The organism is Agrobacterium sp. LEGMi-208b, from assembly GCF_059511785.1.
The window spans coordinates 1,058,625-1,115,898 of sequence record NZ_CM183445.1 but is presented as its reverse complement, the minus strand read 5'-3'; the positions used below and the strand labels follow the sequence as shown (position 1 = coordinate 1,115,898).

Sequence of the window (57,274 nt, the reverse complement as noted above, 5' to 3'; positions counted from 1 at the left end):
CAGGGCCTGTCCGGGTGTGGGGGCCGTGCCGCGATTTACACTTTCTGTCTGAAAAGATCGGGCATGCCCGGCCTTCATCCGTCATGCCCGCGAGGGCCTGACCTGTCAACATTCAACGGTAAATACGTTGATAATTTGGAAAGATAGCGGCCGTGTGTCGGCAACCGGCCACATTCCTGCGCCGGGCTGAGCGAAAGCGGCCAGGCTGCCGCTTCGCCGGTTCTCGAAGACCTATTTGTTGCGGGCGAGCAGCGCAGTCACCAGCTCGTTGGTGATACGGCCATCCGGCGTCTGACCCACGGACTTCTGGAAGTCCTTGATCGCTGTCACGGTGTTCTTGCCAAGCTTGCCATCCGGCTGGCCTGCGTCGAAACCGTTCTTGTTCAGAATGGCCTGAATGTTGCGGATCGCCTTTTCCATATCCACGGAGGCGGTCTTCACGCCTTCCTTGCCAGCCCATTCCTCGGGCGGGTTGACGCTGTTGGCATCGTCCGAAAGCGGTTTGACCTTCCAGCTGTCCACCTTGGCCTTGGCGCTCTGAAGCTGCTGCGGGCTCATCGCACCGGCAACCTCATCGCGCTTCTGGGCGGCATCCGCGTCACCATCCTTGGCGGCAATGGCGAACCACTTGTAGGATTCCTCGATATCCTGCTTCACGCCGCTGCCACGCGCATAAAGAATGGCGAGGTTGAACTGGCTGTCACGGACGCCGAGATCGGAGGCCTTGATGAACCATTGTGCGGCGGCGGCAAAATCCGGCTGGCCGGCCGCGTCGGAGGCGAGCAGGACCGCGAGATTGTGCATGGCGCCGGCATTGCCCTGTTCCGCGGCAAGCGTGTAATAGCGCTTCGCTTCGGGAAGGTTGCGCTCGACGCCGTTCGCCTTTTCGTAAAGATTGGCAAGACGATATTGCGCGGGCGCAAGGCCACGATCGGCCGCCATCTTGTACCACTTTGCCGCTTCCGCACGGTCTGCGGCAACGCCGCGGCCATCGGTGTAGCGCGCTGCGATCTCGAACAGCGCCTGCGTGTCGCCCTTGGCGGCGGCTTCGGCGAGCGATGCCGGCTCGATGCCGGCGGGAACCGTAATGGCGTCCTGCGCAGGGATAGTCGTGGTGGTGACCTCAGCCGGTTTCGGCCCTTCATTCTGCGCGACGGTGTCTGACTTTGCGGGTTCCACGGCGGGAACATCGGCAACCGGCGGCTCATCCGGCAGCGGTGCGCCGCCGACGGTGCGGGGATCGATGGTGTTCTGCGCCGGTGCGGCGTTTTCGATGCTGTCTGCCGATGCGGCCTGTTCCGGATCGATGGCGAGATCGGACGGAATGGTCACGGCCTTGTCGCCGGTTTCGGGAAGTGCGGAAACCGGGCCATTCTCCATCTTCTGCTCGATGACCGGTGCCGGAGCTTCCGCGCCGCCGATCAGCGTCTTGACGAGCGGCATGGCCATCATTGCCAGAAGAATGGCGCCGATGCCGAGAAGCAGCGGGCGGCGATAACGCGAAAGCGCCGATGTGTCGCTCTTGCGGCCCTTCTTGCCGGTGTCCAGCTTCTCCGGCGATGTTTCCATGGCGGCGGCCTGCGCTGCACGGCGGGCGGCGGCGATGAAATCCGTCCGTCCTTCGGCGTCTGCAGCCTTGCCAGTCGCGGCTACCTGAGTGGCGCGCACGCGCTCGAGGATTTTCTTGATATCAGGCGCCCCTGAACCCGGCTCCAGAAGTTCGTTTTCCTGGCCAGCCGGCAGAACATCGATCGGATCGAGCGACGGGGCGGGCTCAACCTGGGTGCGGGCGGAGGAGGCCGAGACTGGCTCCTCAATGGTTTTGGCGGTTTTCGCCGTACCGGTCTTGAACCGTTTTGTCAGGCCGGCGAGCAGGCTCTTTTTTTCTGCCTTTGCGAGCTTTGCCGCGGCGGGCGGCACGATCGTTGCCGCGTCGTTTTCGCGGTCATCATCAAGAATGGCCTGCTCTTCGGCAATATAGCCTTCTTCCGGAAAGATTGCGGCCGGCATCGGCGCTTCTTCGCGGGCGGGGGTGACCATAGGCTGCGCGACGTTGCGGGGGGCCTCGTCGCGATAGGCGGGAGCGTTGTCGAGGTTGTCCAGCCGGCCGGCGATCTGCACCAGCGTTTCGTGCAGCGCTTCGAATGTGCGGTGCGTGCGCTCTTCGGTATTGCGGCTCAGGGCTTCGAGGTTGCGCAGATCGGTCGCAAGATCTGTCAGCATCGTCATGTCGGCGATGTTTGCGCCGGCCGAAAGATTGTTACGGGTATAAGCGTCGAGAACGGCCTCGGCCGCCTGCCGCGCCGCTTCGATGATATATTCATCGTTCGACGCCATGTAATCTTCGATCGCCGCCATGCGGGCATCGAGTTCAGGCGACATGCCCGTTGCCTGCATCTGCACCGGCTGGCTGATCAGCGTAGAGAGATGGGCGATCTGGTTTTCGAGGCTTGCCAGCGCGTGGCTGTCGGCTGGTGCGGCATGGGCGGTCTCGTCCAGACGGGCGGCGATAGTGCCGAGCCGCTCTTCCAGACGGGAAAAGGCGCTTTCGCTCAGACCGGATGCGGGCTGCGGCTGGCTATAGCGATAGTCGAGGTCCTCGATCCGCCGCGAGAGCGTGTCGAGCCGTTCTGCCAGGCCGTCATTGATGGCGCCGTGATCGAGCGCGTCGATCTTGCGGGAGATATCGCTGAGGAAAGACGTCAGTTCCGCCTGTTGCGAAGGGCGCTGCGAACGCTCCAGAAGCAGCGACAATTGGTCGAGCCGCTCGTGCAGCTGCGCAGCGTCGCGGGCGGTGCTGAGTTCGTCGATCTTGCCGGAGAGCGCTTCGAGCCGGGCGGTGAGGTCAAGTGCCGGCTCCGGCTTGGCGGCGGCAAGGCGGTTGATATCGCCGACCTGTTCGGCAAGGCCGTTCAACCGGCTTTCCAGACGTTGCGCCAGCGCATTGTCCGTTGCCTGCGCATTGGCGCGCGTGCCGCTTGCGGCAATGGCGCGACTGATTTCGTCCAGCCGCTGGTCGAGACCGGAAAACTGTTCGGTGAAGGCGGCCTCGTTGGGCTGCATGTGCTTGCCGAGCTGCTCCACGGCGCTGGCAATGGCGATCAGCTTTTCCTCAAGCACGCGTACGGCGGGATTGTTGCTCATGCCGCCGAGCTGGGTCTTGATGTCATCGAGACGATAGGCGAGCGACACGATCTCGTCCTGCAAGGAGGCCGCATCGAAACCGCGCAGCGTGTCTTCCACATTGTTCCAGCGGCTTTCGATCCGGTGAACGCTGTCTTCGCGCGCAAGCTGGTCGATGGTGAGGCGCAGGTCCTCGAATTCGTTGCGCAGCCCATAGGCGTCAGGAGATGCCAGGTTGCCGAGCTGGTCGATGCTGCCGGCCAGCCGCGCGATGTCGTCGCGCAGATCGCCGATGAATTGCTGGTCTTCCGCAACGGCGCGGATATTGCGGATTTCGGCGCGCAGCCCCTGCGCTTCGCGGGCAACGCCCTCGGTTATGTCGTGCTTCAGCTCATGGCGAAGATTGACGAGCGCCTGCGCGATCTCCTGCAGGGCTGCGTCATTGCGCTGCTGTTCCTGATAGGGCGGAATGGCGCGGGCACGCGGCGCGGGAGCAGCCGTTTGCTGGGTGTCTCGCGCGCGATATTCCGGCGCAAGCGGTCTGGTAATCGTCCGCTCCGGACGGGCGACGGGTTCCTGCGGGCGCTGGAAGCTCGCTTCGAGGAGGCGCTGGCGTTGGCGGATTTCGTTGACGGGATCGAGTTGCGGCGGCGTGACGGCGGCACGCTGCGCGGCATAGCTCTCGTTCTTCGGCTCGGGCTGGGCGCTCGCGGCCCGCGGATCGCGCGGGAATTTCTGGCTCATCAGCCCCTCTATACGGGCTTCGAGGCCTTCAATGGTGCGATTGAGCGCATCAAGGGACGATCTGTCACTTGGCTGTTGGGTTTTCGATCGCAATCCGTTCATCTTTTCGCTCGCTTCGCTTCCGCCCGCCGTGCCCGGTTGTCTGTCGCGACGTTGCCTGTCTCACCACGCCGTCGCCGCAACATGCAGCAATTCTAGAGCCGGTATTTGCCCCCATGGAGGAAAATGCGCCGATGAACGAAGCAGTTACCTCTGTCGGGAGAATTCACGAAACGTGGTAAAGAAGTGGTTAACTATGGTCGGAATTTTTTAACTTTTACGGCGGGGACCGAGCTCCCACCCGGCCGGGTATCGGTTTGACCGAAATGGCAAGTCGACATTCCGCGGAAATTTGTTTGACGTTTACGCGCACGTCAAATATTGTCATGCCATATCGGCCGGATTGGCTCCGGCGCCCACGATGCGGAGGAACATCGGTAATGCCTGTTTACAAGGCCCCAGTCAAAGACACGCTTTTTATCCTGAACGACGTTCTCGGCCTGGAGCGGTATAACAACCTGCCCGGCTTCGAGGATGCAACCCCCGACATGATCGAGGCCATCACCGGTGAAGCGGCGAAGCTTGCCGAAGAGCGGCTTTTCCCGCTCAACCTTTCCGGCGACCAGCAGGGTTGCAAGCGCGCCGATGACGGTTCCGTCTCTGTGCCCGATGGTTTCAAGGACGCCTACGACGCCTATTGCGAAGGCGGCTGGATCGGCCTTGCCGTTCCGCCGGAATTCGGCGGGCAGGGCCTGCCCTATACGCTGCATGCCGCTATCGGCGAATATATGTCGTCTGCCAACCTGTCGCTGATGATGTATCCCGGCCTGACGCAGGGTGCGATCGCCGCCATCCTCGTGCATGGCACGCAGGCGCAGAAGGACACCTATCTGCCGAAGATGGTGGGAGGCACATGGTCCGGCACCATGAACCTCACCGAACCCCATTGCGGCACCGATCTCGGCCTGCTGCGTACCAAGGCCGTGCCGCAGGCTGACGGCAGCTACAAGATTTCCGGCCAGAAGATTTTCATCTCCGCCGGCGAACATTCCATGACTGATAATATCGTCCATCTGGTGATTGCCCGCATTGAAGGCGCACCGGAAGGCACCAAGGGCATTTCGCTGTTCATCGTGCCGAAGTTCCTGGTGAAGGACGATGGCACGCTCGGCGAGCGCAATGGCGTCACCTGCGGCGCGATCGAACACAAGATGGGCATCCACGGCAATGCCACCTGCGTCATGAACTACGATGATGCGACGGGTTACCTGCTGGGCGCGGAGAACAAGGGCCTGTCGGCCATGTTCGTGATGATGAACGAAGCCCGCCTCGGCGTTGGCCTGCAGGGTCTTTCCGTCGGCGAGATCGCCTACCAGAATGCGGTGGAATATGCCCGTGAGCGCATTCAGGGCCGCTCGCTTTCCGGCGCCAAGTTCCCGGACAAGAAGGCCGATCCGATCATCGTGCATCCCGATATCCGCCGCACGCTGATGACCATCAAGGCCTATAACGAGGCCGGCCGCGCCTTCCTTTTGTGGACCGCGCTGCAATCCGACATCGCCCATCGCTCGACCGACGAGAAAGAGCGGCAGGCGGCAGACGATCTGCTCGGCCTCGTGACCCCGATCCTGAAAGGCGTGCTGACCGACAAGGGCTTCGACCACGCCGTGATGGCGCAGCAGGTCTTCGGTGGCCATGGTTACATCGAGGAACATGGCATGAGCCAATATGTCCGCGATGCGCGCATCACCATGATCTACGAAGGTGCCAACGGCATTCAGGCGCTCGATCTGGTCGGCCGCAAGCTTGGCATGAATGGCGGCCGCGCCGTCATGGCACTGTTCAAGGAAATCGGCGATTTCTGCGAGGAAAACCGCGCCGATGAAAAGCTCGCCCTTTACACCAAGGGCCTGAAGAAGGGCTTGAACGACTTGCAGGCCGCAACCATGTGGTTCATGCAGAACGCCATGGCCAAGCCCGACAATGCCGGTGCCGGTTCGACAGACTATATGCATCTCTTCGGTATCGTGGTGCTGGGTTACATGCAGGCGCGCATGGCGAAGGCCGCCAGCGAAGCGCTTGCGGCAGGCAGCGCTTCGGACGAGAATTACCTCAAGACCAAGCTTGTCACGGCGAAGTTTTATATGGAGCGCATCATGCCGGAAACGGCGCTGCGCAAGGCCCGCATCGAAACCGGCGCGGACACCATGATGGAACTGGCTGCGGAAGCATTCTGAGAAGGTTGGCGGTAAACACGCCGCAGGGAGAGAGTTTATGACCGACGTTTACATCTACGACCATGTCCGCACCCCGCGCGGACGCGGCAAGAAGGATGGCAGCCTGCATGAGGTGCCTTCCGTTCGCCTTGCCGCCAAGACGCTGGAAGCCATCCGCGACCGCAACGGGCTTGATACCTCCACTGTCGATGACATCATCATGGGCTGTGTCGATCCTGTCATGGATGCCGGTGCGGTGATCCCGAAGGCCGCTGCCTTTGAGGCCGGTTATTCCAACAAGGCCCCGGGCATGCAGATCTCGCGCTTCTGCGCCTCCGGCCTCGATGCCATCAACTTCGCGGCCGGCAAGGTCAAGGCGGGGTCTGACGATATCGTCATCGCCGGCGGCGTCGAAAGCATGTCGCGCGTCGGCATGGGCATGTCGGGTGGCGCCTGGTACATGGACCCCTCGGTCAACTTCCCGGCCTTCTTCATGCCGCAAGGCGTGTCGGCCGATCTCATCGCCACCAAATATGGTTTCTCCCGTGACGACGTCGACGCCTATGCCGTCGAAAGCCAGAAGCGCGCCGCTCATGCCTGGGAAAAGGGCTATTTCAACAAATCAGTCATTCCGGTGAAGGACTCCAACGGCCTGACGATCCTCGATCGCGACGAACACATGCGTCCCGGCACGGACATGCAGGCGCTGGCATCGCTCAACCCTTCCTTCCAGATGCCCGGCGAAATGGGCGGCTTCGAAGCGGTCGGCATCATGGCGCATCCGGAAGTGGAGCGGATCAACTACGTGCACCACGCTGGCAACTCTTCCGGCATCGTTGATGGTGCCGCCGCCGTGCTGGTCGGCTCCAAGGCTGGCGGCGAGGCGACGGGCGTGAAACCGCGTGCTCGCATCAGGGCTTTCGCCAATATCGGTTCCGACCCGGCGCTGATGCTGACCGGCCCGGTGGACGTCACCGAGAAGCTTCTGAAAAAGACCGGAATGTCGATTGCCGATATCGATCTTTTCGAACTCAACGAGGCCTTCGCCGCCGTCGTCCTGCGTTACATGCAGGCCTTCGACATCGACCATGGCAAGATGAACGTCAATGGCGGCGCCATCGCCATGGGCCATCCGCTCGGCGCAACGGGTGCGATGATCCTCGGCACGGTGCTGGATGAGCTGGAGCGGCGCGATCTGAACACCGCGCTTGTCACGCTCTGCATCGGCGCAGGCATGGGCACGGCGACGGTTATCGAGCGGGTTTAAGGCAGCGGCAACACCCCCGCTTCCGTCATCCTCGGGCTTGACCCGAGGATCTATCCCCGGTGCTTGGATCCTCGGGTCAAGCCCGAGGATGACGGAGAAAGCGAAGCGGCCATAAAGATTCAGGGAAGAGGAATCCCAAAATGAGCACTTATACCAATTTCACCATCGAGACGGACGCAGACGGCATTGCCCTCGTCACCTGGGACATGCCGGAAAAATCCATGAACGTCTTCACCTCTGAAGTGATGGACGAACTGAACGCCATTCTTGACGCGACTGTCGTAGATGCAGCCGTCAAGGGCGTCGTCTTCACCTCAGGCAAGAGCACGTTTTCCGGCGGCGCCGATCTGTCGATGATCAAATCGATGTTCTCCTTCTACAATGAGGAGAAGGCGAAGAACCCGGATGATGCGGCAGCGAAGTTGTTCGAACTCGTCGGCCGCATGACGGGCCTGTTCCGCAAGATCGAGACCAACGGCAAGCCCTGGGTTTCCGCCATCAACGGCACCTGCATGGGTGGGGCTTTCGAACTGTCGCTCGCCTGCCACGGCCGCGTGGCCTCCAGCGCCAAGAGCCTCAAGATCGCCCTGCCGGAAGTCAAGGTCGGCATCTTCCCCGGCGCCGGCGGCACCCAGCGCGTGTCGCGCCTGACGGATGCGCAATCGGCGCTGCAGATGATGACGACGGGCCAGTCGCTGACCGGCGCGCGCGCCAAGGCCATGGGGCTGGTGCATCAGGTGGTGGAGCCGGATCAGCTGGTCGCAACCGCAAAGCAGATGATCAAGGACGGCCTGAAGCCGGTCGCACCCTGGGATGAAAAGGGCTTCAAGGCCCCCGGCGGCGGCATCTGGACGCCGGCCGCAGCCCAGCTCTGGCCCGCCGCTCCCGCCATCCTGCGTCGTGAAAGCGCCGGCAACTATCCTGCCGCCCTCGCCATTCTGAAATGCGTTTATGAAGGTTTGCAATTGCCCTTCGATACGGCGCTGAAGGTGGAGCAGCGTTATTTCACCGAAATCCTGCGCTCGAAGGAAGCCTTCGGCATGATCCGCTCGCTGTTCATTTCCATGCAGGAACTGGGCAAGGGCGCGCGCCGCCCCGCAGGCCAGCCGAAGACGGAGTTCAAGAAGGTCGGCGTCGTCGGCGCGGGCTTCATGGGTGCTGCCGTGGCTTATGTCACCGCCGCTGCCGGCATCCCCGTGACGCTGGTGGATCGCGATCAGGAAGCGGCCGACAAGGGCAAGGGCCATTGCGAAGAAAGCGTCAAGGCCGCCATCGGCAAGGGCAGGCTGACGCAGGAGGAGGGCAAGGCCCTGCTCGACCTCGTCACCCCGACATCGGATTACGCCGCGCTCGCCGATGCCGATCTCGTCATCGAAGCTGTCTTCGAGGATCGTGACGTGAAGAAGGCCGTCATCGAGGCCGTGGAAACCGTGTTGCCTGAAGGGGCGATCTTCGCCTCCAACACCTCCACTTTGCCGATCACCGGGCTTGCGAAGAACTCCAAACGCCCGACCGATTTCATCGGCATCCATTTCTTCTCACCGGTCGAGAAGATGATGCTGACGGAAGTCATCCTCGGCAAGGAAACCGGCGACAAGGCGCTCGCCGTCGCGCTGGACTACGTGGCCAAGATTAAGAAGACGCCGATCGTCGTCAACGATACGCGCGGCTTCTTCGTCAATCGCTGCGTGCTGCGCTACATGGCGGAAAGCTACGACATGCTGATCGAAGGCGTGCCCGCCGCGATGATCGAAAATGCCGCGAAATTCGCCGGCATGCCGGTCGGCCCGCTGGCGCTGAACGATGAGGTGGCGATCGATCTTTCCTACAATATCCTGACAGCCACCGTCGCCGATCTCGGCGAAAAGGCTGTCGATCCGCGCCATATGGAGCTGGTGAAGAAGCTGGTGGAAGGCGAGGGCCGCTTTGGCCGCAAGAACGCCAAGGGCTTTTACGACTACCCGCCAAAGCCCGCCAAGAAATCCCTCTGGCCCGGCCTGAAGGACCTCTATCCGCAGCAGAAGCCCGAGGACGTGGATATGGAGGTGCTGAAACAGCGCTTCCTCGTCACCGTGGCGCTGGAAGCCGCCCGCACGGTGGAAGAAGGCATCGTCACCGATCCGCGCGAGGCGGATGTCGGCTCCATCCTCGGTTTCGGCTTTGCGCCCTATACCGGCGGTGCACTGTCCTACATCGACGGCATGGGCGTGAAGAATTTCGTCGCTCTGGCCGAGAAGCTCAGCGAAGCCTACGGCCCGCGCTTCAAGCCGACACCGCTCCTGAAGGACATGGCCGCCAAGGGCGAGACCTTCTACGGTCGTTTCGACCCCTATGCCAGCGCCGCGAAAGCGGCATAAGACACCAAGCGGACCATGGAACAGGCCCTTCGGGGCCTGTTTTATTATGCGGATTCCGCCACTTTTCGTGCATCCTTTGTTGGGCTGAGGCGTTGAAAAGCGTGACCGGGCAAAATGCCCGCCGCCACGCAATCAGCACGCCTCAGGAGACAGCGATGAAAGCACCAGTGCGATCCCACGGTTTCGACAAGCCCTCGGACCTCGATGACCATCTGGCTGAACTGGACGAAGAGGCTGAAGCAAGGGCTGCGGACGCAAAGGCGGAAAAACCCGCAGCGAAGAGAACGCGTGCTGCCGATGCCATCGACCCGAAGCTGCGCGCCGAACTGGATGAGCTTCGCAAAGAGGTCGACAGGATCCGCCGCGACGTCAAACGGCTGGAGACCGCCCAGAACTCCTACCACGGCCCCGCACGGCCGCAGCATGAGCGTGACCGCGAGAATTCCCGCCTGATGACCGTGGTGCGCTCCGTTGCCGTCACATCGCTCGCCAGCCGCATCTTCGCGTCTTCGCCTGTCATGGCGGCGCTGGTGGCCGTGGTGCCGTTCGCACTAGGCCTTGCCGCACGGCGAAGCGAAGGGGCGTAGCCGCCGCCGGCAGCCCTCGTTCGTCCGGATCGGCCTTGCCCGAACCCGGCGGTGGGCGGATGCGTCAGCTCCGGCGGGAGCCCGAAAGCGGAATTCCCTTGCAATCCGGCTTTCATCAGGCACAGATTTCAGCCATCCACAGGCGCCGTGAAAAAACTGTCAAAAAACTTCGCGATGGCGCTTGCCATGTCCGAACAAGATGTTATAACCCCGCTCACTTTCGGGGCGCCAAACAGCCCTGACCGCCAAAAGCGGAGGTTCTTCAAGGACCTGAAGTGCCCGGATAGCTCAGTTGGTAGAGCAGCGGATTGAAAATCCGCGTGTCGGTGGTTCAAATCCGCCTCCGGGCACCATTTTCTCAACTTCATCGTTTTATGAATGATTGTGTCGGCTTGCCCGTGTACGAGGTGCGACCAAGCTTTGATCGCAGGCCTCGTTGTCACGTACTCTTGATATAAATGATATAGCTATGCAGCTAGCCCCTGTTTGCTTCAAGCAGTTGGAGAGCAGCCTGCACATGGACGAATTCGCAGGCCCATTTGTCCTACCGCCCGGCATCGTTTATTTTGACGGCTTCCTCTCTCCAGATGAGGAAGTCGCCGTCACGGACAGATTGGATGCCGGCGAGTGGAGCACGGAGCTGAAGCGTCGTGTGCAGCATTTCGGCTATCGGTATGACTATAAAGCGCGCGCTGTTACGCCAGATGCCTATCTAGGGCCTTTGCCGCCCTGGCTTGGCCTGTTCGCCGAACGATTGGTGGCGGACGGCTACTGTCGGCATTTGCCGGATCAAGTGATTGCGAACGAATATCTTCCGGGGCAGGGCATCAGCGCGCATGTGGACTGTGTCCCCCGTTTTGACGATGCGATCGTATCGATAAGCCTTTTATCCGCATGCGAGATGGTTTTCCGCGATTTGCGCGGACCGGACATACGCAGCGTTCTGCTTCATCCTCGTTCAGGCGTACTGCTCAAGGGCTCCAGCCGCTACGATTGGACTCATGAAATCCCGGCTCGCAAATCCGATATCGTGAACGGGGTAAAGACCGCCCGAAGCAGAAGGATTTCTCTCACTTTCCGCAAGGTCCTGGCTTTGAAACGGCCCTGATCAGAGCGGTCACAAATGCTCCCGATTATCCGTATTCTGCTCCGCCCGGTCCCGATAAAGCGCCGCGCGCCCCAGCAGCATCAGGGAAACCGGCGTGGTCACCGTCATGAAGATGCCGATGAAGATTTCGTGGAAGGCGAAGCGGTCGCCGGAGACGGAGAAATAGATGATCGAGGCCATGACGATGCCGCCGGTGCCCCAGCTGGTGCCCAGCGTCGGCGCGTGCAGGCGCTCATAGAAGCTGTTGAGCCTGGCAAAACCGATGGTGCCGATCAGCGTCAGCGAGGCGCCCAAGAGCACGAAGAAGGCCACGAGGATGGCGGCCCAGAGGGGGAATTCGTGCGCCTCGATCATTCGATCACCTCGCCACGCATCAGGAACTTGGAAAGGGCCACGGTGGAGACGAAGCCGAGGATGGCGATGAGCAGCGACGCCTCGAAATAAATGTCGTTGCCGGTGCGCAGTCCGAAGGTCAGCAGAAGCAGCATGGCGTTGACATAAAGCGTATCCATGCCCAGCACGCGGTCCTGTGCACGCGGGCCGATGGCGATGCGGTAGACCGAGATTATCATGGCGATGGCGAGCATCAGCTGCGCCAGCGAAAAGGACCAGAAAAGGATAATCGAACTCATTCGAATATCTCCATCAGCAGTTTTTCATATCGGTTCTTGATGAGGCTTATCCACGCCGCCTCATCCACATCGTCGAGAACGTGAAGCAGCAGCGTGCCCTGACTGGAATTATATTCGAGCCAGGCACTGCCCGGTGTCGAGGTGAGGATCGTTGCCAGAACGGCCAGCGCCATGGGGTCGCGAATCTCGAGCGGCACGGCCAGGAAGCCGGATTTGCGGTCCCTTTCGCGCTGGAACAGGATGATCTTCACGACCGAGAGATTGGACCTGATGATATCGTAGAGCACGATGAAGATCAGTTGCACCAGCCTGTGCCAGTTGCGGATGCGCGGCTTGGCCGGCCTCAGCGACGCCATCGCCCAGGAGGCGATGAGGGCGACACAGGTGCCGAGCAGCAGGTGCCCCGGCGAAAAGCTGTTGATCGTCATCCAGAATAAGATCAGCGAGATCGTCAGCAGCGGGTAGGGGAGGAGACGGCTTATCATGGCTCTGCCTCCGGATTGCTGCCCGCTCGCGGCGCGGAAATGACACCCTGAATATAGCTCGCGGGCAGATCGAGAATACGCGCCGTTTCCTGCATGTAACGCATCACCGGTCCCGCCTGCACGGTCATGGCAAGCGTCAGGCCGAGCAGCAGCATGACGGGGGCGATTTCGATGACGAGCACGCGCGGCACCGTACCTTCGATGGAGGCCCAGAAGGTGCGGATGCCGGCGCGTGTCATCGAGATCAGCGAAGCGAAACCGGCAAAGACGATCAGGAAAACCAGCCACCACGAAAGCGTGGAGACGCTGTCATTGGCGCCAAGCCCGGAAGGATTGAGGATGGCGGTGAGCATCGAGAATTTGGCGATGAAACCCGAAAGCGGCGGCAGGCCGGCAAGGAGAATGCCGCAGGCCGCAAAACAGGCGCCGAGCACCGCCATGGTGGCGGGCATGGTCACGCCGACTTCCTCTTCCTCATCTTCTTCCTCGCCCTCGCCATAGGCCTCCATGGTCACGGCGAGAACGTTCGCGCCGGCATCCTGTCCGCGTTCCACCAGCTCGATCAGCATGAAGAAGGCGCTGATGGTGAGGGTGGAGCTGACCATGTAATAGAGCGCGCCGGCCGCCACCGTCGGATTGCCGGTACCCATGGCGGCAAGCAACGTTCCCGATGAGACGAGAACCGAAAACCCGGCCAGCCGCCCGAGCGCCTGTGACGCCAGAACGCCGATGGCCCCGAAGATGATGGTGGCGATGCCGCCAACCAGCAGGGCATCGTGGCCGAAACCGGCGGATTCGCCCGCTGTCTGTCCGAAAAGCAGGAAGGACAGACGGGCGATGACATAAATGCCGACCTTGCTCATGATGGCGAACAGGCCGCCAACCGGCGCAGACGCCGCGCCATAGGCGGACGGCAGCCAGAAATTCAGCGGCCACATGCCGGCCTTCACCAGAAACGCGACGCCCAGAACCGCAGCACCGGTTTCCAGCAGCATGCGCTGGTCCGGGTTTAGTCCTTCGATGCGGTGGGCAAGGTCGCCCATGTTGAGCGTGCCGGTGACGCCATAGATGAGGCTGACACCGATCAGGAAGAACAGCGCCGCAACGAGGTTGATGGCGATGTAATGCAGCCCGGCCTTCACACGCTGCTGGCCGGAGCCATGCAGCAGCAGGCCATAGGAGGCAGCCAGCATCACTTCGAAGAACACGAAGAGATTGAACAGGTCGCCGGTCAGAAAGGCGCCATTGACACCCATCAGCATCATCTGAAACAGCGAATGGAAATGCGCGCCCGACCTGTGCCACTTCGCCATCGAATAGATCAGCGAGGGAATGGCAAGCAGCGCCGTCAAAAGCACCATCAGTCCGGAAAGACGGTCGGCCACGAGCACGATGCCGAACGGCGCCGGCCAGTTGCCGAGCAGGTAGACGCCGCTCGAAACGACGGCCGCGATCTCGGTATTGACCGTGGAGTTCACCTCGCGGAACAGCAGAATGGCGACGATGAGCAACAGCACGGTGGAGGCAAGGCTGATGGCCGCCTTCGCCACACGCTGACGCTCATCGAAGAATAGGAGGAGCGCTGCGGTGATCAGCGGCAGCAGAATGGGGGCGATGACGATATGGAAGGGGAACGACATCATTTCGTCTCCCTCCCGTCCACATGGTCGGTGCCGGTCAGGCCGCGGGCGGCAAGCAGCACGACGAGGAACAATGCGGTGGTGGCAAAACCGATGACGATGGCCGTCAGCACCAGTGCCTGCGGCACGGGGTCGGCCAGCGTGGAGCTGTCGACGCCGTTCACCAGCACCGGCGGCGCATTGGTCTTGATGCCGCCGACGCCGAAGATGAAGAGATTGACGGCATAGGACAGCAATGAGAGCCCGACAATGACCTGATAGGTGCGCGGGCGCAGCACCAGCCAGACGCCGGAGCCGGTCATGATGCCGATGCCGATGGCAAGAATGAGTTCCATTACACGTCCTCCGCTTTTGCGGCGTCAGGCGTGCGAACGCGGTAGTTACGCAACGATTGGTGTGCCAGTGCTATCAGGATAAGAACGGTGGAGCCGACGACCAGCGAGAAGACGCCGAGATCGAACAGCAGGGCGGATGCGGTCGGCATTTTGCCGATATAGGGTATCTCCGTATACTGGAAATAGGAGGTCAGGAACGGGTAGCCGAAATACCACGAGCCGATACCCGTCGCCGCCGCCATCAACAGGCCGAAGCCCATCCAGCGCAGCGGCAGGATGCGGATGCGGTCTTCCGCCCAGCGCGCACCGCCGGCGAGATATTGCAGCAGGAAGCCGATGGCCATGGTGATGCCGGCCGCAAAGCCGCCGCCGGGCATATCGTGGCCGCGCATGAACAGGAAGATCGAGAAGGTGATGATGACCGGGAACATCCACTGCATGACGATGGACGGCACATAGAGATAGTCGCGCACCGTATCGCCATTGCTGCGGTCCGGCCGTTCGGCATCGAAGGCGTTCTGCATCTGCTGCTGTTCCGGCAGCCCGATGCTTTCATGGGCGGGGCGGAAACGGCGAAGCAGCGCGAACACGGTCAGCGCCACGATGGCCAGCACCGCGATTTCGCCGAAGGTGTCGAAGCCACGGAAGTCGACAAGGATGACGTTGACGACATTGGTGCCGCCGCCTTCGGTATAGGCGCGCTCCAGGAAGTAGGTGGCGATCGCGTTCGGCACCGGCAGGGTCATCACGGCATAGGCGATGACGGACATGCCGATACCGCTGGCCGCGGCCAGCAGGAAGTCCCGGGCACGACGAAGCTGCGCCGGCAATTCGTCGCTGCTGTCGACCTTTTCGAAACGTTTCGGCAGCCAGCGGAGGCCGAGCAGGATGAGAACCGTAGTGACGATTTCCACCAGGAGCTGGGTGATGGCGAGATCCGGCGCGGAAAGCCAGACGAAGGTGAGGCAGGTGACGAGGCCCGAGACACCCAGCATGACGAGGGCGGCAAGGCGGTGATATTTCGCCTGCCATGCGGCGCCCATGGCCGCAATCATGCCGATCAGCCACAGGATGGCGAAGATCGGGTCGAAGGTCGTCACGCGCGGCAGCGAGAGGGAAAATTCCGAAAGGAAGAGAGGCGAGAAACCGGCAAGAAGCGCCACGAGGATGAGAAGTCTCAGCTGCGGCTGCAGACGCCGCGTGCCGAGCGTGCTTTCCAGCCACCGCGCCCATTTCCAGGACACGGTGACGAGAATGCGCTCGAAGATGCGCTGGCCCCGCAAATGCCGGAAGACCGGCGGACCGTCATCGCAGCGCGAGAAATAACCGCCGAGCAGGACATAGATCGTAACCCCACCGATCAGTGCCGCGATACTCATGATCAGCGGCAGGTTGAAACCGTGCCAGATCGACAGGCTGTAGACGGGTGTTTGCGCGCCGAGCACGGACAGCACGGCCGAATGCAGGAACGGGCCGATCGACAGGCTCGGAACGATGCCGACGATCAGGCAGGCGAAAACGAGGAACTCGATCGGAAAACGCATCCAGCGCGGCGGTTCGTGCGGATTGGGGTTTGGCAGATCGACGGGCTTGGGACCGAAGAAGACCGTGTGGATGAAGCGCAGCGAATAGGCGACGGCAAATGCGCCCGACAGCGTCGCGACATAGGGCAGAGCCCGGTCGAGCAGCGAGTCGGCATGGGTTTCGACAGCCTCGGCGAAGAACATTTCCTTGGAGAGGAAGCCGTTGAACAGCGGCACCCCGGCCATTGCCGCGCTCGCCGCCATGGCGAGCGTCGCGGTCGCGGGCATATAGGTATAAAGCCCGCTTAAGCGCCGCATGTCGCGCGTGCCGGTCTCATGGTCGATGATACCCGCCGCCATGAAAAGCGAGGCCTTGAAAGTGGCGTGGTTGACCATGTGGAAGATGGCGGCCACAGCGGCCAGCGGGCTGCCGAGGCTCAGGAGCGTGGTGATGAGGCCGAGATGGCTGATGGTCGAATAGGCGAGCAGCCCCTTCAGATCCTGCTGGAACATGGCGAAATAGGCGCCGAGCAGCAGGGTAATGATACCGGCCGCGCCCACCAGCCAGAACCATTCCGGCGTGCCTGCCAGCACCGGCCAGAACCGCGCAAGCAGGAAAACCCCGGCTTTCACCATGGTTGCGGAATGCAGATAGGCGGAAACGGGGGTGGGCGCCGCCATGGCGTTGGGCAGCCAGAAATGGAACGGGAACTGCGCGCTCTTGGTCAGCGCGCCGCCGAGAATGAGGATGAGCGCTGGCACATAAAGCGAATGGGCGCGGATGGTGGCGCCGGCCTCGATGATCCTGTCGAGGTCATAGCTTCCGGCCATATGGCCGAGGATCAGCAGTCCGGCCAAAAGGCTGAAGCCGCCGATGCCCGTCACCGTCAGCGCCATGCGGGCGCCGTCGCGCGCGCCGGCATTCTGGTGCCAGTAGCCGATCAGCAGGAACGAGAAGATGCTCGTCATTTCCCAGAAGATCGACAGCAGGATGACGTTGCCGGAGAGCACCACGCCGAGCATCGAACCCATGAAGGCGAGCAGGAAGGCGAAGAAACGGGGGATCGGATCTTCCGCCGACATGTAATAACGGGCGTAGAGCACCACCAGCAGGCCGATGCCGGTAATCAGCATCGCGAATATCCAGGCAAATCCGTCCAGCCGCAGGGTAAAGTTCAGGCCGAGCTGGGGCAGCCATTCCACATCATATTTAAGAACCGCGCCGCCGCTGACGCTCGTATAAAGAAAAATGCTGCTGACGAGGCCGAAAAGGGCGACCGCGCCCGCAACGGAGGCGGGACCGGCGGCCGCACCCTCGCGCGGCATGAAGGCCGTCAGGAGCGCGCCAACGAAGGGCAATGCGACAATGAATGGAAGAATGATTGCAAGTGTCATATGCGGCGGCGGTTTTCTCTCTGGAATGGGAGCTTACGGCGGGTTTCCGACGACTCCGATCCCTCAAGGTTCGCAATGAACCTGATAATGACGACCGCCGGAATGACTAATACATAATATGCGGAGGCGCGCGTGGAACCACGCTGGCAAAGTCTCGGAAAGCTTGTGGCACGATGGCAACAGCAACGAGCGCGGCCCTGGCATCGTCGGTCATGCTGAAGGCGGGTGAGAAGAACTCCTCCTGCCGGAATCCTCGACCGGCATCGCCGCTTCGGCAGCCGTAATCATTGCCGCTATCGCAATCCCTGTCGCGAAGAGAAAGGGAACGGCTGAGATCGACGCTCTGCAACCGCTCGAGGCGGCTGGTCTTCGAGAGTGCCTTGACGCCGGAGGGCGCCTGAAAGCCGATCATGACGAGCAGGCTCGCGACCACGAGACCGATCAACACTTGCGGATGGCGCCTTGAACTGCGGCCTTTCTCCATCCGTGGCAAGTTGGCATCTCCTTGATCGTAAAGGTCTCTTTAAAGCATCACCGTTGAGCGAATATCCTGTTGATTTGTTTTAGGGGAAGCCGGACATGCTTGTCCAGCACGCACGCGGGAAAAACCGTCCGCGGCGTCCGATTCCTTTTCGTTTTTGTCCGTTTGCGGCAAAGTGAGGGCAGCAATGGCTAAAAGCTTTTACAAATTTTACCGTTTGACGCCGGTGCTTGCGTTTCTTAACTTTCAAGCAAGGAATTAACCATAAAGATTGGTAGTATTTCCACGGCGGAATGGGGTTCCTCCCCTTCCAGGCATGACGCCGCACTGCCGTACCGGGCCCGATCCGGTATTTTCGTTTCTTGGTTCAAGAAGGTCAGGCAAGCGTCGATGCCGCATCGTCCGCGATGGGTATGTTCGTTCAAAAATCCCCTTTAGGGTGCCGGCGTTCTGAACCTTGGTCAATTTGGCCGGGTTTTACCGGCCGTCATGGTGTTGGGGACGTCGGTTGGGGCAGGACTTGCCATCAGATCAAGCGCGCAGATCGGCAGGCGGAAGCCTGGCGGGACGCCTGCGCTTTGCCGGCCTCGATGAGACGCAATCCGATTTCCTGCGCAGCTACCGCGGCATGCTGGAGCCTTACGTCAAGGCCGGCCTGCGCGATGTGATGACCCGTTTCCAGTCCATGCCGGACTGTTCCCCGTCTTTCGAAAGCGAAAACCAGCTCGACCGCCTGCACGATCTGCAATCCTCGCACTGGAGCGTTTTGACGGATGCCCGTTTCGATGCGCTTTATGCCGAGCGGGTGAAGGTTCTTTCCGACAATGCCAGCCGCATGGGTCTCGATCCGCGCTGGCAGATCGCCAGCCACGCGGTGGTTCTGGAACATCTCGTCGGTGGGCTGGTTGCCGAACATGCGCCGCGCTCCATCCTGCCCGGCAATCGCAAGAAAACCCGTGAACTGGCGGAAGCCGTGAAGAATGTCGTCCGTCTGGTGATGGTCGATACCGAAATCGCTGTCTCGCTGCGCTTCAACGAGTTGCGCCTGCGCCACGGCCGCGAACTGGCTGAACAGCGCGATAATGACCGCTCGGAAGCGGCGAAGTTGCTGGGCACGGCATTGACGGCCTTTGCCGCAGGCGATCTGCAGGCCCGTATCGGCGGGGATGTGCCGGAAGCCTATCGCGATGTTGCGGTGTCCTTTAATACGGCCCTGGAAACGATTGGCGCCTCGCTGATCGGCGCGCAAAACAGCATTGGCGAAGCTGAGGCGCTTGGTGCGCGCTTTGCCGATATGGGCCGCTCCATCGCTGAGCGCTCCCGCCAGCAGGCGGAAGCCCTTGCCGAAACCTCCCGCGCGATCCAGACCATGATCGGGAATGTGGCCGAAAACGGCGCCCGCATAGCGGCGACCGAAACGGCCGTTTCCCGCGCCCGCGACGCAGCTGTCGAAAGCGGCAAGGCAATCGGCGAGGCAATCGACGCCATGTCTGACATCGAGCAATCCGCCGAGCACATCGGCAGGATCATCGGCACGATCGACGAAATTGCTTTTCAGACCAACCTTCTCGCCCTCAATGCCGGCATTGAGGCGGCGCGCGCGGGTGAAAGCGGCCGTGGTTTCGCGGTCGTCGCGCAGGAAGTCCGGGCGCTCGCCCAGCGTTCCGCCGACGCTGCAAGGGAGATCAAGAGCCTTGTCGGCACCACCAAGACGCAGGTTGAGGGCGGCGTGCGCATGGTCAACCGCACGCAGGACGCAATCGGCGGTGTCGTCCGGCAGGTCTCTGGTATCAACGACATGATCGCGGAAGTCTCCCGGCATACGGCCGAGCAGGCCGGCGAACTGCAATCGGTTGCCGCCGATATCGGCGAGCAGCAAAGGCAGGCGGGCCGGAACGTCGCCGATATCAGCGCGAGCGCCTCCGAGGCCGACGCGCTTCAAACCGTTATTATCGAACTCGGTCACACCATCCGCGAATTCCGCATTGCCCGTCAGGCGCAGGCAAAAGCGGCGTCCGGTGCGGACCGGCAGGACACTTCATTTATGGCCCGCGCGGATAACCGCACGGATTACGGCCAGGATTACCAACAATTCAGACGTCAGGGAGTCATGTAATGGCAGCCAGAAAAGCAGCTGAGGCGACGCTGAAACTGTCACCGGTGCTGGACCTCAACGAAGCATCGGCCCTGCACGGCAAGCTGATGACGCTGAGAGGAGCACCTTTGTCGGTCGATGCGTCCGAGGTGGAGCGCATCGGCGCGCTTTGCGCCCAGGTCCTCATGGCCGGCGCGAAATCCTGGGAAGAGGATGGCAAACCCTTCGGTTTCGCAAGGGTTTCCGATGCATTCGACAAGACCATGAAACTGATAGGCGTCGATATCGACCATTTGCTCCCTAAGGAGATGCAAAAGTGAAGAAAAAAGTTCTTACCGTGGATGATTCCCGGACGATCAGGAACATGCTCCTGGTCACCCTCAACAATGCCGGTTTCGAGACCATTCAGGCCGAAGACGGCGTGGAGGGTCTCGAAGTGCTGGAACAGAGCAACCCGGATGTCATCGTGACTGACATCAACATGCCGCGTCTCGACGGTTTCGGCTTCATCGAGGGCGTGCGGCGCAACGAAAAGTACCGCGCGATCCCGATCCTCGTTCTGACGACCGAAAGCGATGCAGAGAAGAAGAACCGCGCCCGCCAGGCCGGTGCGACCGGCTGGATCGTCAAGCCGTTCGACCCTGCAAAACTCATCGATGCCATTGAGCGCGTAACCGCCTGATACGGGACATTTCACGATGGATATGAACGAAATCAAGGAAATCTTTTTCCAGGAGTGCGAGGAGCAGCTCGCTGAACTGGAATCGGGGCTTCTTAAATTGAATGACGGCGACCGTGATCCGGAAACCGTCAACGCCGTTTTCCGTGCCGTTCATTCCATCAAGGGCGGGGCGGGTGCCTTCGGTCTCGATGACCTCGTGGCCTTCGCCCACGTTTTTGAAACGACCCTCGACTGCGTCCGCTCCAACAAGCTGGAGCCGACGCAGGATGTTCTCAAAGTCATGCTGCGCTCCGCCGACGTGCTGGCGGACCTGACCAATGCGGCAAGAGACGGCGGCAGCGTCGATGAGAGCCGCACCCGCGGCCTCGTCAAGGAACTGGAAGCGCTGGCAAACGGCGAAACCGTGCAGGTTTCCGCACCGGCGCCCGCGCCGGCTGCCGTCAAGGCGCCGCTACCCGTCGCACCCAAGCCGACGGATGAGAGCGGCTTCGAGCCGATCCCGTTCTCCTTCACGGACTTTGCCGACGAAACCACGCCGCTGATGGAAGCGCCGTCGTTCCAGATCACCTTCAAGCCGCATGCGTCGCTTTATTCGAAGGGCAACGAGGCGGCACTTCTCCTGCGCGATCTCTCGCGCATCGGCGAAATGAGCATCAATTGCGACATGTCGGAGCTGCCTTCGCTCGACAAGCTCGATCCTGAAGCCTCCTATCTCTCCTGGACGGTCTCCATCACCACCGAAAAGGGCGAAGAGGGTATCCGCAGCGTCTTCGAATTCGCCGAATGGGATTGCGATCTGGAAATCGTGCCGGTTGTTTCGGATGCTGCAGGCAACGAGGAAGAGCTTCCGATGATCCCGGTGCCGTTCGATCTTTCGGCTCTCGATAGCGGATCGGAAGAACAGCCCGTTGTCGAGATCGCCACAGCGGAAGCGTCCTATGTTGCCGCAGCCGTCGAAACCGCCGTTGCGACGACGCAGATCGCCCAGAGCGTCAATGCCGCCATCGAAAAGCGTGAAGCGGCGGCGGCACCTGCCGCGGCCCAGGCGAACGCCAATGCAGCGGCCAATGCCAGCGCCGGCCAGACCATCCGCGTCGACCTCGACCGTGTCGACCGCCTGATCAACCTCGTCGGTGAGCTCGTCATCAATCAGGCGATGCTGTCGCAGAGCGTCATCGAAAACGACGCCAGCGGCACCTCCGCCGTCAATATGGGCCTCGACGAACTGCAGCAGCTGACGCGCGAAATCCAGGACAGCGTCATGGCGATCCGTGCGCAGCCGGTGAAGCCGGTGTTCCAGCGCATGTCGCGTATCGTCCGCGAAGTCGCCGACATGATCGGCAAGCAGATCCGCCTCGTCACCGAAGGTGAGAATACCGAAGTCGACAAGACGGTCATCGACAAGCTGGCCGAACCCCTGACCCACATGATCCGCAATGCCGTCGACCATGGCATTGAAACGCCGGAAAAGCGCGAAGCCGCGGGCAAGAACCCGGAAGGCACCATCAAGCTTTCGGCCAAGCATCGCTCGGGCCGCATCCTCATCGAACTGCAGGACGATGGCGCGGGCATCAACCGCGAGCGCGTTCGCCAGAAGGCGATCGACAACGACCTCATCGCCGCCGATGCGAACCTGACGGATGAAGAGATCGACAATCTGATCTTCGCACCGGGCTTCTCCACCGCCGACAAGATTTCCGACATTTCCGGCCGTGGCGTCGGCATGGATGTGGTCAAGCGCTCCATTCAGGCGCTTGGTGGCCGCATCAGCATCTCCTCGCGCCCCGGCCATGGCTCGACCTTCACCATGAGCCTGCCGCTGACGCTTGCCGTTCTCGACGGCATGGTGGTGACCGTTGCCGGCCAGACGCTGGTGGTGCCGCTGACGGCGATCGTGGAAACCCTGCAGCCGGAGGCGAAGAACATTCACTCCTTCGGCGCGAACCAGCGGCTGATCTCCATCCGCAACTCCTTCTGCCCGCTGGTGGATGTCGGACGCGTTCTCAATTTCCGCCCGACCCAGGCCGATCCGGTCGAAGGTGTCGCCCTTCTGGTGGAATCGGAAGGTGGTGGCCAGCGTGCCCTGATGGTCGATGCGATCCAGGGTCAGCGCCAGGTCGTCATCAAATCGTTGGAAGCCAACTATACCCATGTTCCGGGCATTGCCGCCGCCACTATCCTCGGCGATGGGCGCGTCGCTCTCATTCTGGATGTCGATGCCATCGTCAGCGCCTCGCGCGGACAGCCACTGAAGCAGGAAATGTCGCTTGCGGCGACAGGTTGAAAGCGGATCATCCATGGCAGCACTTAATTTCAGCGACCAGCGCCAGTCTCCCGACGAGGTTCTTGCCAGCGGCGAATACCCGCTGACGAGACGCGATCTCTCGGAAATCGCGGCGATGATCTATGCCGATGCGGGCATCTATCTCAACGACACCAAGGCGTCCTTGGTCTATTCCCGCCTGTCGAAGCATATCCGCAATCTCGGCCTGTCGGGTTTCCGCGAATATTGCGCATTGGTGTCCTCGCCCGAGGGCGCGCAGGCGCGGCGCGAAATGCTGTCGCACCTGACGACGAATTTCACGCGGTTCTTCCGCGAGAACCATCATTTCGAACATCTGCGTGACGAAGTCCTGCCGGGTCTTATTGCTCGCGCAAAGAGCGGCGGACGTGTCCGCATCTGGTCGGCGGCCTGTTCCGACGGGCAGGAACCCTATTCGATAGCGCTCACCGCGCTCGCCATGTTCCCGAATGCGGCCGATTACGATTTCAAGATTCTGGCCACCGACATCGATCCGAAGATTCTGGCGCAGGCCCGGGCAGGGGTCTACGACGACAATGCGCTCGAAACCGTGTCTCCCGCCATGCGCAAACAATGGTTCACTGAAGTCGATGCCGGTGGTCGCCGCAAGTTCCGCATTGACGACAAGGTCAAGCGCCTCATCACCTTCAACGAATTGAACCTGATGACGCAATGGCCCTTCAAGGGCAATTTCGACGTCATCTTCTGCCGCAACGTCGTCATTTATTTCGACGAGCCGACGCAGACGCGCATCTGGTCGCGTTTCGCCGGGCTGCTGCCGGAAGGCGGTCACCTTTATATCGGCCATTCCGAACGCGTCTCCGGTGATGCCAAGAACCTGTTCGACAATACCGGCATCACCACCTATCGCTTCATCGGTCACGCATCCGGGAGGAAGGCATGAGCGCACTCGCACGGGTCCTCGTCGTTGACGATTCTCCCACCATGCGTGGCCTGATCTCGGCCGTGCTCAAGGCCGATCCGGAAGTGGAAGTGGTCGGCCAGGCCGGCAACGCCATGGAGGCACGCGCCGCCATCAAGCAGCTCAATCCCGATGTCGTGACACTCGACATCGAGATGCCGGAGATGAACGGCCTCGAATTTCTCGAAAAGATCATGCGCCTGCGCCCCATGCCGGTCATCATGGTCTCGTCCTTGACCCATCGCGGCGCCGACGCTTCGTTGGCCGCCCTCGAAATCGGTGCTTTCGACTGTGTCGGCAAGCCGGCCCCCGGCGATGCGCGCCCCTTCGGCGATCTGGCCGACAAGGTAAAGGCCGCCGCCCGCTCGCAACACGCCGCCTATCGCGCGGCGCGGCCGGAAGCGGCTGCGGCGCCGCAGCCGGTTCCGATGAGCGACTATCGGGCGGGCCGCAAGGTCGTTGCCATCGGCTCCTCCACGGGCGGCGTCGAAGCGCTGATCGCGGTGCTGCAGAAGTTCCCGGCCAATTGCCCGCCGACCGTGATTACCCAGCACATGCCGCCGACCTTTACCAAGAGTTTCGCCGAGAGGCTGAACCGCATCTGCGCCCCTGTCGTGGAAGAGGCGACGGACGGCGCGCGCCTGCAGACCGGCAAGATTTACCTCGCGCCGGGCGGCGAGCGTCATTTGCAGATCGCCAACCGGTCCGCGCCCTGCTGCCGGCTCGTGGATCGTGATCCCGTCAACGGTCATCGCCCCTCCGTCGATGTGCTGTTCGATTCGGTGGCCGAGCTTGCCGGCCGCAATGCCGTCGGCGTCATCTTGACCGGCATGGGCCGCGATGGCGCGGCCGGGCTTCTGAAAATGCGCCATGCCGGTGCCCGCACCGTCGGCCAGAACGAAAAAACATGTGTCGTCTATGGCATGCCCCGCGTGGCCTATGAGCTTGGCGCGGTGGAACAGCAATTGCCGTTGGCCTCCATCGGCGAAGAAATCCTGAAACTAACCACTGCCCGCAAAGAAGGTGCTGACTAATGTCTCTCGCAGAAAAGATCAAAGTTCTGATCGTCGACGATCAGGTGACCAGCCGGCTGCTCCTCAGCGATGCGCTGACACAGCTCGGCTTCAAGCAGATCACTGCCGCCGGTGACGGCGAGCAGGGAATGAAGATCATGGAGCAGCAGCCCCATCATCTCGTCATTTCCGATTTCAACATGCCGAAGATGGATGGTCTCGGTTTCCTGCACGCCGTCAGGGCCAACCCGACGACCAAGAAGGCCGCCTTCATCATTCTCACCGCGCAGGGCGACCGCGCGCTGGTGCAGAAGGCAGCCCAGCTCGGCGCCAACAACGTGCTGGCCAAGCCCTTCACGATCGACAAGATGCGCGCTGCCATCGAAGCGGTTTTCGGATCGCTGAAATGATTGAAGCTGCGGCCAAGCGCGTACATATCATTCAGGGCGAGTACAAGGTCGTCAGCGATCCCGATGTGGTGCTGACGACGATACTCGGTTCGTGCGTGGCCGCCTGTCTGAGAGATCCCGTTGCCGGCCTGGGAGGCATGAACCACTTCCTGCTGCCGGGAACGGGCAATGTGACCGGCGGGGACGCGACGCGTTACGGCGTGCATCTCATGGAGCTGCTGATCAACGGCCTCCTGAAGCAGGGGGCGCGGCGCGACCGGCTGGAAGCCAAGGTTTTCGGCGGGGCGAAGACGATCGCCAGCTTCTCCAATGTCGGCGAGCAGAATGCCATCTTCGCCATGCAGTTTCTGAAGGACGAAGGCATTCCGGTCTTAAGCTCCTCCACGGGCGGGGATCACGGCCGAAAGATCGAATTCTGGCCGGTCTCCGGGCGTGCACGTCAGCATCCGCTCAGCGGCGCGGAAACCCAGAAGACGGTTGCCATGGAAACGCGTCCGGTGCCGGCCCCCAAGCCCGTCGCCAACGACATCGAATTTTTCTAGTCACGGAGTTTCCAATGCAGCTTGCAGAGCACACCGCCGCCACTCCGTTCGAAGAAGCCCTGCCGGACGTTCTGATGCGCGTGGTATCGGAACTGCACGACGTCGCCTATCTCATCGAGCGCATCGAGCCGCAATTGCTTGAAGTGACCAGCGGTCAATTGTCCAGCGAAGGCGTCAAGCTGCTGCAGGGCATCGACCTTGCCGTCCAGAAAACCCGCGGCCTTGCCGAATTCATCGACACCATCACCGGCTCCATCCCCGCGGACTGGTTCGTGGATGTCTCCACCGCACTCAGCCTCGTCAAGCTTGCCGAAATGCAGAAGGCGCTCGGCGCGGCCTTCCGCCATGGCCATTCCCAGCCGCTCGACAAGGCTTCCGGCGACTTCGACCTGTTCTAGATCGCATTTCGGCCTGCATTTCCTGCCTTCGCGCAATGCGGAGAAAGGCAACGCTCGCGCAAGCTTCGCACCCTATTGTCACGACGGGGCCAAAAGGTCTCGGACTCTATGAATGACGGTGCGGAACAGAATGAATCTGTTAAATCAAATCCCTCAGGTCTTGAAGAATGTCGCGGCGCTGGGGCAGACGCGGCTGCTGATGCTGGGCGGCGTGGGCGTCGTGTCCATGGCCATTATCCTTGCGGCAGCGCTTTACGTGAACCGTCCTGCTTACGAGACCCTTTATGTGGGGCTTGAAAAAAGCGACCTTAACAAGATCAGCATTGCGCTTGCCGAATCAGGTCTGGACTTCCAGGTGGGGACCGATGGTTCCAGCCTTCAGGTTCCGGTCGGCCTCACCAGCAAGGCACGGCTGCTTCTGGCGGAACGTGGCCTGCCCGACAGCGCCAATGCCGGTTATGAGCTTTTCGACAATGTCGGTTCCCTCGGCCTGACCTCCTTCATGCAGGAAGTGACGCGCGTTCGCGCCCTTGAGGGCGAGATCGGCCGCTCCATCCAGCAGATCGACGGCATTGCGGCCGCACGCGTCCATATCGTCATGCCTGACGTCGGCAATTTCCGCCGTGGCGAACAGAAGCCCACCGCATCGGTCATGATTCGCGCCAGTGCTTCGGCCGGCCGCAAGGCCTCCGCCTCCATCCGTCACCTTGTCGCCTCGGCCGTTCCCGGCCTTGAAGTCGATGATGTGACCCTGCTTGATTCGACCGGCCAGCTTCTCGCTTCCGGCGACGACGTCACCAATGCCGCGATGAACCGCTCGCTGACGCTGGCGCAGAACGTGCAGCAGGAAATCGAAACTAATATCGACAAGGCGCTGGCGCCCTTCCTCGGCATGGACAATTTCCGCTCCAGCGTCACGGCGCAGCTCAATACCGACAGCCGCCAGATCCAGGAAACCGTCTACGATCCGGAATCGCGTGTCGAGCGCTCCGTGCGCACGGTAAAGGAAGACCAGAAGTCCCAGGAAACGCAGCCCGACACGGCCGCGACCGTGGAGCAGAACGTGCCGCAGGCCGCCCCCCAGGGCGGCGGCGGTGGCCCGCAGTCTTCTGATCAGTCGGCCAAGAAGGAAGAACAGACCAACTACGAGATCAATTCCAAGACGGTTGCCACGGTCAAGAACGGCTATACCCTCGAGAAGATTTCGGTTGCCGTGGTCGTCAACAAGGGCCGCATTGCCAAGATGGTCGGCGAACCGGCCGATCAGGCCAAGATCGACGCCTATCTTGCGGAAATGCAGAAGATCGTCACCTCGGCCGCGGGCATTTCTTCCGATCGTGGCGACATGGTCACCCTGACGGCGATGGACTTCCTCGAAACGCAGCTGCTTGACGAGGCTGCCAGCGGCCCGGGTGTCATGGAAGTGCTGAGCCGCAATTCCGCCGGTATCATCAACTCGCTCGCCTTTGTCGCCGTCGCCTTCCTTGTCGTCTGGCTTGGTGTACGCCCTCTGGTCCGCACGGTGACCAGCAACGGCGCCGCCGCAGGCCAGCTCAGCCAGGAGGCTGCCGGTCTCGAATTGCCGGATTTCTCTCCCGGCATGGATGCGGGCGCAGGCGGTCTCATGGAAGGTTTCGGGGCGGATTTCGGCTTCGACAGCACCGACGATCTGCTGGCCGGCGGCGATGGCGAGGGCACTTTCAACCGCCGGGTTCGCGAAGGGCCGGAACGCAGGCTCTCCCGCATGGTGGAAATCAGCGAGGAAAGAGCCGCCAAGATCCTGCGCAAATGGGCGGTGGAAAAAGCAGCATAATGTCGAAAAGGCCGGTTTTACCCGGCCTTTTTTCTGTTTTTGGGGTTTTTGCTATGCTTGGCGGGCGAGCCGTGGCAATCTCGTTTCGGGACAGTGTTTACAAAAAATTCAGCAACGATACAGTTTGCTGGGAATTGGCTGAGAATGCCGTTTATGGATTGAACAGCTTTTCAGTATGTTTTTTTAGTAATAGACGAGCAGGGAAATACGTGGAAAGGCTGTTGCCGGGTAATGGCAAATTCCGGTCGGTTCCATAAAATGAAGTGATTCGGTCTCCGGGGCGCGCCATCCCATTTTGGTAAGCTTCTCGAATGGAATGATTCCATCCCGATGTATAATCTCCCGCTGGGAGCAAGAGGGCGTAGGCGATTGAAAGTCGATGTTGATATCCGCAGGCTGTCTGCCAAGCCTATGGAGGGCATGGGTAAGCCCTTGCCGCGCGATCAGCTTGCTAAAAACGTCGCAGCCACGGCTGCTGCCGGTAACGTTGCAGGCGCACTGGATCTGCTCGTAACCTATGCTGGCGCCTCGCACTATCTGCTGGCGCGGGATGATCTTCTCGAAGAAACCGGACTGAAATTCATCGTCACCTCCGACTGGCCTTTCGATCTGGTCCGCAGGCTTGGCATCGAGCTGGCCAACAGCCAGAACCGGTCGAGCGAAATGGAGAAATGCCTTTCGCTTCTGCAGCCGCGGCTGCTTTTCCTTCCCGACGATGTTTCGGTTCCGTATGGCATAGACCGGCAATATTCGGCGCTGTCTTTCTGCGTGGGCCGCATCCGGCTTTCCCTGCTGCTGCTGTTTCCGGAAGAAGCGGTGCCTTCACCGGAAAGGCTTCGGGAAATCGCCCTGCTGACGGGCTATTGCGTCAGTTTCGGCATTGCCAGCGAAGCAAAGACCGTTCGCGATATCGATCTCACGGAGCGCGAACTCGAATGCCTCTTCTGGATCGCGGAAGGCAAGACAAGCGATGAAATCGCGATGATCCTTGGCATTTCGCGCAATACGATCAATAATTACATCACAAGCGTGATGCGTAAAACCGCGACAAAAACCCGCTCGGAGGCAATTGCCTACGCCGTGCGCAACAACCTCGTATAATGGTCGGACGGATGGTACAGACGAAAGACAATGAGGGTACAGGTCAAACGGGCATGTATTACCGCAGCCCTGTCGTGACGAGCCGGTCGGATCTTTTTCCGAAACTCGTCGCCATGCAGAAGCTGGTCGGCGCGCGCAATTTCGTGGTGACGAAGGCTGCCGCTTCCGGTTTCCCGAACAAGAAAAAGCTGACCTGCGAGCTGGAAAACTGGGGCATGAATGCCGCGGAGCAGAGCACGCAGTTCATCCGCGCCGTCGGCGATATTCTTCTCGATCATATCGAGACATCGCTTTTGCCGGTCATCTGGCGCAACAAAAACGCTGGCGGCTTTGCCGATCTTCCCGATGTGCCGGCACTTCTGCGCCGCATCGAGAACGATACCTTGCCCTATGCGGGGCTGGCGCTGCCGGTGCGGCTCGGCACCATCGGCAACGGTTATATCGTTTTCTGCGGCACCAACCTCGTTCTCGACAATGAGGTCGTGATCGAACAGCACATCAAATGCTGTGAGATCATGGTGGACATGCTGGCGCTGGACGAGCGCAAGGCGGCCCCTTCGGAGGCCCTGAGCGAGAGGGAAATCGCCTGCCTGCAACTGGCGGGCGACGGCCGTATCAGCGAAGAAATCGCGGTGAAGCTCGGCCTTTCCGTGCACACCGTCAACGCCTATCTCGGTTCGGCGACGATCAAGCTCGATTCCGTCAACCGCATCCAGGCGATCGCCAAGGCCATCAGGCTCGGTTACATCCATTGATGGTGGACGGGCTTCTCCCGTCCCCTTTAATCCGGCAGAATGCCGGCCGGCTTTCACGCTCCCCTAAAAGGCGCCATCGGCACTTCGCGTTTTTTTAACAGTTGCCCATTAGAACTTTCGTAAGTTTGGCTTTGGGGAACTGTTTCATGCACAACCGGCTCTTTAAGTCCGTTGCTGGCAAGGTCGTCGCGCTGACGATCGGCCTGATCGCGCTCAGCGTGGCGGCAGTTGGTTTTTCGACCTACATTCGCTTGAAGGACAACGTCATCGCCACTGCGCTGCGTGATACGCACAGCGCAATGCGCGGCATGGCCATCCTCTACGAGATGAAGGTCGGCGGCGTTGCCCTCGAAATGGTGGATGGCGAGTTGAAGAGCGTCGGTCGCGCCAGCATCGGAACGATGCGTGACAATGACCTCGTCGATCGCACGGCTGCCGGTAACGGCGGTATCTCCACTGTTTTCGAAGCCAAGGCCGGCGAGTTCATTCGCCTGACCACCAATCTGAAGAACGAAAAAGGTGAGAGAGCAGCAGGCACCAAGCTTGCTACCGATCATCCCGCTTTCCCGAAAGTTTCCAAGGGAGAGGCCTATTTTGGCACCGCCACGCTGTTCGGCACCAGCTACATGACTGGTTATATGCCGGTTACGAACAAGACCGGCGCAACGGTCGGCATCCTGTTCGTGGGCGTTCCCATGGATTTCTACAATGCGCAGATATACAGCCTGCGTGACATGATGCTGATCTGCGGCGCGCTCGCCATGCTTGGCGTCGGATTACTCGCCTATTTCGTCATCAAGCGCACGCTTCAACCCCTTGGCAAGCTGACCGATGCGGTGAAGTCCCTTTCGGGCGGCAATCTCGACACGTCGATCCCCTACGCCACCAACACCAATGAATTCGGCAACATTGCCCGCGCGCTGGTGATTTTCCGCGAAAATGCGATCGAGAAACTGGCGATTGAGGGCAAAAGCGCCGAGGAACGCTCTGCGGCCGAATCCGAACGTCACCGCAACGATGCCGAGAAGCAGGAAATGGACAGCCAGATCGAATTTGCGGTCGGCGAGATTGCTTCCGGTCTCGGCAGGCTTTCGCGCGGCGATTTGAGCCGCACGATCGAGACGCCTTTCGCGGGCCGTCTCGACCGCCTGCGCACGGATTTCAACGAATCCCTCCTCAACCTGCGCGATGCGCTGGGGCAGATCCGCGAGCGCACGCTCATCATCCAGCATAGCGGCTTTGAAATCGAGCAGTCGTCGGTCGACCTGTCGAAGCGTACCGAAAATCAGGCCGCCTCGCTGGAGGAGACCGCCGCCGCCGTAGACGAAATCACGGTTACCGTCAGATCCTCGGCCGAACGGGCGCGGGAGGCCAATGAGGCCGTCCGCATCACCAAGCAGAGCGCCGACAGTTCCGGTTCGGTCGTCAGCAACGCCGTCGATGCCATGGGCCGCATCGAAGACGCCTCGCGCAAGATCGAGCAGATCATCGAGGTCATCGACGATATTGCCTTCCAGACCAATCTTCTCGCGCTCAATGCCGGCATCGAGGCAGCGCGTGCGGGTGAGGCGGGCAAGGGTTTCGCCGTCGTGGCGCAGGAAGTGCGCGAGCTTGCCCAGCGCTCCGCCGACGCGGCCCGCGAGATCAAGCAGCTCATCAACCAGTCGACGCATGAGGTGAGCTCCGGCTCGAAGCTGGTGCAGGAGGCGGGCACGGTTCTTTCCGCCATCAGCCAGCAGATCGTGACGGTCAGCCAGCACGTCGAAACCATCGCAACGGCGACGCAGGACCAGTCCTCCGCGCTTCACAACGTCAACAGCTCCGTCAACCAGATGGACCAGATGACGCAGCAGAATGCGGCACTTGCTGAACAGTCGAGCGCGGCCAGCCGGGTACTGTCAGGTGAGGTGGAAGCGCTGCTCGATCTGGTGCAGCGCTTCCAGATGGAACAGGGTTCGGCAACCGGCAGGGATCGCTACAATCAGGCGGCCTGATAGGTCTGTTTTTTGAAGGTCAAACCGCTCCCGGATCGCAAGGTCCGGGAGTTTTTATTCGGCCGCCGCCCGCACCGTGCTGGATATCTGGTTGATATAGGCCCGCAGCGCCGCCGGTTTGACCGGTTTGTGCTGAACTGAAATCCCGTATTTTTCGGCATCGCTGCGCACTTCCGGGCTGCGATCCGCCGTCACAAGCAGGGCAGGGATCGTCTTGCCGTAAAATGTCCTGATGAGGCGGATGGCGCTGATGCCGTCGCCGTCGTCCAGATGGTAATCGGCAACGATGACGTCGGGGGCTGCGGCCAAGGTGAGGAAGGGTTCTTCCAGCGTTGCTACGGAACCTGCGGGTAAAACCTCGCATCCCCACCCGGTCAGTAGCAGCGTCATGCCCTCGAGGATTTTTGGCTCGTTGTCGATGCATAGGACCCGGACGCCCTGAAGGCGGTCGCTGGCTGCGGGACTGATTGTCCCGCCATCGGCTTCGGCCGGTACGAGGCGATCCGCCTCGCGCGGCAGGTGGATGCGGAAGGTCGTGCCTTTTCCGGGGGTGGAAATCAGCTGTACCGGATGATGCAGCATGCGCGACAGCCGGTCGACGATGGAAAGACCGAGCCCGAGGCCGGATGCGGTTTTTGCGCCCTCGTCCAATCGGGCGAATTCCTTGAAGACGGTGCGAAACTTGGATGAGGGAATGCCGATGCCGGAATCCGTCACCTGAATGACCACTTCGCCGCCGCGTCGGCGCGCACCGACGACCACCTTGCCCTTCAGCGTGTATTTGATGGCATTGGAAACCAGGTTCTGTATCAGACGCCGCAGGAGATTGGGGTCGGAGCGGACCGTGAGCGAGGTCGGCATGACCACAAGGTCGAGGTTCTTCTCCTGCGCCATCGGCGCGAAATCGGTTTCGATGCGTTTCAGCAGCTCATTCAGCGGCACGGATGTCATGCGCGCCTTCATCGAGCCGGTGTCGAGACGGGAAATATCGAGAACCGCGCCGAGAATGGTTTCGACCGATTCCAGCGCCGAATCGATATTGTGTACGAGATCGCTTTCTCCCGAGGCGCCAAGCCGTTCGACCAGCGAGGAGGAATAGAGGCGGGCGGCATTCAGGGGTTGGAGAATATCGTGGCCGGCAGCGGCGAAAAACCGTGTCTTGCCGATATTCGCCTCGTCGGCGGATGCTCGCGCTTCCGCCAGTTCGCGGTTGACGCGGGTAAGCTCCACGGTTCGCTCCGCCACGCGCTGCTCCAGCGTCTCGTTTGCCTGTTTCAGCGCCTGATCGCTCGCCACCCGCTGGGTGATATCGGTGAAGGTGGCGACGATACCCTTGTCCGGCATGGTGTTGGAGCGCACTTCGATGATGCGCTCGCCGCCCGCCAGCACCAGCGAGAAGGGCAGGTCCATGGTCAGGAAGCTGGTAATCAGTTCGTTCGTGTCGCCATCGGGCATATCGCCGCGTTCCTGCAGCATTGAAACGATATCCGTGAGCGGTACGCCGACCTGCCCGAATTGCTCGGGCAAATCCAGCAGCGTGCGGAAGCGCCGGTTCCAGATGGTGAGCTGCTGCGAACTGTCGAAAACCGCAATGCCCTGATCCATCTGGGCCAGCGCCGTTTGCAGCATGTCCTGATTATATTGCAGGGCCTCGCTCGCCTGATCGAGCAGCCATGCCGTGTCCGCACTGGTATCTTCCGCCTTCTGTAGAATGATCGAAAGCACCAGACGGGCGGAGGAGGAGCCGATGGCGCTGCCCAGCAACTGTTCGGAGAAATGGATCAGCGCCATGTCCGCCGGCTGGTCGTCATTCAGTTTCCTGCCCGCCGTCTTTTCATAGGTCGCGAGTGATCGCAGCATGCGCTCCTCGCCGAGATAACGGGCGACCGCGCTTTTGAGATCGCCGACGCTGACACGGGTTTTCCAGCCGCGCGTGGCGAATTGCGATTTCGAGTGGCGCTTGACGAAGATGCCGGACTGGATGCGCTCCACCGGCCTCGGATTGCGCGAAAGCGAGCCGAGCACGAAGGCAAGGCTGTTGACGAGCAGGCTGAGAATGACCGCATTCACGAAGGGATCGGCGTCCGGCCCATTGAACACCGTGCTGCCGGAAAACAGGAAGCCGAGAATATTCGCCGCGACCTCGGAATTGTCAGGCCCGCCGAAGCTTGGCAGGAACAGCAGATAGGCCCAGACGAAAAAGCCGGAACTTAAGCCGGCGATTGCGCCGCGCGCATTGGCGCGCCGCCAGAACAGCCCGCCGAACAAGGCAGGGGCCATCTGGGCGATGGCGGCAAATGCGAGAAGGCCGATGGAGGCGAGACCCGTGGCGCTGTCGGCGGCGCGGTAATAACCGTAACCCAGGAGCATCACCGCAAAAATTGCCGTTCTGCGGATGTTGAGCAACGTCTTGGCGAAGTCGTCCCGGTGCGGCGAACGGTTCAGCAGCTTCTGCCGCAGGAAGATCGGCATGACGATATCGTTGGAAATCATGATCGACAGTGCGACCGAGGCGACGATCACCATCGCGGTCGCCGCCGAAAATCCGCCGATGAAGGTGATCAATGACACGACCGGCATCTGATGATTGAGCGGCAATTGCAGCACGTAGAGATCGGCATCGCCATTGGCGCCAAGCGTCAGAATACCGGCCAGCGCAATCGGCAGCACGAAGATGTTGATCGCGATGAGATAGAGCGGCAGCAGGAACCCCGCCATGCGCAGCTCTTCCGGCGTGCGGTTTTCAACCACGGTGACGTGGAACTGGCGCGGCAGCAGGATGATGGCGAAGCCGGAAAGCAGCGTCATCACGATCCAACGGCTGACGGGCGTGTGATAGGATATGGCCCGCATGGCCTGTTCGTTATCGGAGGCGAGCTGCCAGAGATGCGCAGGCCCGTCGAAGAGCACGAAGAGCACGTAAAAACCGACGGTGCACATGGCGACGAGCTTGACCAGCGATTCCATCGAGATCGCCAGAATAAGCCCATCCTGATGTTCGGTGGCATCGGTGTGGCGGGTGCCGAACATGACGGCAAAGCCCGCCATGACGATGGTGACGACCAGCGGCAGATCGAGGAAATAAAGATTGCCGCTGCCAATGCCGTAATCGCCGGGATCGACCATCGTCGCCACCGAGCTGGACACGGCTTTCAGCTGCAGAGCGATATAGGGAATGGCGCCGACAAGGGCGATGATGGCGACGATCATCGCCACGGTGGAGTTCTTGCCGTAGCGGGCGGCAATGAAATCCGCAACGGAAGTCAGCTTTTCCGTTTTCGCCAGTTCGACGATGCGGCGGATGATCGGCATGCCGATGGTGAAGGCAAGGATCGGACCGGTATAGATGCCGAGAAACTCCAGCCCCCGGTCTGCCGCGAGCCCCACACCGCCAAAATAGGTCCAGGAGGTGCAGTAGATGGCGAGACTGAGAGCATAGACGAAAGGGCGCCCCTTTTTCGGCGCGTTTCTTTCACGGCTTTTCCTGTCCCCGTAGCTCGCGACAGCGAACAGCAGCAGGATATAAGCGAAGGCTGAGCCGAATATGATCCACCCAGGAAGCACGCATCCTCCCCATGCAAGAATTCCCTGATATCAAGCATAGGCGAATTCCGCGCCGTTGAGAATGAGCGCGGTCTGAGCATAAAGTTCAAGGTGAGCGTGCAAAAAGGCTAATAAATGCAATCCCGCGGATTCCAAATGATGCTCGGACCCTATATGGTTCGACCCGTAGGGACAGTCACATAGCTTCAGCTCGCGAAGCAGGAGAGAGGGACAATCTGAATGCTTAACGAATTTAAAACGTTCATTGCCCGCGGCAATGTCATGGATCTGGCCGTGGGTGTTATTATCGGTGCGGCTTTCAGCAAGATCGTCGACTCCGTCGTCAACGATCTCATCATGCCGATCGTTGGTGCGATTTTCGGTGGCTTCGACTTCTCGAACTACTTCCTGCCGTTGAGCTCCAGCGTCAACGCCACGTCGCTTGCCGCCGCCCGCGATCAGGGCGCCGTCTTCGCCTATGGCAACTTTCTGACGGTTCTCATCAACTTCCTGATCCTGGCCTGGATCATTTTCCTGATGGTCAAGGGTGTCAACAAGCTTCGTGATTCCGTTGAACGCAAGAAGATCGAGGAAAAGCCGGAAGCAGCGCCGCCGCCGGAAGACGTCAAGCTCCTCACCGAAATCCGCGATCTGCTGAAGACGCGTTGATTGCCGCATCGTCCCCGGCCTGATGTGCCGGCCCGTGCGGCCGGCGATCTCCTGCCGGGGATGACCCATAAAGAAAATCCATGATCGCCTCACGGAATATCATGCACATGGCTGGTTCGATGCGATAAGAAGGCACCAAACGGAGTGTCTTTAATGTCCATTTTAAACAGTCTGAGTGCGCGCTCTCTGGCGGCTCCCGAGAGCGGCATCGTTGAAGTCGTGAATTATGCCCGGGGGCGGGACAATCTCCTGCCGTTGTGGGTCGGCGAAGGCGATCTGCCGAGCCCGGACTTCATCAATCAGGCCGCCATCGATGGGCTGAACAATGGCGAAACCTTCTATACCTGGCAGCGCGGCATTCCGGAGTTGCGCCAGGCGCTGAGCCGCTATTATCAACGCCATTTCGCAGCATCGCTGCCGCCGGAGCATTTTTACGCTACCGGTTCCGGCATGCAGGCCATCGTGCTTGCCGTGCAGGCGCTGACCTCACCGAGTGACGAGATGGTCTATCTCTCCCCGACATGGCCGAATATCGTCGCCGCCATCGGCGTGGCGGGTGCAAAGGCGGTTCCGGTTGGTATCGATTTCCGCGACGGCCGCTGGGATCTCGATATCAACAGGCTGGAAAGCGCGATCACCGGCAAGACGAAGGCGCTTTTCATCAATACGCCTTCCAATCCAACCGGCTGGACGGCGACGCTCGACAATCTCCGCGACGTTCTGACGCTCGCCCGCAAACACGATCTATGGATCGTCGCCGACGAGATTTATGCGCTTTATCACTATTCCGGCAGCCGTGCGCCGTCCTTCCTCGATGTTATGGAGCCGGACGACAAGATCGTCTTCGCCAATTCCTTCTCGAAGAACTGGTCCATGACCGGCTGGCGCGTCGGCTGGCTTGTCGCCCCGCCGGCCATCGGTCAGGTGATCGAGAATCTCATTCAATATTCCACCTCAGGCGTGGCGCAATTCATGCAGCGCGGCGCCGTCGCCGCCCTCGATCACGGTGACGGTTTCGTCCGCGAGAATTACGAACGCGCTCTGACTTCCCGCGACATTCTCTGCGATGCGCTCATCGCGACGAACCGTGTGGAAACCCTGAAGCCCGACGGCGCCCTTTATGCCTTCCTCAAGATTGACGGCGTGACGGACAGCCGGGCCACGGCGCTCGATATCGTCGACAAGACCGGGGTTGGTCTTGCGCCCGGCACGGCCTTTGGCCCGGGAGGCGAACTGTTCCTCCGCGCCTGTTTCCTGCGCAACCCCAGGCAGATAGAAGACGCGGCCGATCGGCTGGCTTCTTATATCCTCGGCAGGTAAGCGTCGGCTTACCGTGCGATGGTTTCCCCTGCCGGGCCGGGATCGCGCTGCGGTAGGAAAATCGACAACAAAAATCACAGCAAAGACCTAAAACTGCAACCCCACGGCGCAACCATCGACGTGGGGGATTTTCTGTGATATGCGCTCCTTGTTCCATTCATGAGAACATTTTCACTAATCGATAAAAAGCACTTCATTGCGCTAACCAATCGTAAGCCACCTTTTTAATGGGGCGAGGGATCGGCTGCGTATTCGCTGTGCAAGTAATCAATGATGAAGAATTATTGGCTTTGATGAGCTCAAGAAAAGCAAACAGGGAAGTAGTGTCATGGCTGTTCTGGTCACGGGTGGGGCCGGTTATATAGGAAGTCACATGGTGTGGGCTTTGCTCGATGCCGGGGAAGAGGTCGTCGTTGTCGACCGGCTTTCGACGGGGTCGCGCTGGGCAGTCGCGCCGGCGGCGCGTTTTTATCTGGGCGATGCGGCGGATCGCGCCTTGCTCGACCAGATTTTCGAAGAAAACCAGATCGAGACCATTTTCCACTTTGCCGGCTCTGTCAGCGTTCCTGAATCCATCAGCCAGCCGCTCGAATATTACGAAAACAATACGGGCACGACCCGCGCGCTCGTCGCGGCGGCAGTCGCCCACGGCATCAGCAATTTCATCTTCTCCTCGACAGCCGCCGTCTATGGAAACCAGCCCTTTGATGGCCCGGTTCCTGAAACCGCGATCCTCAGCCCGGAAAACCCCTACGGCCTGTCGAAACTCGCCTCGGAAATCATGCTGCGCGATGTCGTGCAGGCGCATGATTTCAACTATGTGGCGCTGCGTTATTTCAACGTTGCCGGAGCCGACCCCCAGGGCCGCGCCGGGCCTTCGCCCACGGGCGTTGCAAATCTCATCAAGGTGGCGTGCGAAGCCGCAACCGGTCGCCGCGACCGGGTGGAAGTTTACGGAACGGATTACCCGACTGCAGATGGCACCGGCGTTCGCGACTATATTCACGTCAGCGACCTGATCGATGCGCATATGCTGGCCATGGCGCATCTGCGTGCCGGTGGCGGCACACGCACGCTCAATTGCGGTTATGGCGTTGGTTATTCGGTTCTCGACGTCCTTCAGGCCGTGCAGCGGGAATCGGGAAGCGATTTCCCGATCATCCATTGTCCGCGCCGTCCGGGCGATATTGCGGCCATGGTGGCGGATTCGGCGCGTATCCAGTCGGAGTTTGGCTGGCGTCCCCGCTTCAACGATCTGGCGACCATCGTTCGCACCGCGCTTCAATGGGAGGCCAAGCGGCAAGCCCAGCAAAGCGACAGGATTCCGCCGGTGCGGCGCAAACTGGCGGCAATAGGCTGAGCGGCCTTCGCGTCACCGGACACGATCTTTCCTGATGGAAGGATAGAGGACCGGTCGCTCCGGCGCTGTGGCCGGGCGAAGCCAGCGATCCCGGTCAAAGAAGCTGCGTGTCAGCTTCAACCCCGGGGATTGTTCGTTTGCGAGCAAAATCACGTTCAGGCGATGCGGCGCTGTCGGTTCCGGTTTTATGGAAACCGAAATACCGAAATGTTGTGCCTGATAGGGCTGCAGCCGGCGCGCCGGCTCAAGCATGTTTGCCAGATCGGCCCAGCGGGTCTGTCCGATAATCATGGCGAGCGCTTCATCGAGCTTTGTCAGAACGGCTGTCCCGTCCGGCGTCCGGGGCGCAACGGCCTTCATTCTGATCGATCGAATCTCGCCGGACGCTTCGCCCCTGATTTCGAGGAAGAGCGATGCCCGCTCCGCCGGTTCTGATGCCTTTCCCGGCGCAAGATCGGCCATGCATTCGAAATTGCGGATGTTGACCGGGCTGGCGCGCCAGCCCTGCGGGTTGGAGAAACCCGAGGCGGTAAATCGGTCGCAGAGTTCCTTGCCGGAAACAACGAAATCACGTGCGAAAGACGCTCTGCCGCCCACTGGCTCGAATTTCAGCAGATGGGGCGGCAGAAAGACTTTTTGGGCGACAGGTTTCTGCCGTTTGACGGGCTTCATCTTCGGCGGCGGTTCGGCGGAGCGTGTGGCGGGTGCCAGATTGAGATAGGTCAGCAGGTTTTTGAGATGCTTCTTGTCATTGGCCAGCAGCACCGTCGCACCTATGGCAAGGCAAACGATGAGCACCGCAAACAGCAGTGCACCGTGGCTCACTCTCTTCTGCAAGCCTGCGTCCATCGCAAGACCTTAAAGGGCTGGCGGGGAGGGCGTCAGCCGGTTCTGATATGGTTTTTCGGGCTGTCGGCAGCCCGGTGAATATGTGGTTTGAGCGGTCGCTCTGAAAATCTTATGTAATTCACCGCCGAAGTTTCCGGCGGTGCAGGTATTATTCGGCGTTATTCTTGCCGCCATCCTGCCCGCCGGCGCTGCTTTCGTCGTCCGCGACCGGAATGGCGTAGGAGCCGTTCAGCCAGCGGGCGAGATCGAGCGAGCGGCAGCGATCCGAACAGAAAGGGTAGTTTTCGCGCGTCGAGGGCCGCCCGCATTCCGGGCATGGCTGGGATTTGCGAAGCGGGGTGACGTTTCCAGCGCCTTCAGTGGGAGACTTTGCCATGGCCTATCCTTCGAGCCAGCCAGATGTCACCTCAAACCCTTCTCCGGAAAGAAGCGACATGGTCTCATAAAGCGGCAGGCCGACGACATTGGTATAAGAACCGGTCAGTTTCTGCACGAAGGCGCCGGCAATGCCCTGGATGCCATAGGCACCCGCTTTGCCACGCCACTGGCCCGAGGCGATGTAAGCCTCGATCTCCCGCGTGGAGAGGCGCTTGAAGCGCACCTTGGTCTCCGCGACCTTCTGCCGGATCTTGCCGCCGGGGGTCACCAGGCAGATGCCGGTATAGACCCAGTGGCTGCGGCCCGAGAGAAGATGCAGCGCCGCCGAGGCCTCTTCCGTATATTCGGCCTTGCCGACGATGCGGCGACCAACGGCGACCACCGTATCGGATCCCAGAACATAGGCATCTTTCCACGCCTGTTCGTTCTTCAGCGCCGCCTGCGCGGCTTCCGCCTTCTGCAATGACAGACGGCGGCAGAGCGTGCGCGGATGTTCGAGCTTCGCAGGCGTCTCGTCGATATCCATCGGCATCAGACGTGCCGGTTCGATACCGATCTGATGCAGCAGTTCCAGACGCCGTGGCGAGCCGGATGCCAGAACGAGCTTTTGTTTTGAATTGGTCATTGCGCTGCCCGGGCGTCCGATGCGGAAGGTGGATTACTTGAAGCGATAGGTGATGCGGCCCTTGGTCAGGTCGTAAGGCGTCATTTCGACCAGCACCTTGTCGCCGGCCAGAACACGGATACGGTTCTTGCGCATGCGGCCCGCCGTGTGGGCGATGATTTCGTGGTCGTTCTCAAGCTTCACGCGGAACGTTGCGTTCGGCAGCAATTCGGTTACGATGCCCGGGAATTCAAGGACTTCTTCTTTTGTCATGTAAGGGTTTTCTTCCTGTTGATAGTGCCGGACGTATCGAGTCCGGGAAAATTGCGCGGAAACTACACAATCCCGGCACATTTGTGAACCTCTAAAGCATCGGCGTGAAAATCGCGATTGATTTTAACAGGCCGGGGCAGTTTTCAGTCTTTTGAAAGCGTATCCGCCACCGGCTGCTGCCGCCTCGGCAGTCGTTCCGAGATCAGCTTTGCCAGATGGTCCCGCACCTCGCGATAGGCGTCGAGGATCTGCTCGCGCGTGCCTGTAATCACCGTTGGGTCCATGGTCGGCCAATAGACCACATCCAGTGAATTCGAGCGCGTCAGTTCCAGTGCGGCGTGATGGGCTTCGGGCGTCAATGTAATGATCAGATCGAAAAAATCATCCTCGATCTCGTCCAGAGTGCGCGGTTTGTGTTTGCCGAGCGAAAATCCCTGTTCTTCCAGCACCGCATCCACGAAGGGATCGCGCTCGCCCGCCCTGACCCCTGCCGACTGTATATAGATGCCGGGCGCCACAAGCCGTTTGGCGATAACCTCCGCCATGGGGGAACGGATGGAGTTCATGCCGCACATGAAAAGGACCGATTTGGGCGCTCGTCCCTCGTTTGGCGCTGCGGCAGGATCGATCATCTCTAACCCCGCCAATAAAGCACGCAGACAAGGGTGAAGAGGCGGCGCGCCGTGTCGAAATCCACTTTGATCTTGCCGGAAAGCCGATCCATCAGCGTCTGCGAGCCATCATTGTGAATGCCGCGCCGGCCCATGTCGATCGCTTCGATCTGGCTCGGGGTGGAGGAGCGGATCGCTTCGTAATAGCTTTCGCAGATCAGGAAATAATCCTTGATGATGCGGCGGAACGGCGTCAGCGACAGAATATGGGTCGCGACATCCTTCTCGTCTTCGGTGCGGATCGAAAAGACCAGCTTGGCATCGACCAGCGAGATGTGCAGCCGATAAGGCCCACCGGCATGGCCGAGCGGTTCAAAGGTGTTTTCTTCGATCAGGTCGAAAATGGCAACGGCGCGTTCATGCTCGACATCGGGCGTGGACCGGCCGATGCTGTCGTCCAGTACCACGTCGCAGAGCCGGAAATCGCCTGAAGCCATCGCTTAACTTTCCGGATTGAGGCGAATGGAGACCGAGCGCGCATGCGCGTCCAGCCCCTCCGAATTGGCAAGGGTGATCGCCGCCGGTGCAAGCTGGCGCAACTGCTCCGGCCCAAGCCGCAGGATCGAGGTGCGCTTGACGAAATCCAGCACCGAAAGCCCGGAGGAGAAGCGTGCCGACCGCGCCGTCGGCAAAACGTGATTGGAGCCGCCGACATAATCCCCGATCACTTCCGGTGTGTGGCGCCCGACGAAGATCGCGCCCGCATTGCGGATATGGGCCATCAGCGCATCCGGATCATCGACCGCAAGCTCCAGATGCTCGGCGGCGATGCGGTTGGCGAGCGGGATGGCGTCGGCAAGCTTTTCGACCAGAATGATCGCGCCGAAATCGGCCCAGCTGGCCGCTGCCGTTTCGGAACGCGACAGGCGCTTCAACTGCCGCTCGACGGCGGCTTCAACGGCCTTGCCGAGTTCGGCATTGTCGGTGATCAGGATGGATTGCGCGCCGCGATCATGCTCGGCCTGCGCCAGCAGATCGGCAGCCAGCCAGTCCGGGTTATTATCTTTATCGGCAATCACAAGCACTTCGGAAGGCCCGGCGATCATGTCGATGCCGACAGTGCCGAAGACCTGCCGTTTGGCGGCCGCCACATAGGCATTGCCGGGACCGACGATCTTGGCGACCGGCGCGATGGTCTCGGTGCCATAGGCAAGTGCGGCGACGGCCTGCGCGCCGCCGATACGGTAGATTTCCTCGACGCCGGCAATGCGCGCCGCGGCGAGTACGGCCGGATTGACCGCGCCGCCATTGGCAGGCACGACCATGACGATGCGCTCCACACCGGCGACCTTTGCCGGCACGGCATTCATCAGCACCGAGCTCGGATAGCTGGCCGTGCCGCCCGGTACATAAAGGCCGACGGCTTCGATCGCCGTCCAGCGCGAGCCGAGACCCACGCCGATATCGTCCTCGTAGATGTCATCCTTCGGCATCTGCCGCGCATGGTGTTTTTCGATGCGCCGGGCTGCGAGTTCGAGGGCTTCTATGACGTTTCTGTCGACTGACGAGAACGCGGCATCGATTTCATCCACCGTCACCCGCATCGAAACCTTGGAAAAATCGATGCCGTCGAATTTCTGGGAATAATGGGCAAGGGCCGCATCGCCGCGATGGCGGACATCGTTGATGATGTCGCGAACGGTCGCGTTGACGTCTTCGGAAACTTCTCTCTTGGTTGTCAGGAAGGCAGCGAATTTCTGTTCGAAATCAGCCGATGCCCGCTCCAGCCAGATTGCCACGCCATTACCCTTTCATTGTCCCCGCGGGCGATCCCGCGAGGTGCACGAACTTGCCGCGCAATAATCGCGGCTCTGGTATGTGGCATAAATCGAAACGGCAAGGAAAGGCAACCGTTGCGAAGGCTTGCAACGTTTATTCGCTGTCGGGATGATGCGGTTTGGTGGCGGTTTCCCATGCGCCGCTGACATCGGTCAGCTGCGCCTCGATGCATTCGACATCAAGCGCGATGGTGCCGCCGCCGGAAAGCGCCAGTTCCACGAGGCCATCGGGGCCTTCGCCATTCGGTGTGAAGCGCATCGCCAGAAGCGAAAGCACCTGCTCCCTGTCCGCTAGATTGATGGAGTGCGAACGAACGGCGGAGACGCGTTTCAAGAAAACCACGCTACGGCAGCGTTCCGGCGGCAGGTTTTTTTTCTCAGTGCTCTGCCAGACGAAACGATTGGCGGAAAGCGTGAATTGACCATGCTTCGGTTCGAAGGCAACGTCCTTCAGCTTGAAGACGCTGTCCTGCATATGCGTCGAGATGACGGAGAGATCTTCAGTATCCAGCGCCAGCAATTTCAGGCCGCTCATCGTTTTCTTCCTTTTCCGCGGGCACGGGCCGCAATGTCTATTTCTTGTAATGGAAATAGGCAGTCGCGGCCCGCTCTGCAACGGGTCGGAAATCGATGAGCGACGGTTGAGGCGTGCAGGCGATGCAGCGAACAGGGGTTTCGCCGTCCGGGCCCACCCTTTCGCCCCGATATTACCTGTTGTAGACGGCCGTAAGGCGCGCTTGGCTGATCGTATTGGCGCGGACCATGAAGCCGGCGAGGGCGTTGCTCGCTCCTTCGGGCAATTCAAGCTTTTCGACACCGAGTGCATAGACGGTAAAGATGTACCGATGCGCTTCGCCGGGGGGCGGGCACGCGCCGCCAAATCCTGTGGCGCCATAGTCGTTCTTAAGTTCCAGCGATCCCTTCGGCATGCCGTTGTTTCCGCTCGCGCCGGCGTCAAGCTGCGAAACGTCGGCCGGAATATTCACGACATTCCAATGCCACCAGCCTGAGCCGGTCGGTGCATCGGGATCATAGGCGGTGATGGCGAAGCTTTTAGCTTCCTTTGGCGCGCCGGACCAGGTCAATTGTGGGGACAAATTACCGCCATCACAACCAAAGCCTTTGAAGACCTGAGCGACCGCAAGCTGATGGCCCTCTGAAGCGGAGGAACTGGACAAGCGGAAATCACCCGCAAAGGCGGGTGCCGACATTGCAGCCGCAATGGTCAAACCGGTAAGAAATAGCTTTTTGAGCCTGGACATACTGTTTCCTTCAGGGAGGTTGATAACGTCTGAAGGATATTGCCGCCAAGCGGCGTGCGCTTCCGGCAGAGATGCAACAACTATCGAAAAACGATCAATCGCTGGCCGATCTTATCGCCTTCGGCTTGATCCCGAATCGTTTTTTGAAAGAATCAGAGAAATGCGACGGCGTTTTGAAGCCACATTCCAGCGCGATCTGCGAGATGGGAGCGTCGGTGGTCTGCAGCAAGGCAAGGCCTTTCTCCAGGCGGGTATTCTGTAGAACCCGTGAGAAGCCCAGACCCGATCTGGCAAGAGAGCGGCGAAATGTTGCTTCGCTCATTGCAAAGCGCCTGGCGACATCCGACACGCGCCAGTCACGGCCCGGGTCGCTTTCAATCAAGTTCCGCAATTTGCTGGAAGGCTGTTCATCCGTCCTCGCGGAAAGGCGGATTCCCTGATGTTGCAGCCAGATCAAGGGCTCCCGCAGCCGGTGCCTGCGTATGGGCGGGGGAAGGCTGCTGTCATTGAGCGTATCCTGAATACGCTCAAGAATATCCGACGCGTTCGCAAGTGCCCGAATGATCTGTATGCCCGACAGATGCCGTTGATCCGTGAAGACAGAGTTGATCAAGTCATGGCTGAAATACACACCATCGGCCCGGTAGTGTGCGTCCAGCAACGGCCGGTTCTCAAGAGTGACCAGAGACCCCGGGGGGAAAACCAGCAAATCTCCCTCTCTGGCCACCAACTCGCCATTGATGGGGCAAATGACTCGTTTGGAGCCTGTCCGGACAAAGCAGAGGAAGGTCAGACTGATAAAGAGATCGGAGAATGTTGCGGCCGTCGCCTGCGTGATCGACAGGACGCAGGCGTCGTCCTTGCTTGGCGGCGCGGTTTCGAGTTGCGGGGCGGCAAATGGTTTCACGAAGAATTCTCCCTTCGCCTCCTCGCGTCGATTATCATGAACTCCACCCGGTTATGCTGACAACCGGGTGGTATTTTTCAGCCGTTAGTCCACAGGCTCACTATCAATCGCTGACGCGTTCGACCAGAGCGCCGCAGCGGGTGAGCTTTTCTTCGAGGCGTTCGAAACCGCGGTCGAGGTGATAGACGCGCGAAACCATCGTCTCACCTTCTGCCACCAGGCCGGCAATGACCAGCGACACGGAGGCGCGCAGATCGGTCGCCATGACCGGGGCGCCCTTCAGACGGGAAACGCCTTCGATGCGGGCCATCTGGCCGGAGAGCGAAATCTTGGCGCCGAGACGGGCCAGTTCCTGCACATGCATGAAGCGGTTTTCGAAGATGGTCTCGGTAATGTGCGAGACGCCCTGCGAACGGGTCATCAGCGCCATGAACTGCGCCTGCAGGTCGGTCGGGAAGCCGGGGAAGGGCTCGGTGACGATATCGACCGGCTGGATGCCGTTGCCGTTGCGCACGACCCGCAGGCCGGTCTCCGTCTCACTGATCGTGGCGCCTGCAAGCTTGAGTGTGTCGAGCGCGTTGTCCAGCAGCGATGCGCGCGTGCCTTCCAGCACCACGTCACCGCCTGTCATGGCCACTGCCATGGCGTAGGTGCCGGTTTCGATGCGATCAGGCAGAACCCGGTGGCGCGCGCCGGAAAGCGAGGTGACGCCTTCGATGGTGATGGTGGAGGTGCCGGCGCCTTCGATCTTCGCACCCATGGCGATCAGGCAGTGCGCGAGATCGACCACTTCCGGTTCGCGGGCGGCGTTGTGGATGACGGTGGTGCCGCGGGCAAGGCTTGCGGCCATCAGCATCACATGCGTCGCACCCACGGAAACTTTCGGGAAGGTGTAGACAGCGCCGATCAGGCCGCCCTTGGGTGCGGTGGCGTTGATGTAGCCGCCGTCGATCTCCATCGTTGCACCCAGCGCCTCGAGACCCTCGATGAATAGGTCGACCGGGCGCGTGCCGATGGCGCAGCCGCCGGGCAGGGAAACGCGGGCGCGGCCTTCACGCGCCAGAAGCGGGCCGATGACCCAGAAGCTTGCGCGCATCTTGGAGACCAGCTCATAGGGCGCGGTCGTATCGACAATGGTGCGGCAGGTGAAATGCACGGTGCGGGAATAGGCTTCGCCCTGGCTTTCGCGGCGGCCATTGACGGAAATATCGACGCCATGATTGCCGAGAATGCGGATGAGCTGCTCCACGTCAGCCAGATGCGGCACGTTTTCAAGCGTGAGCGTGTCGCTGGTCAGAAGCGATGCGATCATCAACGGCAGGGCGGCGTTTTTTGCGCCGGAGATGGGAATGATGCCGTTGAGCTTGTTGCCACCCGTAATTCTGATGCGATCCATGCGTCCCTACGGGCCTGTGCCCGCCTTTCTATCGTGCCTTGCGGAAAGGCGTGTCCTTAGACCAGTTTCCGCGGCGTTTCAATTTTATGCTGGAGAATTCTCTATGAGGATGATTCGTCCGTTTTTGCGGCAGGCAGGCCAATCGTCTCGTCTTCTTCGCCGGCACGGCGCGCACGAACCTGCTGTTTGCGCTTCAAAAGATTTTCGCGAAGCTTCTTGGCCGCCCGGGCCTTGCGTTCCGCCTCGCGCTGGCGCGCCTTTTCGCCGGGCCCTGCCTGCGGCTTGCCATCGGCCACCGGAGCGGATGCCTCTGCGGAAACCGCTGCCTTTGCCTGTTTGTCATGATGTTCGTTCATAGATTCAGCAATATCTGAAAAATGTATTTTTCAACAGGGGGCACGCTTTTTTGCCCCGCTTGATGAAGAATATCGTTTTGCGACTTGCGCTCGTCAAAAACCTATGGCAATAGGCCGCCACGCTTGATGCTGAAGCAAACGCTTCGGCACCGGATGCTGCTATAGCTCAGGGGTAGAGCACTCCCTTGGTAAGGGAGAGGCCGAGAGTTCAAATCTCTCTAGCAGCACCATCTAACCCCCTGAAATATATATCTTATACACGTTTTTCGTTGTCGTATGCCGGTGCGTTTCGATGCAGAACAAAACGAGTTTTTGCGGCTAAATGCGGGGAAAATCCGGGGAGTGCTCCTAACGCAGCAATTCTGTATCTGGACGGTGTTGCATGACAGAGCAGCCCGAAGAGCATCAGGAGGAAGGTTCCCGCGACCACATTCGCGCCGGATATGAGTATCTCTTTTCCCTACCGGCCCCGCTGTTAAAAGCGGTCATCGCCGCCGAAATCAAAAACAGCATCCAATATTGGACGGGCCAGATCGACCGGCGCGAATATCGGCGCTGGAAAAATCTGTCGTGGTTTACGAAAGAGGCGAGAATAGCGCGCCAGATCGGCTGGACTGATCGTGGTTAAGCGCGGGGTGCCTGAAGAAGTTACCGCTATGATCAGGGAGGCGGCGCGCCAGCGCGCCGACTACGACCATCCGAGAACCCCAGACAAAAATCCTTCCTTCGTTCTCTTTGAAGCGAAGTCTGACCCGGCTGTAATTAGTTACTGCGCAGAACTCGACCATTCCGACACCGACAACGCTACGCGGCTAAGACTCCATTTTGGAAGCGACCTGATTGTCGTCGACGAAGAGAAGGCCAAGGAGCCTTTATTCGCCGTATGGATGGGTTCGCACTGGGATGTTGCAAACGGCAAGCCAGCGGCCTTGGCTATCGCTCAAAAGTTGGGAGATCGCATCGCGGCCGAGACGCAATATTTGTTGCCATCCCAACATGAACAGATCGCGATGGATCGGGCAAAGAAAGCACTTGAGAAAGACGAGGACGAACGCACCGCTGCGGAGAAGAAGGTTTGCAAGGCAGCTGATGCCGCCAGAGAAGCCCACGGAAAGAGAATAAGTCGCCGCCTCGACCATGCCGTTAGCTCGAAGAACTCGGCGCGTTTGAACGCTATGCTGAGTGGCATTGCTCCCCATATCAGGCGCAAGCCGGACGATTTCAACGCGGATAAATGGAGCTTCGCTACCCGCAACAAAACTATCTCGTTCCGCCGCAAGATGGTCAGGCAGAAAAATCCCAGGTTCATCAGCACGGAAGAAACGCCTGACGCCGCTGAGCATATCGAAATCTGCAAATCCTTTTCGCTCGATGTCATGGACGGTCATAGGCGAGAGGATCTGATAACCAGCATCGTTCCCGTGCACTATGACGAGAATGCGACCTGCCCGAGCTGGATTGCTTTCATCAGCAGCAAGATCCCCGATCCTGATGTTCTGAAGCTTGTGCAGGTGAGTTCGGCGCTTGGCCTGCTCGGCGTCTCCGTCCAGTATCTCTTCTTCCACTATGGCAATGGCGCAAACGGCAAATCCGTCTACATGGAGACGATGTGCAAGCTGATGGGCGATTCTGCAGTGACGCTGCCAGCTACGAGCATCATTGGTGAAGGAGGATCATCGGGCGGCGCCAGCCCGGACATCGTGCGCCTTTACGGCAAGCGGCTTCTCCGCGTGAAGGAATTGCCGGAAGGCGAACCGCTTCGGGAGAACCTGGTCAAGGAATTGACCGGCGGCGAAATCATCACCGCCCGCAACCTGTTCTCCGGATATCTGGACTTTGAGCCGAAGTTCATCGCAATGATGACGGGTAACGGTTATCCTAAGATCACGGGAACCGATGACGGCATATGGCGACGCATGGCAGTCATCCATTGGCCAAAACAAATTGCCGAGGCCGACCGGCGCGATTTTCAGGATGTGATAGCGTCCTTTGCGCCTGAATACCCCGGTATTTTGAACTGGCTGATTGAGGGTATAAAAATATATCTGCGTGAGGGGTTGGTTATTCCCTCGGCCGTAAAGCAGGCTACGCAGGAATATCGTGACGATATGGACCGTACAGCGGCCTTTGTGGCGCATTGTGTGGTCAGGGAGCACGAAGCCAAGCCCATCGAGGGTAAAGTGCTGTATCAGGCTTACAGCAACTTTACGATCGATCAGGGCGGCAAGCCGATGACGCTCACCGCCTTTGGGCGGGAAATGGGAAAGAAGTTTGAGAAGGATAGAACAACCGGCCTTGTGCGGTACCAGAATATTCGACTGGTCAATGTCACAGGACCGCAGGAGGATGGGCCACCACCCGGCAGGTTTGACCCTCATGAACCTTTTCCGGAGGATTTCTAATGCGAAATCCCCGGACCCCTCCATGGCTTTGGCCGGGAACTCTCAAAGTTTATGGCAACTGTCTGACAGTTACAGATAGTTTACCAGACGGTTCAACGGATAGTTTAAGGGCGAAAAGTCATTTAAAAACAACAGAACCTGACAGTTCTGACAGTTTTCCACGCGTATATATATGTAGAAATAAAAAACGAAAAAGTTTTCCATATGCGTATAAGGGGAAACTGTCAGTAACTGTCAATTCATTGAAATATATACATAAAACTATCTGTAAAACTGTCAGTGAACTGTCAAAACTATCTGTTTCAAAGAGGTTGGTTGAAAACTCAGGCTTTGATCCATGGTCGAGCCTCATACCTACCCCCCTGGGTGTAGGGACCGTACCGCTTTCTTTTCCAGTGCGGGCCGGGACGACCCCGCGAAGCCGGCAGTCAAACAGCCCCAAAATTTGGGTTAACGCAGTTAACGAGGTTAACGGTGAGGTTAACGCCCATGGCTGACGTCAACGCATGGGCTGAAGAAGAGAACGCCGAGTGCGTTTCTGTAGCCGATCAGGTGGCAGCGCTTCGGGCAGTTTTCGAATTCCTCGAACATGGAACACCGGTACCACCAGATGCGAAATCTCGTGTTTGTCCTGGCCTCAAAGTTTATCTTTCCGATCTAGAGCGCGGCCGCCCTGCCTCGCTGGATTTCGCACTGGGCCTCAAGAGCCATGGCGGCGTGACGGCTCACAAGGCGGTCGTAAAAGCCGAACGAGACACCCTGTTGCAATCGCTTGCCCGGAGCCATTGGCCGGCCCAGCCGGTCGCAACAGTCAGCCGGCAGATGTACGCGGAGTTTTGCCGGTACGAAAAAACCCGTTGGCAGCGTGAGCGCCAACGTCAGCAGGCCCCATCCTCAGAACCGCATCGCACGTTCTGGCAGTTGCTCCAGATGAGCTCCCGTGTTCCCGGCCCGGACCATCTTCGCAAAATTCTCGCCGTGGTTTTTCAAGACCCCATTTGAAAAACCACGACTCGGCGGGATCATCGCTGCATCACAGGAGTTTTCGATGCAGCAACCGACAATCGATCCGGGCCGATTGGATGCCCTTCAGACGATCAGACATCGCGAGAAATCCGCGATGCAGGCGGCGCAGGACGAGGTGAGTGCGAAGACAGACCGCGCCGCCGTGCTGCGCCGGGACATCCATAACCTTCAGCGGCAGATTGATCGCGCCCCCGGCGAAAACCTCTCGAAACGTCTGGCGACTCTGAAGGCCGAACAGAAGCGCCTCGATAAAAAAATCGAGGAAGCGAACTATCAGGCCGAAATCGCTCGTGAGCGTTACGTCTGTGCTTCCCAGCTTGCCAAGAACTGCGCCGACTTCGTTTCAGGCCATAAGGAGGCATTGCGTTGACCGACGCCAGAAAATCCGTTTCCAAGTCCAAACGCGCCGGCGCTGACCTGTTCGAAGGTCTGGAAGATATCCGCCTTAAGGTAGTTCTTACGCGCGCCGCCATCGGGGAGCTTGAGCGTGCGCCGGTGGCGTTGTCCATCGCCAGTGATCGCGTGGATACCTGGCTTGCCGATCTGCACAAGGAAGAAACCCTGAAGCTCTTTGTTCGGCGCTTCATGTTCCCGTCTTACCGCGCTCCGCAGCCTGCCGAGGCGCTGGATTTCATCATGGGCATCCTGTCGCAAATGGTGCGCGGCGAAATGTTGAAGCTGCTCACAGTCAACTATGGCGATATCTCGGGCCTGACCGACGCCGACCGCAAAGCCCAGATCGAGGCGAAGACGGCGGAAGTGCTGGCTTTGGAACTGTCGGAAGAGGCGATTATCCGTCATCTCGAAGATTTGGGCCTCGATATTCTCCGCCGTTTTGACGCGGATCCTCTCGCGGTTCTCGCCAGCAAGGAGAGCCTCGGATGAGCGCGTTCGTTTCCAATGGCAAGCTGTACCTCAATGGCGCTGTCGGTGATGGCATACTGTTCGAATATTTCACGTACGAAGATGTGATGATGGCGCTCGATGACGTTAATCGGGACAAAAAACTTACGGTCCACGTCAACTCGCCGGGTGGAATAGCTACGGAAGGCGCTGCGATCTATGCGGCCCTTTTGGCTCTCCCGCATGGTGTCGATATCGTCATCGAGGGCATCGCCGCCTCGGCTGGCTCCATCATCGCGATGGCGGGAAAGACGATCACCATGACGAACTCATCCGTCATGATGATCCACGATGTCAGCAATTTCACGATTGGCAACGCCGACGATCACAGGCGCAGCATAACTGAGCTTGACGCTCTGTCGAACGTCTACGCAGGCGTCTATGCCGCAAAATCGAAAAAGACCGTTGCGGCCTGCCGGGATCTGATGAGGGCGGAAACATGGTTCGAACCGCAACAGGCCGTTGCGGCGGGATTTGCCGACAAGGTTTCCGGTCCTGGCCCGCGCGGCATGATGGCCGCCGCATTCGATTATTCCCTGTTTCAGCATGCGCCGAAAAAGCTTCTCGATCTCGCCGCGGCGAAGAACTGGAAAGTTGATCCTACACCCCCCATTCCATCGGAGGATAAGACTATGTCAAACACACCCGCCGCGACGGCACGGGCCGAAGCCGCTGCGCGTATCAAGACCATTCTCACTCACGCCGAGGCCAAAGATCGCTCTGATCTCGCCGAACATCTGGCACTCGAAACGGATATCGAGCCGGAAGCCGCTGTCGCTCTGCTGGCAAAGGCCGGCAAGACGACAAATCCAACCAGTCAGGCAAAGTCGTATCAAGACCAGCGTCTTGCCGCTGCTGCCAATGCTCGTCGCGACGTTTCTTCGCTGGGCGCACTGGCCATGCCTAATGATGGTAGGGAGGTGCGGATGCAGGCCAGCGGCCTTGTCGCCAACATGAAACGCCGCAACGGCATCAAGTAAGGAGCGGCTGACGTGGAAAAATTCAGCTACAAAACTGACAGCGATGTCGTGAAGGATGAAGGCAAGAACCGCTATTCCCGCGACACCGACACACTGGCGTCCGGATCTGGCGAAGTCATCGTGGGAACCGTGCTCGGCAGGGTCTCGGCGTCCGGCAAGTTCAAGCCGCTCGCACCTGGCGCCAGCGACGGCACCCAGACCGCCGCCGCCGTCATCCTGCAGTATGCCGACGCGACAAGCGCCGATCAGCCGGTTGTCAACCTCAAGCGTCGGGCGCAGGTCGTTCTGCAGGCTCTCGTCTGGCCGGCCGGTATCACCGACACTCAGAAATCCGCCGCCCTCGCGCAGCTTTCCGCGCTTGGCATCGTTGCTCGCATGGGAGTTTAACCTGACATGTCCACCGTACTCGACTATCTCAAGGCCGATGAATTCGCTGATGACAATCTGACGGAAGCGATCAACGTCGCGCCTTACACGACCGGTCGCGCCGCCCAGCTGGGCATCTTCACCGATACGCCAATCTACACCACCTATGTTCGCCTCAGTGTCGAAGAAGACGAACTGACCGTGATCCCGGCCCGCGAGCGCGGCGGCGAGACGAATTACAACATGCGCAATGATCGCAGCGGCGTTCAGTTCAACATTCCGCATTTTCCGCTTGATGACGCCATCACACCTTCCGATATCCAGAACCTCACGGTTTGGGGTACGGATCACGTCATGGCCTCGCTGGAAGACGTCTATAACGACCGCCTGACGGCGATGCGCGGCAAGCACGACCTTACCCACAGCTATCTCGACTGGGGCGCACTGAACGGCGTCGTCATGGACGGTGAAGGCAAGGTGCTGCTGAACCTCTATGACAAATTCGACCTCACGGAAAACGTGGTGGATTTCAACCTCGATGATGTCAACACTGCCGTTTCCGATAAGAACCGCGAGGCCAAGGGCATCATCCGCAAGGAACTGCGCGGCACGGCATCTACCGGCGTCATTGCCCTTGCTGGCAAAAACTTCTTCGACAACTATGTGAAGCATCCGAACGTTCTTTCGGAGTTGCGGGCCTATCCTGGCACGACGGCAAATCCGGCGCGTGACGACATTCAGGACCGCTTCAGCTTCGCCGGCATCACGCTTGAGCGGATCGACGAGGAATACAAGGTCCGGCAGGCGAACGGCACGCTGATCAGCAAGAAGGCCGTTCCCGACGACGAAGCCATCCTGCTTCCGCTCGGCACGCCGTACTTCAAGCGCTACGTGGCTCCGCCCGATACACTGAGCGGCGCGAACCGCAAGCCCGCGCCGGATGCCAAGATTTTCGTGTCGACGGACGATCTACCGCATGACAAGGGCCGGGAAATCCACACCGAATCGAACGTGCTTCCGATCTGCGTTCGCCCGCCGCTTCTCGTCCGTTTGCGTCTCACCTGACCGGGTTCTCCTGCCCGGTCTCGTGTGGGGGTGGCCGCTGGTTTGCTGGCTGCCTGGTAGGCCACCCCCTCCATCAAGGGACCGTACCGCTTTCTTTCCCAGTGCGGGCCGGGACGACCCCGAAATCTCGCCAGTCTGAGCCTAAAATTGAAGCCTAAAGCCTAAACTAAAGGGCTAAAACTGAGAGAAATAATTCCTAATTTGGGCGCATCCAATGAGGCAAACTGAGCCCGCCCCGCTGATTGAGGAACTGCCGTCATGACGGATGATGACCTACGCGCCGATCTTGTCGCGATTTTTTCCGGCCTGCCGAATTCCGCTGATGAACTGAGTGCCATCTTTTCTCGGCATGGTGTGGAGGGGGGGCGGGTCGCACTAGGAAATATTGCTGTTGCCATGGCCAACAGTGTCGCTACCCGCCTGGAAGATCTCTCCGCCCGTTTTCAAGCCGACGCGGAAGAACGGCAGGCGAACAATCTTTCCGATGATGGTGCACCATCGCCGATGAAATTCCATTAGTTTCGAAAGAGGATGAACGCGCATGGCGAACCGCAAAATCAAAGCTGAACTTGAGATCGACGGGAAGGACAGCACAAGTCCTGCCTTTCGTTCCGTCGCGACCCGCATGGGCCAGATCGAGCGGCAGATGTTGCGGTTCAACAAAACCGCTTCTGACTTCGACCGAAAAGTCGCTTCGATCAATAGGCATTCTGCGGGCATGCAGCGCGCTGCCGAAGGGGTCAACAAGGCTGGCGCCATGCTGCGGACCGGTATTGCCGGCTACGGGGCTTATGAAATCGGCCGAGCGGTTGCAGGGACGGTAAAGGATTTTGCGGCGCTTGAACGCCAGATGACCCGCATAGGTATCACGGCTGATGCATCCACTGAGCAGACAAAAGAAGCTTTCGCGCAGGCGCAAAAGATTGCCAAGGATCTGAATTACGACAGTGTTCAGCCAGCCGTTGAGGCGATTGATACGCTCGTCGCGTCCGGCAAGTCGCTGGATGAAGCAATGGGGTTTCTTCCCTCCGTGCTCGCCACAGCGCAAGCGACCGGCGCAGCCACGGAGGATATCGCCAATACCGGTCTAAAGGCTGCTGACGCCCTGAAGATTGAGACAAAAAACATGCAGCGCGCCTTTGACATCATGGTCACAGGCGGCAAAGCTGGCCAGTTCGAGTTGAAGGATATGGCCCAGTACATTCCGGGTCTCGCCAACAGCTTCGCATCCCTGGGCTATGAGGGAGAGGATGGCCTGAAGAAGCTTGTTGCCATTCTCCAAACCATTCGCGAGGACACCGGCGACGCGAGCAGCGCAGCGACGCAAGCGCAAGATATCTTCGGTAAAATATACTCCGAAGAGACGGCGAAAAATTTCAAAGGTCTGGGCGTCGATCTTCGCAAGGAGATGGGTGCAGCGCAGAAGAATGGAGAGGATACGGTCAGCGCCTTTGTGCGGTTGTCGCAGAAGGCTATCAAGGGTGACCTTTCGAAACTGCCTCTGATATTCAGGGATAAGGAATTCCGCCTTGGTATGCAGTCGCTCATCACGAGCGGCGACAGCTTGAAGCGGTTTATCGATACGATGAATTCCGCGCAGGTCAACGGCACGGTGTTCCGGGATATGAATCGGATCGTTTCTGATACGCAGGCTTCCATCGACAGAATGTCGAAGAGCTGGGAAGAACTCAAAACATCCCTCGGAGAGAGCGTCGCCCCGGCCGTGACGCCTATCATGGATGGTGGGGTAAAACAGCTTGACCGTTATAACGCTCGTCAGCGCGGGATGGAAAAGCGCGGATGGGGCTGGTTTCGTAGGAACCTTGGCGTCATATCGGAGCAAGAGGAAATGGATCTCGCCTACGAGGGCGGATATCGCGACGAAAAGTTTCTGGGTGAATACTGGGCATCCAGATACGGCTCTGGGAAAGATGATCCGCGCCGCCCGCGTGCATCGGCTGGTCGGCAAGGCCGGCCGGTTGTTATGGCAGAATTTCCGGGTGGCGGGCGAGGGTACACTAACCAAAGTTTGCCAGCAGGATCCGCGCCAATGCCGATGCCTCGGCCGAGAGAAATACCGCCGACACCTTCAGCAGTCAGCGACCTGCAGCGTCAGTATCGCGAATATGGTCAAGGCCGAGTGGCCGGACAGAAGATCTCGACTGAGGTCGCAAACATGGATGTGTTTCGTGGCGTCAGAGAGCGGCTTGAACAGTCAGGCGATAACATCAACCAGGCCGCGCGGTCGATCTCGGAAAACGGTCAGGAAGCGGGCAACGCGATCAAGGGAGCCGGCGACAGTCTCGTTAGCGGGCTGCTCGGGGCGGTTCGCGAACTGAACGCCGTTGCGAGCAAGCTTCAGAATATCAAAATCACTGCGACAACCATCGGTGCGCAAGGCGGCAGGACAATCGTCAACGCTGACACCGGCCGCACCTTTCCGCCGGAAATCAGCAAGCCGGGTGGCGGCGGCTGGTAAACGGATGTGCAGTCACTCGCCGTTTACTGAAACCGGCGAGTGCTATCACTTACTGGTTAGCTCCAGGTTCTATTATTATTCTGGAGCCAATCAGTCGCAGAAGAATGCCGGTTCGCTCCCCAGTGCTTCTTCTGTTCGATGACAAAAAGCATATCATTGCTATCGATGTGCTTCATTAGATTGTCACGGATGGTCGCTGCACTGTCACCACTGTCGATGAAGTATGCTGACTTCAATGCTTTGCAGTGAGTGTAATTTTCAATTGCTTTTATGAGCGACGTATAATTCTGACCAGGCGTGTTTAGGTCATATGTCACCATGTAGACTGACATACTGTCCTCCCTAGTGAAGATCTTTAAGATCGCGAGCAATTTCCTCGCTTCCGGAATGACGGTGGCCCTTCAGAACCTCGTTTACCCGGCCTTGATTGACACCGAAGCTTGCGGCAATTGCATGCTGATATTCGCCATTCCAATGGCGAATCCAAACCTGCACGGCATCTTGTTTTGTGAGTTGATATGAGTGTGACTTCATTGTTCCTATCCGTAAAACTTGGATAGGAAAACTTGACAGAAGGGTTTCAGCGCGTACTCTGCGCCTGTTAACGATACCGATCCGCAAGCTTTCCTAGCCTTTGCGTTTCGATACGAGAAGCCGGGGTTTCGCAGACCTCGGCTTTTTCGTACCGTCAGCGAACACTGACACTAGGGATAGAAGTCGATTGTTCA

General features: G+C 59.8%; 53 protein-coding genes and 2 tRNA genes. 33 read left to right on the top strand and 22 right to left on the bottom strand.

Going from position 1 to position 57,274, the window contains the following annotated elements; translation table 11 throughout:
- Positions 1–231: 231 nt before the first annotated feature.
- Positions 232–3,969: a cell division protein PodJ gene (gene podJ / locus AC5YUO_RS05550; RefSeq protein ID WP_496154533.1), complete on the bottom strand. Its 3,738-nt coding sequence runs from the start codon at positions 3,967–3,969 to the stop codon at positions 232–234.
- Positions 3,970–4,346: 377 nt separating this feature from the next.
- On the opposite strand from podJ, the gene AC5YUO_RS05545 reads away from it, so the two are divergent.
- From AC5YUO_RS05545 to AC5YUO_RS05520, 6 genes are all read left to right on the top strand, one after another.
- The gene (locus AC5YUO_RS05545; RefSeq protein WP_496154532.1) at positions 4,347–6,143 is read left to right on the top strand and encodes an acyl-CoA dehydrogenase C-terminal domain-containing protein; all 1,797 of its coding nucleotides are present in this window, start codon (positions 4,347–4,349) and stop codon (positions 6,141–6,143) included.
- Between the two features lie 37 nt (positions 6,144–6,180).
- The gene (locus AC5YUO_RS05540; protein ID WP_496154531.1) at positions 6,181–7,389 is read left to right on the top strand and encodes an acetyl-CoA C-acetyltransferase; all 1,209 of its coding nucleotides are present in this window, start codon (positions 6,181–6,183) and stop codon (positions 7,387–7,389) included.
- A gap of 140 nt (positions 7,390–7,529) precedes the next feature.
- The gene (locus tag AC5YUO_RS05535; RefSeq protein WP_496154530.1) at positions 7,530–9,746 is read left to right on the top strand and encodes a 3-hydroxyacyl-CoA dehydrogenase NAD-binding domain-containing protein; all 2,217 of its coding nucleotides are present in this window, start codon (positions 7,530–7,532) and stop codon (positions 9,744–9,746) included.
- A gap of 155 nt (positions 9,747–9,901) precedes the next feature.
- Positions 9,902–10,333, top strand: a complete 432-nt coding sequence (locus tag AC5YUO_RS05530; protein WP_496154529.1) for a hypothetical protein — start codon at positions 9,902–9,904, stop codon at positions 10,331–10,333.
- A 277-nt stretch (positions 10,334–10,610) separates the two neighbouring features.
- A tRNA-Phe gene (locus AC5YUO_RS05525) sits at positions 10,611–10,686 on the top strand.
- Positions 10,687–10,850: 164 nt separating this feature from the next.
- Positions 10,851–11,441, top strand: a complete 591-nt coding sequence (locus AC5YUO_RS05520) for an alpha-ketoglutarate-dependent dioxygenase AlkB (protein ID WP_496154528.1) — start codon at positions 10,851–10,853, stop codon at positions 11,439–11,441.
- 9 nt (positions 11,442–11,450) lie between these two features.
- Here the strand turns inward: AC5YUO_RS05520 and mnhG are convergent, their stop codons facing one another.
- The 7 genes from mnhG to AC5YUO_RS05485 form a co-directional block, all read right to left on the bottom strand.
- Positions 11,451–11,795 carry a monovalent cation/H(+) antiporter subunit G gene (gene mnhG, locus AC5YUO_RS05515; protein ID WP_400818081.1) on the bottom strand — a complete coding sequence of 115 codons (345 nt, stop codon included), beginning with the start codon at positions 11,793–11,795 and terminating at the stop codon, positions 11,451–11,453.
- Positions 11,792–12,073, bottom strand: coding sequence for a K+/H+ antiporter subunit F (locus AC5YUO_RS05510; protein ID WP_400818083.1), 282 nt, complete (start codon positions 12,071–12,073; stop codon positions 11,792–11,794). Before AC5YUO_RS05510 ends, mnhG begins: the two co-directional genes overlap by 4 nt.
- Positions 12,070–12,558 carry a Na+/H+ antiporter subunit E gene (locus AC5YUO_RS05505; protein ID WP_496154527.1) on the bottom strand — a complete coding sequence of 163 codons (489 nt, stop codon included), beginning with the start codon at positions 12,556–12,558 and terminating at the stop codon, positions 12,070–12,072. Before AC5YUO_RS05505 ends, AC5YUO_RS05510 begins: the two co-directional genes overlap by 4 nt.
- Positions 12,555–14,201, bottom strand: a complete 1,647-nt coding sequence (locus AC5YUO_RS05500; RefSeq protein WP_496154526.1) for a monovalent cation/H+ antiporter subunit D — start codon at positions 14,199–14,201, stop codon at positions 12,555–12,557. The genes AC5YUO_RS05505 and AC5YUO_RS05500 overlap by 4 nt, the downstream gene beginning before the upstream one ends.
- Positions 14,198–14,533 carry a Na+/H+ antiporter subunit C gene (locus tag AC5YUO_RS05495; protein ID WP_020810384.1) on the bottom strand — a complete coding sequence of 112 codons (336 nt, stop codon included), beginning with the start codon at positions 14,531–14,533 and terminating at the stop codon, positions 14,198–14,200. The genes AC5YUO_RS05500 and AC5YUO_RS05495 overlap by 4 nt, the downstream gene beginning before the upstream one ends.
- Positions 14,533–17,451: a monovalent cation/H+ antiporter subunit A gene (locus AC5YUO_RS05490; RefSeq protein WP_496154525.1), complete on the bottom strand. Its 2,919-nt coding sequence runs from the start codon at positions 17,449–17,451 to the stop codon at positions 14,533–14,535. The genes AC5YUO_RS05495 and AC5YUO_RS05490 overlap by 1 nt, the downstream gene beginning before the upstream one ends.
- A gap of 106 nt (positions 17,452–17,557) precedes the next feature.
- A complete protein-coding gene (locus AC5YUO_RS05485; protein WP_496154810.1) occupies positions 17,558–17,935 on the bottom strand; it encodes a hypothetical protein in 378 nt (125 codons plus the stop codon).
- A 517-nt stretch (positions 17,936–18,452) separates the two neighbouring features.
- Here AC5YUO_RS05485 and AC5YUO_RS05480 point away from each other — a divergent pair.
- From AC5YUO_RS05480 to AC5YUO_RS05420, 13 genes are all read left to right on the top strand, one after another.
- Entirely contained in the window at positions 18,453–20,048 is a 1,596-nt protein-coding gene (locus AC5YUO_RS05480; protein ID WP_496154524.1) for a globin-coupled sensor protein, read from the top strand.
- On the top strand, positions 20,048–20,347 hold the full coding sequence (locus AC5YUO_RS05475; protein WP_003503483.1) for an STAS domain-containing protein: 300 nt from the start codon (positions 20,048–20,050) through the stop codon (positions 20,345–20,347). The genes AC5YUO_RS05480 and AC5YUO_RS05475 overlap by 1 nt, the downstream gene beginning before the upstream one ends.
- Complete coding sequence (gene cheY1, locus AC5YUO_RS05470; protein ID WP_004439870.1) at positions 20,344–20,709, top strand: chemotaxis response regulator CheY1; 366 nt, start codon at positions 20,344–20,346, stop codon at positions 20,707–20,709. Before AC5YUO_RS05475 ends, cheY1 begins: the two co-directional genes overlap by 4 nt.
- Positions 20,710–20,725: 16 nt before the next feature.
- Positions 20,726–22,993, top strand: coding sequence for a chemotaxis protein CheA (locus tag AC5YUO_RS05465; RefSeq protein WP_496154523.1), 2,268 nt, complete (start codon positions 20,726–20,728; stop codon positions 22,991–22,993).
- 13 nt (positions 22,994–23,006) lie between these two features.
- Positions 23,007–23,915: a protein-glutamate O-methyltransferase CheR gene (cheR, locus tag AC5YUO_RS05460; protein ID WP_496154522.1), complete on the top strand. Its 909-nt coding sequence runs from the start codon at positions 23,007–23,009 to the stop codon at positions 23,913–23,915.
- Positions 23,912–24,967: a protein-glutamate O-methylesterase CheB gene (gene cheB, locus AC5YUO_RS05455; protein WP_496154521.1), complete on the top strand. Its 1,056-nt coding sequence runs from the start codon at positions 23,912–23,914 to the stop codon at positions 24,965–24,967. The genes cheR and cheB overlap by 4 nt, the downstream gene beginning before the upstream one ends.
- Positions 24,967–25,356: a chemotaxis response regulator CheY2 gene (cheY2, locus tag AC5YUO_RS05450; protein WP_003503467.1), complete on the top strand. Its 390-nt coding sequence runs from the start codon at positions 24,967–24,969 to the stop codon at positions 25,354–25,356. Before cheB ends, cheY2 begins: the two co-directional genes overlap by 1 nt.
- The gene (cheD, locus tag AC5YUO_RS05445; protein ID WP_003522762.1) at positions 25,353–25,898 is read left to right on the top strand and encodes a chemoreceptor glutamine deamidase CheD; all 546 of its coding nucleotides are present in this window, start codon (positions 25,353–25,355) and stop codon (positions 25,896–25,898) included. Before cheY2 ends, cheD begins: the two co-directional genes overlap by 4 nt.
- 14 nt (positions 25,899–25,912) lie before the next feature.
- A complete protein-coding gene (gene cheT / locus AC5YUO_RS05440) occupies positions 25,913–26,296 on the top strand; it encodes a chemotaxis protein CheT (protein WP_400818104.1) in 384 nt (127 codons plus the stop codon).
- A gap of 130 nt (positions 26,297–26,426) precedes the next feature.
- Positions 26,427–28,109 (top strand): flagellar basal-body MS-ring/collar protein FliF, encoded by a 1,683-nt coding sequence (gene fliF / locus AC5YUO_RS05435; RefSeq protein WP_496154520.1) that lies wholly within the window; start codon positions 26,427–26,429, stop codon positions 28,107–28,109.
- Positions 28,110–28,478: 369 nt separating this feature from the next.
- Positions 28,479–29,210 (top strand): transcriptional regulator VisN, encoded by a 732-nt coding sequence (gene visN, locus AC5YUO_RS05430; protein WP_035262791.1) that lies wholly within the window; start codon positions 28,479–28,481, stop codon positions 29,208–29,210.
- A gap of 53 nt (positions 29,211–29,263) precedes the next feature.
- Positions 29,264–29,965, top strand: a complete 702-nt coding sequence (gene visR, locus AC5YUO_RS05425; protein WP_400818327.1) for a transcriptional regulator VisR — start codon at positions 29,264–29,266, stop codon at positions 29,963–29,965.
- Positions 29,966–30,111: 146 nt separating this feature from the next.
- Complete coding sequence (locus AC5YUO_RS05420; RefSeq protein ID WP_400818108.1) at positions 30,112–31,959, top strand: methyl-accepting chemotaxis protein; 1,848 nt, start codon at positions 30,112–30,114, stop codon at positions 31,957–31,959.
- 54 nt (positions 31,960–32,013) lie between these two features.
- Here the strand turns inward: AC5YUO_RS05420 and AC5YUO_RS05415 are convergent, their stop codons facing one another.
- Positions 32,014–35,523 carry a PAS domain-containing hybrid sensor histidine kinase/response regulator gene (locus AC5YUO_RS05415; RefSeq protein WP_496154519.1) on the bottom strand — a complete coding sequence of 1,170 codons (3,510 nt, stop codon included), beginning with the start codon at positions 35,521–35,523 and terminating at the stop codon, positions 32,014–32,016.
- Positions 35,524–35,742: 219 nt separating this feature from the next.
- Here AC5YUO_RS05415 and mscL point away from each other — a divergent pair, with 219 nt between their 5' ends.
- From mscL to galE, 3 genes are all read left to right on the top strand, one after another.
- The gene (gene mscL, locus AC5YUO_RS05410) at positions 35,743–36,171 is read left to right on the top strand and encodes a large conductance mechanosensitive channel protein MscL (RefSeq protein WP_400818113.1); all 429 of its coding nucleotides are present in this window, start codon (positions 35,743–35,745) and stop codon (positions 36,169–36,171) included.
- Between the two features lie 153 nt (positions 36,172–36,324).
- Positions 36,325–37,491, top strand: coding sequence for a pyridoxal phosphate-dependent aminotransferase (locus tag AC5YUO_RS05405; RefSeq protein ID WP_496154518.1), 1,167 nt, complete (start codon positions 36,325–36,327; stop codon positions 37,489–37,491).
- 328 nt (positions 37,492–37,819) lie between these two features.
- A complete protein-coding gene (galE, locus tag AC5YUO_RS05400; protein WP_400818117.1) occupies positions 37,820–38,851 on the top strand; it encodes a UDP-glucose 4-epimerase GalE in 1,032 nt (343 codons plus the stop codon).
- A gap of 12 nt (positions 38,852–38,863) precedes the next feature.
- On the opposite strand, the gene AC5YUO_RS05395 is transcribed toward galE, so the two are convergent.
- The 12 genes from AC5YUO_RS05395 to AC5YUO_RS05340 all read right to left on the bottom strand — a co-directional run bounded on the left by AC5YUO_RS05395 (position 38,864) and on the right by AC5YUO_RS05340 (position 47,325).
- Complete coding sequence (locus tag AC5YUO_RS05395) at positions 38,864–39,700, bottom strand: DUF6030 family protein (RefSeq protein WP_496154517.1); 837 nt, start codon at positions 39,698–39,700, stop codon at positions 38,864–38,866.
- A 148-nt stretch (positions 39,701–39,848) separates the two neighbouring features.
- Positions 39,849–40,076, bottom strand: coding sequence for a DNA gyrase inhibitor YacG (gene yacG, locus AC5YUO_RS05390; RefSeq protein ID WP_400818121.1), 228 nt, complete (start codon positions 40,074–40,076; stop codon positions 39,849–39,851).
- Between the two features lie 3 nt (positions 40,077–40,079).
- On the bottom strand, positions 40,080–40,703 hold the full coding sequence (locus AC5YUO_RS05385) for a Maf-like protein (RefSeq protein ID WP_020010410.1): 624 nt from the start codon (positions 40,701–40,703) through the stop codon (positions 40,080–40,082).
- Between the two features lie 33 nt (positions 40,704–40,736).
- Positions 40,737–40,955: a translation initiation factor IF-1 gene (infA, locus tag AC5YUO_RS05380; RefSeq protein WP_003503453.1), complete on the bottom strand. Its 219-nt coding sequence runs from the start codon at positions 40,953–40,955 to the stop codon at positions 40,737–40,739.
- A gap of 143 nt (positions 40,956–41,098) precedes the next feature.
- Positions 41,099–41,587: an arsenate-mycothiol transferase ArsC gene (locus tag AC5YUO_RS05375; RefSeq protein ID WP_004432476.1), complete on the bottom strand. Its 489-nt coding sequence runs from the start codon at positions 41,585–41,587 to the stop codon at positions 41,099–41,101.
- A gap of 2 nt (positions 41,588–41,589) precedes the next feature.
- On the bottom strand, positions 41,590–42,063 hold the full coding sequence (locus AC5YUO_RS05370) for a UPF0262 family protein (protein ID WP_400818124.1): 474 nt from the start codon (positions 42,061–42,063) through the stop codon (positions 41,590–41,592).
- Positions 42,064–42,066: 3 nt separating this feature from the next.
- Complete coding sequence (gene hisD / locus AC5YUO_RS05365; RefSeq protein ID WP_496154516.1) at positions 42,067–43,365, bottom strand: histidinol dehydrogenase; 1,299 nt, start codon at positions 43,363–43,365, stop codon at positions 42,067–42,069.
- 133 nt (positions 43,366–43,498) lie between these two features.
- On the bottom strand, positions 43,499–43,939 hold the full coding sequence (locus AC5YUO_RS05360; RefSeq protein ID WP_496154515.1) for a DUF2948 family protein: 441 nt from the start codon (positions 43,937–43,939) through the stop codon (positions 43,499–43,501).
- 172 nt (positions 43,940–44,111) lie between these two features.
- A complete protein-coding gene (locus AC5YUO_RS05355; protein ID WP_496154514.1) occupies positions 44,112–44,666 on the bottom strand; it encodes a YbhB/YbcL family Raf kinase inhibitor-like protein in 555 nt (184 codons plus the stop codon).
- A gap of 94 nt (positions 44,667–44,760) precedes the next feature.
- Positions 44,761–45,573: a helix-turn-helix transcriptional regulator gene (locus AC5YUO_RS05350; RefSeq protein ID WP_496154513.1), complete on the bottom strand. Its 813-nt coding sequence runs from the start codon at positions 45,571–45,573 to the stop codon at positions 44,761–44,763.
- 103 nt (positions 45,574–45,676) lie between these two features.
- Entirely contained in the window at positions 45,677–46,969 is a 1,293-nt protein-coding gene (gene murA, locus AC5YUO_RS05345) for a UDP-N-acetylglucosamine 1-carboxyvinyltransferase (protein ID WP_149744035.1), read from the bottom strand.
- A 101-nt stretch (positions 46,970–47,070) separates the two neighbouring features.
- Positions 47,071–47,325: a hypothetical protein gene (locus AC5YUO_RS05340; protein ID WP_400818131.1), complete on the bottom strand. Its 255-nt coding sequence runs from the start codon at positions 47,323–47,325 to the stop codon at positions 47,071–47,073.
- A 155-nt stretch (positions 47,326–47,480) separates the two neighbouring features.
- On the opposite strand from AC5YUO_RS05340, the gene AC5YUO_RS05335 reads away from it, so the two are divergent.
- The 11 genes from AC5YUO_RS05335 (at position 47,481) to AC5YUO_RS05285 (ending at position 56,546) form a co-directional block, all read left to right on the top strand.
- A tRNA-Thr gene (locus AC5YUO_RS05335) sits at positions 47,481–47,555 on the top strand.
- A gap of 152 nt (positions 47,556–47,707) precedes the next feature.
- On the top strand, positions 47,708–47,953 hold the full coding sequence (locus tag AC5YUO_RS05330; RefSeq protein WP_496154512.1) for a hypothetical protein: 246 nt from the start codon (positions 47,708–47,710) through the stop codon (positions 47,951–47,953).
- 28 nt (positions 47,954–47,981) lie between these two features.
- Positions 47,982–49,727: a DNA primase family protein gene (locus tag AC5YUO_RS05325; protein WP_496154511.1), complete on the top strand. Its 1,746-nt coding sequence runs from the start codon at positions 47,982–47,984 to the stop codon at positions 49,725–49,727.
- A gap of 489 nt (positions 49,728–50,216) precedes the next feature.
- Positions 50,217–50,729 carry a hypothetical protein gene (locus tag AC5YUO_RS05320; RefSeq protein WP_496154510.1) on the top strand — a complete coding sequence of 171 codons (513 nt, stop codon included), beginning with the start codon at positions 50,217–50,219 and terminating at the stop codon, positions 50,727–50,729.
- Positions 50,668–51,123, top strand: a complete 456-nt coding sequence (locus AC5YUO_RS05315; protein WP_496154509.1) for a hypothetical protein — start codon at positions 50,668–50,670, stop codon at positions 51,121–51,123. The genes AC5YUO_RS05320 and AC5YUO_RS05315 overlap by 62 nt, the downstream gene beginning before the upstream one ends.
- The gene (locus AC5YUO_RS05310; protein ID WP_496154508.1) at positions 51,120–51,638 is read left to right on the top strand and encodes a hypothetical protein; all 519 of its coding nucleotides are present in this window, start codon (positions 51,120–51,122) and stop codon (positions 51,636–51,638) included. Before AC5YUO_RS05315 ends, AC5YUO_RS05310 begins: the two co-directional genes overlap by 4 nt.
- Positions 51,635–52,636, top strand: a complete 1,002-nt coding sequence (locus tag AC5YUO_RS05305; RefSeq protein ID WP_496154507.1) for a head maturation protease, ClpP-related — start codon at positions 51,635–51,637, stop codon at positions 52,634–52,636. The genes AC5YUO_RS05310 and AC5YUO_RS05305 overlap by 4 nt, the downstream gene beginning before the upstream one ends.
- A gap of 12 nt (positions 52,637–52,648) precedes the next feature.
- The gene (locus AC5YUO_RS05300; protein ID WP_496154506.1) at positions 52,649–53,023 is read left to right on the top strand and encodes a head decoration protein; all 375 of its coding nucleotides are present in this window, start codon (positions 52,649–52,651) and stop codon (positions 53,021–53,023) included.
- 6 nt (positions 53,024–53,029) lie between these two features.
- On the top strand, positions 53,030–54,067 hold the full coding sequence (locus AC5YUO_RS05295) for a major capsid protein (RefSeq protein WP_496154505.1): 1,038 nt from the start codon (positions 53,030–53,032) through the stop codon (positions 54,065–54,067).
- A 258-nt stretch (positions 54,068–54,325) separates the two neighbouring features.
- Positions 54,326–54,586, top strand: a complete 261-nt coding sequence (locus tag AC5YUO_RS05290) for a hypothetical protein (RefSeq protein ID WP_496154504.1) — start codon at positions 54,326–54,328, stop codon at positions 54,584–54,586.
- 22 nt (positions 54,587–54,608) lie between these two features.
- Positions 54,609–56,546 (top strand): phage tail tape measure protein, encoded by a 1,938-nt coding sequence (locus tag AC5YUO_RS05285; protein ID WP_496154503.1) that lies wholly within the window; start codon positions 54,609–54,611, stop codon positions 56,544–56,546.
- A gap of 342 nt (positions 56,547–56,888) precedes the next feature.
- Here AC5YUO_RS05285 and AC5YUO_RS05280 read toward each other — a convergent pair whose 3' ends face one another.
- Positions 56,889–57,080: a hypothetical protein gene (locus tag AC5YUO_RS05280; protein ID WP_496154502.1), complete on the bottom strand. Its 192-nt coding sequence runs from the start codon at positions 57,078–57,080 to the stop codon at positions 56,889–56,891.
- Positions 57,081–57,274 lie beyond the last annotated feature (194 nt).

Coding starts and splice junctions, on each gene's coding strand:
- AC5YUO_RS05280 (WP_496154502.1), bottom strand. CDS start 57,080: ATGAAGTCACACTCATATCAACTCACAAAACAAGATGCCGTGCAGGTT.
- AC5YUO_RS05420 (WP_400818108.1), top strand. CDS start 30,112: ATGCACAACCGGCTCTTTAAGTCCGTTGCTGGCAAGGTCGTCGCGCTG.
- AC5YUO_RS05405 (WP_496154518.1), top strand. CDS start 36,325: ATGTCCATTTTAAACAGTCTGAGTGCGCGCTCTCTGGCGGCTCCCGAG.
- murA (WP_149744035.1), bottom strand. CDS start 46,969: ATGGATCGCATCAGAATTACGGGTGGCAACAAGCTCAACGGCATCATT.
- cheB (WP_496154521.1), top strand. CDS start 23,912: ATGAGCGCACTCGCACGGGTCCTCGTCGTTGACGATTCTCCCACCATG.
- AC5YUO_RS05325 (WP_496154511.1), top strand. CDS start 47,982: ATGATCAGGGAGGCGGCGCGCCAGCGCGCCGACTACGACCATCCGAGA.
- cheR (WP_496154522.1), top strand. CDS start 23,007: ATGGCAGCACTTAATTTCAGCGACCAGCGCCAGTCTCCCGACGAGGTT.
- galE (WP_400818117.1), top strand. CDS start 37,820: ATGGCTGTTCTGGTCACGGGTGGGGCCGGTTATATAGGAAGTCACATG.
- AC5YUO_RS05540 (WP_496154531.1), top strand. CDS start 6,181: ATGACCGACGTTTACATCTACGACCATGTCCGCACCCCGCGCGGACGC.
- AC5YUO_RS05340 (WP_400818131.1), bottom strand. CDS start 47,325: ATGAACGAACATCATGACAAACAGGCAAAGGCAGCGGTTTCCGCAGAG.
- AC5YUO_RS05375 (WP_004432476.1), bottom strand. CDS start 41,587: ATGATCGATCCTGCCGCAGCGCCAAACGAGGGACGAGCGCCCAAATCG.
- AC5YUO_RS05320 (WP_496154510.1), top strand. CDS start 50,217: ATGGCTGACGTCAACGCATGGGCTGAAGAAGAGAACGCCGAGTGCGTT.
- AC5YUO_RS05535 (WP_496154530.1), top strand. CDS start 7,530: ATGAGCACTTATACCAATTTCACCATCGAGACGGACGCAGACGGCATT.
- mnhG (WP_400818081.1), bottom strand. CDS start 11,795: ATGATCGAGGCGCACGAATTCCCCCTCTGGGCCGCCATCCTCGTGGCC.
- AC5YUO_RS05545 (WP_496154532.1), top strand. CDS start 4,347: ATGCCTGTTTACAAGGCCCCAGTCAAAGACACGCTTTTTATCCTGAAC.
- cheY2 (WP_003503467.1), top strand. CDS start 24,967: ATGTCTCTCGCAGAAAAGATCAAAGTTCTGATCGTCGACGATCAGGTG.
- AC5YUO_RS05505 (WP_496154527.1), bottom strand. CDS start 12,558: ATGATAAGCCGTCTCCTCCCCTACCCGCTGCTGACGATCTCGCTGATC.
- AC5YUO_RS05290 (WP_496154504.1), top strand. CDS start 54,326: ATGACGGATGATGACCTACGCGCCGATCTTGTCGCGATTTTTTCCGGC.
- AC5YUO_RS05465 (WP_496154523.1), top strand. CDS start 20,726: ATGGATATGAACGAAATCAAGGAAATCTTTTTCCAGGAGTGCGAGGAG.
- AC5YUO_RS05355 (WP_496154514.1), bottom strand. CDS start 44,666: ATGTCCAGGCTCAAAAAGCTATTTCTTACCGGTTTGACCATTGCGGCT.
- visR (WP_400818327.1), top strand. CDS start 29,264: ATGTATTACCGCAGCCCTGTCGTGACGAGCCGGTCGGATCTTTTTCCG.
- yacG (WP_400818121.1), bottom strand. CDS start 40,076: ATGGCAAAGTCTCCCACTGAAGGCGCTGGAAACGTCACCCCGCTTCGC.
- AC5YUO_RS05475 (WP_003503483.1), top strand. CDS start 20,048: ATGGCAGCCAGAAAAGCAGCTGAGGCGACGCTGAAACTGTCACCGGTG.
- AC5YUO_RS05510 (WP_400818083.1), bottom strand. CDS start 12,073: ATGAGTTCGATTATCCTTTTCTGGTCCTTTTCGCTGGCGCAGCTGATG.
- infA (WP_003503453.1), bottom strand. CDS start 40,955: ATGACAAAAGAAGAAGTCCTTGAATTCCCGGGCATCGTAACCGAATTG.
- AC5YUO_RS05370 (WP_400818124.1), bottom strand. CDS start 42,063: ATGGCTTCAGGCGATTTCCGGCTCTGCGACGTGGTACTGGACGACAGC.
- AC5YUO_RS05360 (WP_496154515.1), bottom strand. CDS start 43,939: ATGAGCGGCCTGAAATTGCTGGCGCTGGATACTGAAGATCTCTCCGTC.
- AC5YUO_RS05495 (WP_020810384.1), bottom strand. CDS start 14,533: ATGGAACTCATTCTTGCCATCGGCATCGGCATCATGACCGGCTCCGGC.
- AC5YUO_RS05330 (WP_496154512.1), top strand. CDS start 47,708: ATGACAGAGCAGCCCGAAGAGCATCAGGAGGAAGGTTCCCGCGACCAC.
- AC5YUO_RS05530 (WP_496154529.1), top strand. CDS start 9,902: ATGAAAGCACCAGTGCGATCCCACGGTTTCGACAAGCCCTCGGACCTC.
- AC5YUO_RS05385 (WP_020010410.1), bottom strand. CDS start 40,703: ATGACCAATTCAAAACAAAAGCTCGTTCTGGCATCCGGCTCGCCACGG.
- cheT (WP_400818104.1), top strand. CDS start 25,913: ATGCAGCTTGCAGAGCACACCGCCGCCACTCCGTTCGAAGAAGCCCTG.
- mscL (WP_400818113.1), top strand. CDS start 35,743: ATGCTTAACGAATTTAAAACGTTCATTGCCCGCGGCAATGTCATGGAT.
- AC5YUO_RS05490 (WP_496154525.1), bottom strand. CDS start 17,451: ATGACACTTGCAATCATTCTTCCATTCATTGTCGCATTGCCCTTCGTT.
- AC5YUO_RS05295 (WP_496154505.1), top strand. CDS start 53,030: ATGTCCACCGTACTCGACTATCTCAAGGCCGATGAATTCGCTGATGAC.
- AC5YUO_RS05500 (WP_496154526.1), bottom strand. CDS start 14,201: ATGATGTCGTTCCCCTTCCATATCGTCATCGCCCCCATTCTGCTGCCG.
- AC5YUO_RS05520 (WP_496154528.1), top strand. CDS start 10,851: ATGGACGAATTCGCAGGCCCATTTGTCCTACCGCCCGGCATCGTTTAT.
- fliF (WP_496154520.1), top strand. CDS start 26,427: ATGAATCTGTTAAATCAAATCCCTCAGGTCTTGAAGAATGTCGCGGCG.
- AC5YUO_RS05305 (WP_496154507.1), top strand. CDS start 51,635: ATGAGCGCGTTCGTTTCCAATGGCAAGCTGTACCTCAATGGCGCTGTC.
- AC5YUO_RS05485 (WP_496154810.1), bottom strand. CDS start 17,935: ATGGAGAAAGGCCGCAGTTCAAGGCGCCATCCGCAAGTGTTGATCGGT.
- podJ (WP_496154533.1), bottom strand. CDS start 3,969: ATGAACGGATTGCGATCGAAAACCCAACAGCCAAGTGACAGATCGTCC.
- AC5YUO_RS05285 (WP_496154503.1), top strand. CDS start 54,609: ATGGCGAACCGCAAAATCAAAGCTGAACTTGAGATCGACGGGAAGGAC.
- AC5YUO_RS05395 (WP_496154517.1), bottom strand. CDS start 39,700: ATGGACGCAGGCTTGCAGAAGAGAGTGAGCCACGGTGCACTGCTGTTT.
- cheD (WP_003522762.1), top strand. CDS start 25,353: ATGATTGAAGCTGCGGCCAAGCGCGTACATATCATTCAGGGCGAGTAC.